Source organism: Salipiger bermudensis HTCC2601 (genome assembly GCF_000153725.1).
GTDB lineage: Bacteria > Pseudomonadota > Alphaproteobacteria > Rhodobacterales > Rhodobacteraceae > Salipiger > Salipiger bermudensis.
On the sequence record NZ_DS022276.1, the window covers coordinates 268,644 to 324,617 of the forward strand.

General features: G+C 66.8%; 51 protein-coding genes and 1 riboswitch (1 of these 52 cut by a window edge). Of the genes, 32 read left to right on the forward strand and 19 right to left on the reverse strand.

Features of this window, described 5'->3' with window-relative positions:
* Positions 1-141: 141 nt before the first annotated feature.
* A complete protein-coding gene (hisF, locus tag R2601_RS01230) occupies positions 142-900 on the forward strand; it encodes an imidazole glycerol phosphate synthase subunit HisF (RefSeq protein ID WP_007792339.1) in 759 nt (252 codons plus the stop codon).
* On the forward strand, positions 900-1,211 hold the full coding sequence (locus R2601_RS01235; RefSeq protein WP_007792342.1) for a phosphoribosyl-ATP diphosphatase: 312 nt from the start codon (positions 900-902) through the stop codon (positions 1,209-1,211). Before hisF ends, R2601_RS01235 begins: the two co-directional genes overlap by 1 nt.
* A gap of 122 nt (positions 1,212-1,333) precedes the next feature.
* Here R2601_RS01235 and R2601_RS01240 read toward each other — a convergent pair whose 3' ends face one another.
* From R2601_RS01240 to R2601_RS01250, 3 genes are all read right to left on the reverse strand, one after another.
* On the reverse strand, positions 1,334-1,801 hold the full coding sequence (locus R2601_RS01240; protein ID WP_007792344.1) for a CoA-binding protein: 468 nt from the start codon (positions 1,799-1,801) through the stop codon (positions 1,334-1,336).
* Positions 1,802-2,010: 209 nt separating this feature from the next.
* A complete protein-coding gene (locus tag R2601_RS01245) occupies positions 2,011-4,302 on the reverse strand; it encodes a xanthine dehydrogenase family protein molybdopterin-binding subunit (protein ID WP_007792346.1) in 2,292 nt (763 codons plus the stop codon).
* An 84-nt stretch (positions 4,303-4,386) separates the two neighbouring features.
* Entirely contained in the window at positions 4,387-5,514 is a 1,128-nt protein-coding gene (locus tag R2601_RS01250) for a type III PLP-dependent enzyme (protein ID WP_007792348.1), read from the reverse strand.
* Positions 5,515-5,600: 86 nt separating this feature from the next.
* On the opposite strand from R2601_RS01250, the gene R2601_RS01255 reads away from it, so the two are divergent.
* On the forward strand, positions 5,601-6,059 hold the full coding sequence (locus R2601_RS01255) for an Lrp/AsnC family transcriptional regulator (RefSeq protein ID WP_007792350.1): 459 nt from the start codon (positions 5,601-5,603) through the stop codon (positions 6,057-6,059).
* A gap of 239 nt (positions 6,060-6,298) precedes the next feature.
* On the opposite strand, the gene R2601_RS01260 is transcribed toward R2601_RS01255, so the two are convergent.
* Positions 6,299-7,363, reverse strand: a complete 1,065-nt coding sequence (locus tag R2601_RS01260; RefSeq protein ID WP_007792352.1) for an Mrp/NBP35 family ATP-binding protein — start codon at positions 7,361-7,363, stop codon at positions 6,299-6,301.
* 246 nt (positions 7,364-7,609) lie between these two features.
* On the opposite strand from R2601_RS01260, the gene R2601_RS01265 reads away from it, so the two are divergent.
* Positions 7,610-7,819 carry a DUF1127 domain-containing protein gene (locus tag R2601_RS01265; protein WP_007792355.1) on the forward strand — a complete coding sequence of 70 codons (210 nt, stop codon included), beginning with the start codon at positions 7,610-7,612 and terminating at the stop codon, positions 7,817-7,819.
* Positions 7,820-8,430: 611 nt separating this feature from the next.
* The gene (locus R2601_RS01270) at positions 8,431-11,508 is read left to right on the forward strand and encodes a valine--tRNA ligase (RefSeq protein WP_007792357.1); all 3,078 of its coding nucleotides are present in this window, start codon (positions 8,431-8,433) and stop codon (positions 11,506-11,508) included.
* Between the two features lie 357 nt (positions 11,509-11,865).
* Here R2601_RS01270 and R2601_RS01275 read toward each other — a convergent pair whose 3' ends face one another.
* On the reverse strand, positions 11,866-12,633 hold the full coding sequence (locus R2601_RS01275; protein ID WP_007792360.1) for an SDR family NAD(P)-dependent oxidoreductase: 768 nt from the start codon (positions 12,631-12,633) through the stop codon (positions 11,866-11,868).
* A gap of 309 nt (positions 12,634-12,942) precedes the next feature.
* On the opposite strand from R2601_RS01275, the gene R2601_RS01280 reads away from it, so the two are divergent.
* Both R2601_RS01280 and gghA read left to right on the forward strand, forming a co-directional pair.
* On the forward strand, positions 12,943-13,548 hold the full coding sequence (locus R2601_RS01280; RefSeq protein ID WP_007792363.1) for a 2-hydroxychromene-2-carboxylate isomerase: 606 nt from the start codon (positions 12,943-12,945) through the stop codon (positions 13,546-13,548).
* Positions 13,549-13,796: 248 nt separating this feature from the next.
* Positions 13,797-16,205, forward strand: a complete 2,409-nt coding sequence (gene gghA, locus R2601_RS01285; protein ID WP_007792364.1) for a glucosylglycerol hydrolase — start codon at positions 13,797-13,799, stop codon at positions 16,203-16,205.
* 22 nt (positions 16,206-16,227) lie between these two features.
* On the opposite strand, the gene R2601_RS01290 is transcribed toward gghA, so the two are convergent.
* The 4 genes from R2601_RS01290 to metZ form a co-directional block, all read right to left on the reverse strand.
* A complete protein-coding gene (locus R2601_RS01290) occupies positions 16,228-17,676 on the reverse strand; it encodes a TrkH family potassium uptake protein (RefSeq protein ID WP_007792366.1) in 1,449 nt (482 codons plus the stop codon).
* Between the two features lie 75 nt (positions 17,677-17,751).
* Entirely contained in the window at positions 17,752-17,979 is a 228-nt protein-coding gene (locus tag R2601_RS01295) for a hypothetical protein (protein WP_007792367.1), read from the reverse strand.
* 161 nt (positions 17,980-18,140) lie between these two features.
* Complete coding sequence (gene folE2 / locus R2601_RS01300; RefSeq protein WP_007792369.1) at positions 18,141-19,232, reverse strand: GTP cyclohydrolase FolE2; 1,092 nt, start codon at positions 19,230-19,232, stop codon at positions 18,141-18,143.
* A 116-nt stretch (positions 19,233-19,348) separates the two neighbouring features.
* Positions 19,349-20,527, reverse strand: coding sequence for an O-succinylhomoserine sulfhydrylase (gene metZ, locus R2601_RS01305; protein WP_007792372.1), 1,179 nt, complete (start codon positions 20,525-20,527; stop codon positions 19,349-19,351).
* A gap of 62 nt (positions 20,528-20,589) precedes the next feature.
* Positions 20,590-20,667: riboswitch (SAM riboswitch) on the reverse strand.
* A 179-nt stretch (positions 20,668-20,846) separates the two neighbouring features.
* On the opposite strand from metZ, the gene R2601_RS01310 reads away from it, so the two are divergent.
* Complete coding sequence (locus R2601_RS01310; protein ID WP_007792374.1) at positions 20,847-22,718, forward strand: monovalent cation:proton antiporter-2 (CPA2) family protein; 1,872 nt, start codon at positions 20,847-20,849, stop codon at positions 22,716-22,718.
* Positions 22,719-22,911: 193 nt separating this feature from the next.
* Here R2601_RS01310 and R2601_RS01315 read toward each other — a convergent pair whose 3' ends face one another.
* From R2601_RS01315 to R2601_RS01335, 5 genes are all read right to left on the reverse strand, one after another.
* Positions 22,912-23,421, reverse strand: coding sequence for a CarD family transcriptional regulator (locus tag R2601_RS01315; protein ID WP_007792377.1), 510 nt, complete (start codon positions 23,419-23,421; stop codon positions 22,912-22,914).
* A 306-nt stretch (positions 23,422-23,727) separates the two neighbouring features.
* A complete protein-coding gene (fdxA, locus tag R2601_RS01320; RefSeq protein WP_007792381.1) occupies positions 23,728-24,066 on the reverse strand; it encodes a ferredoxin FdxA in 339 nt (112 codons plus the stop codon).
* A 57-nt stretch (positions 24,067-24,123) separates the two neighbouring features.
* Positions 24,124-24,498, reverse strand: coding sequence for an Hsp15 family ribosome-associated heat shock protein (locus R2601_RS01325; protein WP_007792385.1), 375 nt, complete (start codon positions 24,496-24,498; stop codon positions 24,124-24,126).
* On the reverse strand, positions 24,499-27,468 hold the full coding sequence (locus R2601_RS01330; RefSeq protein WP_007792389.1) for a helicase-related protein: 2,970 nt from the start codon (positions 27,466-27,468) through the stop codon (positions 24,499-24,501). It lies immediately after the preceding gene.
* 29 nt (positions 27,469-27,497) lie between these two features.
* Positions 27,498-28,007, reverse strand: a complete 510-nt coding sequence (locus R2601_RS01335; protein WP_007792394.1) for a tetratricopeptide repeat protein — start codon at positions 28,005-28,007, stop codon at positions 27,498-27,500.
* 123 nt (positions 28,008-28,130) lie between these two features.
* On the opposite strand from R2601_RS01335, the gene R2601_RS01340 reads away from it, so the two are divergent.
* Genes R2601_RS01340 through R2601_RS01355 form a run of 4 tightly spaced genes read left to right on the forward strand, consistent with a single transcriptional unit; the run spans position 28,131 to position 32,040 of the window.
* Positions 28,131-28,421 (forward strand): SCP2 sterol-binding domain-containing protein, encoded by a 291-nt coding sequence (locus R2601_RS01340; RefSeq protein WP_007792396.1) that lies wholly within the window; start codon positions 28,131-28,133, stop codon positions 28,419-28,421.
* 1 nt (position 28,422) lies between these two features.
* Positions 28,423-29,394 (forward strand): alpha/beta fold hydrolase, encoded by a 972-nt coding sequence (locus R2601_RS01345; protein WP_007792397.1) that lies wholly within the window; start codon positions 28,423-28,425, stop codon positions 29,392-29,394.
* 37 nt (positions 29,395-29,431) lie between these two features.
* Positions 29,432-30,451 carry a ligase-associated DNA damage response exonuclease gene (locus R2601_RS01350; protein WP_007792400.1) on the forward strand — a complete coding sequence of 340 codons (1,020 nt, stop codon included), beginning with the start codon at positions 29,432-29,434 and terminating at the stop codon, positions 30,449-30,451.
* Complete coding sequence (locus R2601_RS01355) at positions 30,448-32,040, forward strand: ATP-dependent DNA ligase (RefSeq protein ID WP_007792403.1); 1,593 nt, start codon at positions 30,448-30,450, stop codon at positions 32,038-32,040. Before R2601_RS01350 ends, R2601_RS01355 begins: the two co-directional genes overlap by 4 nt.
* An 88-nt stretch (positions 32,041-32,128) precedes the next feature.
* Here the strand turns inward: R2601_RS01355 and R2601_RS01360 are convergent, their stop codons facing one another.
* Positions 32,129-33,121 carry a hypothetical protein gene (locus R2601_RS01360; protein ID WP_007792405.1) on the reverse strand — a complete coding sequence of 331 codons (993 nt, stop codon included), beginning with the start codon at positions 33,119-33,121 and terminating at the stop codon, positions 32,129-32,131.
* 458 nt (positions 33,122-33,579) lie between these two features.
* Here R2601_RS01360 and R2601_RS01365 point away from each other — a divergent pair, with 458 nt between their 5' ends.
* Positions 33,580-35,406 carry a M3 family oligoendopeptidase gene (locus R2601_RS01365; RefSeq protein WP_007792407.1) on the forward strand — a complete coding sequence of 609 codons (1,827 nt, stop codon included), beginning with the start codon at positions 33,580-33,582 and terminating at the stop codon, positions 35,404-35,406.
* Between the two features lie 120 nt (positions 35,407-35,526).
* Positions 35,527-35,751: a hypothetical protein gene (locus R2601_RS27210; RefSeq protein WP_254656023.1), complete on the forward strand. Its 225-nt coding sequence runs from the start codon at positions 35,527-35,529 to the stop codon at positions 35,749-35,751.
* Between the two features lie 288 nt (positions 35,752-36,039).
* On the opposite strand, the gene R2601_RS01375 is transcribed toward R2601_RS27210, so the two are convergent.
* Positions 36,040-36,309: a DksA/TraR family C4-type zinc finger protein gene (locus R2601_RS01375; RefSeq protein WP_007792410.1), complete on the reverse strand. Its 270-nt coding sequence runs from the start codon at positions 36,307-36,309 to the stop codon at positions 36,040-36,042.
* Between the two features lie 107 nt (positions 36,310-36,416).
* Between R2601_RS01375 and R2601_RS01380 the strand changes: the two genes are divergently transcribed.
* A complete protein-coding gene (locus tag R2601_RS01380) occupies positions 36,417-36,932 on the forward strand; it encodes a glutathione peroxidase (RefSeq protein WP_007792413.1) in 516 nt (171 codons plus the stop codon).
* A 4-nt stretch (positions 36,933-36,936) separates the two neighbouring features.
* Here R2601_RS01380 and R2601_RS01385 read toward each other — a convergent pair whose 3' ends face one another.
* Complete coding sequence (locus R2601_RS01385) at positions 36,937-37,182, reverse strand: HP1242/YdcH family protein (protein WP_007792416.1); 246 nt, start codon at positions 37,180-37,182, stop codon at positions 36,937-36,939.
* 139 nt (positions 37,183-37,321) lie between these two features.
* A complete protein-coding gene (locus R2601_RS01390) occupies positions 37,322-37,990 on the reverse strand; it encodes a thermonuclease family protein (RefSeq protein WP_040544247.1) in 669 nt (222 codons plus the stop codon).
* Positions 37,991-38,162: 172 nt separating this feature from the next.
* On the opposite strand from R2601_RS01390, the gene R2601_RS01395 reads away from it, so the two are divergent.
* From R2601_RS01395 to R2601_RS01420, 6 genes are all read left to right on the forward strand, one after another.
* Positions 38,163-38,840 (forward strand): SURF1 family protein, encoded by a 678-nt coding sequence (locus tag R2601_RS01395; RefSeq protein WP_007792420.1) that lies wholly within the window; start codon positions 38,163-38,165, stop codon positions 38,838-38,840.
* A complete protein-coding gene (gene thrC, locus R2601_RS01400; RefSeq protein ID WP_007792421.1) occupies positions 38,840-40,231 on the forward strand; it encodes a threonine synthase in 1,392 nt (463 codons plus the stop codon). Before R2601_RS01395 ends, thrC begins: the two co-directional genes overlap by 1 nt.
* Positions 40,228-41,490: a M16 family metallopeptidase gene (locus R2601_RS01405; RefSeq protein ID WP_007792424.1), complete on the forward strand. Its 1,263-nt coding sequence runs from the start codon at positions 40,228-40,230 to the stop codon at positions 41,488-41,490. Before thrC ends, R2601_RS01405 begins: the two co-directional genes overlap by 4 nt.
* Entirely contained in the window at positions 41,490-42,074 is a 585-nt protein-coding gene (locus tag R2601_RS01410; protein WP_007792425.1) for a GNAT family N-acetyltransferase, read from the forward strand. Before R2601_RS01405 ends, R2601_RS01410 begins: the two co-directional genes overlap by 1 nt.
* A 131-nt stretch (positions 42,075-42,205) precedes the next feature.
* Positions 42,206-43,033, forward strand: coding sequence for an MBL fold metallo-hydrolase (locus tag R2601_RS01415; protein ID WP_007792428.1), 828 nt, complete (start codon positions 42,206-42,208; stop codon positions 43,031-43,033).
* A gap of 121 nt (positions 43,034-43,154) precedes the next feature.
* The gene (locus R2601_RS01420; RefSeq protein WP_007792430.1) at positions 43,155-44,570 is read left to right on the forward strand and encodes an FAD-binding oxidoreductase; all 1,416 of its coding nucleotides are present in this window, start codon (positions 43,155-43,157) and stop codon (positions 44,568-44,570) included.
* 61 nt (positions 44,571-44,631) lie between these two features.
* Here the strand turns inward: R2601_RS01420 and R2601_RS01425 are convergent, their stop codons facing one another.
* Positions 44,632-45,456 carry a lytic transglycosylase domain-containing protein gene (locus R2601_RS01425; protein WP_007792433.1) on the reverse strand — a complete coding sequence of 275 codons (825 nt, stop codon included), beginning with the start codon at positions 45,454-45,456 and terminating at the stop codon, positions 44,632-44,634.
* Between the two features lie 356 nt (positions 45,457-45,812).
* Between R2601_RS01425 and R2601_RS01430 the strand changes: the two genes are divergently transcribed.
* The 11 genes from R2601_RS01430 to R2601_RS01480 all read left to right on the forward strand — a co-directional run.
* Positions 45,813-45,998 (forward strand): Flp family type IVb pilin, encoded by a 186-nt coding sequence (locus tag R2601_RS01430; protein ID WP_007792436.1) that lies wholly within the window; start codon positions 45,813-45,815, stop codon positions 45,996-45,998.
* Positions 45,999-46,105: 107 nt separating this feature from the next.
* The gene (locus R2601_RS01435) at positions 46,106-46,297 is read left to right on the forward strand and encodes a hypothetical protein (RefSeq protein ID WP_007792438.1); all 192 of its coding nucleotides are present in this window, start codon (positions 46,106-46,108) and stop codon (positions 46,295-46,297) included.
* A 220-nt stretch (positions 46,298-46,517) separates the two neighbouring features.
* Positions 46,518-47,378 carry a Flp pilus assembly protein CpaB gene (cpaB, locus tag R2601_RS01440; RefSeq protein WP_007792440.1) on the forward strand — a complete coding sequence of 287 codons (861 nt, stop codon included), beginning with the start codon at positions 46,518-46,520 and terminating at the stop codon, positions 47,376-47,378.
* 206 nt (positions 47,379-47,584) lie between these two features.
* Positions 47,585-49,000: a type II and III secretion system protein family protein gene (locus R2601_RS01445; RefSeq protein WP_007792443.1), complete on the forward strand. Its 1,416-nt coding sequence runs from the start codon at positions 47,585-47,587 to the stop codon at positions 48,998-49,000.
* A 16-nt stretch (positions 49,001-49,016) separates the two neighbouring features.
* Positions 49,017-49,682 (forward strand): OmpA family protein, encoded by a 666-nt coding sequence (locus R2601_RS01450; protein WP_007792445.1) that lies wholly within the window; start codon positions 49,017-49,019, stop codon positions 49,680-49,682.
* Positions 49,683-49,889: 207 nt separating this feature from the next.
* The gene (locus R2601_RS01455; RefSeq protein WP_007792447.1) at positions 49,890-51,122 is read left to right on the forward strand and encodes a CpaE/TadZ family protein; all 1,233 of its coding nucleotides are present in this window, start codon (positions 49,890-49,892) and stop codon (positions 51,120-51,122) included.
* A 15-nt stretch (positions 51,123-51,137) separates the two neighbouring features.
* The gene (locus R2601_RS01460) at positions 51,138-52,607 is read left to right on the forward strand and encodes a TadA family conjugal transfer-associated ATPase (protein ID WP_007792448.1); all 1,470 of its coding nucleotides are present in this window, start codon (positions 51,138-51,140) and stop codon (positions 52,605-52,607) included.
* Between the two features lie 6 nt (positions 52,608-52,613).
* Positions 52,614-53,579 carry a type II secretion system F family protein gene (locus tag R2601_RS01465; protein ID WP_007792449.1) on the forward strand — a complete coding sequence of 322 codons (966 nt, stop codon included), beginning with the start codon at positions 52,614-52,616 and terminating at the stop codon, positions 53,577-53,579.
* 13 nt (positions 53,580-53,592) lie between these two features.
* Positions 53,593-54,564 carry a type II secretion system F family protein gene (locus tag R2601_RS01470; protein ID WP_007792451.1) on the forward strand — a complete coding sequence of 324 codons (972 nt, stop codon included), beginning with the start codon at positions 53,593-53,595 and terminating at the stop codon, positions 54,562-54,564.
* A gap of 20 nt (positions 54,565-54,584) precedes the next feature.
* On the forward strand, positions 54,585-55,142 hold the full coding sequence (locus tag R2601_RS01475; protein WP_007792452.1) for a tetratricopeptide repeat protein: 558 nt from the start codon (positions 54,585-54,587) through the stop codon (positions 55,140-55,142).
* A 30-nt stretch (positions 55,143-55,172) separates the two neighbouring features.
* Positions 55,173-55,974, forward strand: partial view of a tetratricopeptide repeat protein gene (locus R2601_RS01480; RefSeq protein WP_007792455.1) — the 5' portion only. Its footprint extends 59 nt past the window's final position; the window shows 802 of its 861 coding nt (coding positions 1-802); it begins with the start codon at positions 55,173-55,175; its stop codon lies off the right edge, out of view.

Genomic DNA, 55,974 nt, shown 5'->3' on the forward strand with positions numbered 1-55,974 from the left:
TTCTCTTCTTTCGAATGCGCGCCTCCGGAGCGACAGGGGCAGCGCCCCTTCTGCCCGTCTGTCGTCCCTGATTCGCCGTCGCCGCAGCAATGCAACAGCAGGCCCCTTTCCTCCCCCGCCGATCCGCGCCATAAGGCGGTCATGCTCAAGACCCGCATCATTCCCTGTCTCGATGTCGCCGATGGCCGTGTGGTCAAGGGCGTCAATTTCGTCGACCTGCGCGATGCCGGCGACCCGGTCGACGCCGCCCGCGCCTATGACGCCGCAGGCGCCGACGAGATCACCTTTCTCGACATCCACGCCACGCATGAGAATCGCGGCACCATGTTCGACGTGGTGACCCGCACCGCCGAGCAGTGCTTCATCCCGCTGACCGTGGGTGGCGGCGTGCGCACGGTGGCCGATGTGCGCAACCTTCTGCTCGCCGGGGCCGACAAGGTCAGCTTCAACTCGGCGGCGGTGGCCAATCCCGACGTGGTCGCCGAGGCGGCAGATCATTTCGGCTCGCAATGCATCGTGGTGGCAATCGACGCCAAGACCGTGGAACCGGGGCGGTGGGAGATCTTCACCCATGGCGGCCGCAAGCCCACCGGCATCGACGCGGTGGAGTTCGCGCGCACGGTGACCGCCAAGGGCGCCGGTGAGATCCTGCTCACCTCGATGGATCGGGACGGCACCAAGGCCGGCTTCAACCTGCCGCTGACCCGCGCCATCTCCGACGCGGTGGACATCCCCGTGATCGCCTCCGGCGGCGTCGGAACGCTCGACCATCTCGTGGAAGGCGTGACCGAGGGCCACGCCTCGGCTGTGCTCGCCGCCTCGATCTTCCACTTCGGCGAGTTCACCATCGCGGAGGCCAAGGCCCACATGGCGCAGGCCGGCATTCCGGTGAGGCTCTGATGACTCTGGAAGAACTCGAAGCCATCGTCGCCGCCCGCGCCTCCGCCTCGCCCGACGACAGCTGGACCGCCAAGCTGCTCGCCAAGGGCCCGGAGAAATGCGCCGAGAAATTCGGCGAAGAGGCCGTGGAGGCGATCATCGAAGCGGTCAAGGGCGACCGCGACAAGCTCGCCTCGGAAGGCGCGGACGTGCTGTTCCATTTCCTCGTGATGCTCAAGGCGCGCGACCTGCCTCTTTCAGCAGTGATGGAAGAGCTCGCGCGGCGACAGGGGCAGTCCGGCATCGCAGAGAAGGCATCGCGCAAGGGCTGAGGCAGCGTTCGCGTGGCGGGACGGGGCGCTGCGCCCCTGGCTTCTCTTCGTCAAAAATACTCCCGCCGGAGGCGTCCGACGGGCTGCAGGCATCCCGAGGCCGGGCAGGCGCGCCCCGCCGGTCAAAGCTTTGACGAAATCACGCCGGTGTTGAAGCCGCCCATGCGCAGCTCGCCATGCAGGCGCTGGTACTCGATCTTGGGGCAGCGGTTCATCACCACATCGATTCCCCTGGCCTCCGCCGCCGCAGCAGCGGCCGCGTTCTCGACGCCGATCTGCATCCACACCGTCCTGAGCCCCGGCAGATGCGCCAGGGCGTCCTCGACGATTCCCGGCACCGCCTCGGAGCGACGGAAGATGTCGACCATGTCGACCTCTGCCGGAAGCTCTTCGATCGCCCCGCGCACCTCCTCGCCGAACAGCATCGCGCCCGCATGGCCGGGATTGACCCCGATCACCCGGTAGCCGCGCAGGCTCAGGTAGCGCGCCACGTAGTAGCTCGGGCGCACCGGGTTCAGCGACACGCCGACCACGGCGATCACCTTGCTGCGGGCCAATACGGATTTCAGAAACGCGTCGGTATAGCTCATGGCCTCACCTTACGGGGCAAGCGCGCAAAGAAAAAGCGCCCAAGGAAGACCTTGGGCGCAAGTGCGGAACGAGGGACAGTGAAGGCGTCGCGAAGGTTCCGTCTCCGCGATCCTGTAAGGGATATGGGCACGAAAGCCACAATTGCAAACCCCCTCAAGGAAGCGTGAACAAAAACCTTGACGCCGCCTTTCCACACTTCCCCGCGCGATCACTCCGCCGCCAGCGGCGCGCCCTGCAGCAGGCTCCAGACCCGCATCGGCGTGAAAGGCATGTCGACCTGCTTCACGCCTTTCTCCCAGAGCGCGTCCTGCATGGCGTTCGACACCGCCGCCAGCGCGCCCACCGTGCCCGCCTCGCCGCAGCCCTTCATCCCCATCGGATTGCCGGTCGAGGGTACCGGCTCGACGTCGAACTTGACCCAAGGCATGTCGTCGGCCCGCGGCATGGCGTAGTCCATGAAGCTGGCCGAGAGCAGCTGGCCGTCCTCGTCGAACACCGTGCGCTCGCACAGCGCCTGCCCAAGCCCCTGTGCGACCCCGCCATGCACCTGGCCCTCGGCCAGCATCGGATTGATGAGGTTGCCGAAATCGTCGACCACGGTGTATTTCACCACCTCGGTCACACCGGTCTCGAGGTCGATCTCCACCTCGGCGAAATGCGCCCCGTTGGGATAGGAGCGGGCCTCGATCTGGTCACGCGCGGACCAGGTCAGCAGGTCCTCGCGGCCCTTGGCGCGGGCCATCTCGGCCACCTCGAGCATGGTCGGCGTCAGGTTCGAGCCCTCGGCCCGGAAGCGCTCGTCATCGAACCGCACCTCCGCCGCCTCGACGCCCATTTCCTCGGCGAGGAAGGCCGAGAATCCCTCGACCATCTGGCGCACGCAGGACAGCGTCACGTTGGCCTGCGTGGTCACCGAGCGCGACCCGCCAGTGCCGCCGCCACGGGCGATCAGGTCACTGTCGCCCTGCACGAAGGCGATCTTGTCGAAGGGAATGCCGGAGTGGTCGCTGAGGAACTTGGCGAACACCGTCTCGTGCCCCTGCCCGTTGGACTGGGTGCCGACATAGATCACCGCGCCGCCATCCTCGGTGAACTCGACCCGCACATCCTCGGCCGGATCGCCGAGAATCGATTCGATGTAGAAGCACAGCCCCAGCCCGCGCAGCTTGCCCTGCGCCGCGCTCTCGTCCTTGCGCGCGGCAAAGCCCGCCACGTCGGCATCAAGGATGGCGTGATCCAGCACGCGGGGAAAATCGCCCACGTCATAGGTCTCTCCGGTCACGGTCTTGTAGGGGAAGTCCTTGATGAAGTTGATCTTGCGGAGCTCGATCGGGTCGAGCCCCAACTCGCGCGCCGCACGGTCCATCACCCGCTCGATGACATAGATCGCCTCGGGCCGGCCGGCGCCGCGATAGGCGTCAACCTGCGTGGTATTGGTGAAGAACCCTTCGACCCGCATGTAGGCGGTCGGGATATCGTAGGTCCCGGTCAGAACCTTGGAGAACAGCAGCGTCTGGATCGGCTGGCCGAAGCCCGAGTTGTAGGCCCCGAGGTTGCACATCGTGTGAATGCGGTAGCCGAGGATGCGATGATCCGCATCGAAGGCCAGCTCCGCCATGGTCGTCAGGTCGCGCCCGGCATGGTCCGACAGCATCCCCTCGGTGCGTTCCGAGATCCAGCGCACCGGCTTGCCAAGCACCCGCGCCGCCTGCGCCAGCACGAAGTATTCCGGATAGGAAGCCGCTTTCATACCGAAGCCGCCGCCCACGTCGGGGTTGGTGATGCGCACCGCCTCCGGGTCGAGTCCCATGGCTTCGGCCAGTTCGCCCTTGAGGCCCCAGACCCCCTGCCCGTTGAACGCCACGTGCAGCCGCGCGCCGTCCCACTCGGCATAGCAGCCGCGGCCCTCCATGGCGTTGACGATCACCCGGTTGTCGCCGACCTCGAGCCGCACCACGCGGGCCGCCTTGTCGAAGGCCTCCGCCGTCGCCGCCTCGTCGCCCATGCCCCAGTCGAAGGCGCGGTTGTCGGGCGCCTCGGGATGAATGGTCTCGCCACCGGCGCAGACCTCCACATGGGCGGGCAGATCGTCATAATCGAGCTCGATCAGCTCGGCCGCATCCCGGGCCTGCTGCAGCGTCTCGGCCACCACGAGCGCCACGGGCTCGCCGACATGTCGCAGCTTGCCGCGCGCCAGCATCGGGCGCTCGGGCTCGGCCGCCTTCGAGCCGTCGCGGTTCGTGAGCACGGTGCCGCCCATGCGAATGTCCATCCCCGCCTCGAGCAGGTCATCGACGGTCAGCACCAATGCCACGCCCTCTGCCTCGCGCGCCGCCTCGACATCCAGCGAGGTGATGGTCGCATGGGCCACCGGCGAGCGCAGCAAAAAGCCGTGCAGCGCGCCATCGGGCGCGATGTCGTCGATATAGCGTCCATGCCCGGTGAGAAAGCGCACGTCCTCGCTGCGCTTGAATGACTGGCTCTTGCCGAACTTTTCCATATCCCGTCCTCGCGCTTGGCTGGTCTTCTGCGGCGCAGAGTGGCGCTCCGCCGAGCAAGTGTCCAGCGCGACGCCCGGGAATTCTCAGCAGGCCGCGGACATCCGCACGACCCTGCGCGCTCCGTAGCCGTTGAACCCGGTGACCAGCGCCCGGGAATAGGCGCCCATGCCCTCGCAGATCACGAAGTCGCCTTCTTCGATGGCGGCGGGAAGCGCCATCGGCTCGGGCAGACGGTCGAGACTGTCGCAGGTCGGGCCGAAGACGATGCGCGGCTGCGCGCGCCCGCCCCGCCGCCGCCCCGCCGGATCGACCACCCGCACGCGTCCCGCCATCCCCAGATCGCGCCATTCGGCCATGCTGCCATAAATGCCGTCATTGACGAAGAGCGCCTCTGCCTCCACCGCCTTGACCTTCAGCGCCAGCAGGAAGGCCTCGGCGCAGAGCCCCCGGCCCGGCTCGCAAACCAGGTCCGGCGGTCTCGGGAAGGCCTCGCGCGTGGCACGCCCGATGGTGGCGAAGATGGTCTCGAGATCGGGTTCCCCCTCGCCCCTGTCGCTCGGGAAACCTCCGCCCACGTTCAGCCGGTGCAGCGTCACGCCCGCGTCTCGCGCCACCCCGGCCGCCGCGTGGATGTAGCGCGCCCAGGGCTCGGCACCGCGGCATTGCGTGCCGGGATGAAAGGTCAGCGACGGCGTGAGCCCCATCTCGGCCACCCGCCGCAAGAGCGTCACCGCGCCCGCCGGCTCGGCCCCGAACTTGGCTCCGAAATCATAGGCCGCACCGGCCACGGGCAGCTTCAGCCGCACCGCGATCTCGGTGCCCGCCGGCAGCGCGGCGAGCTTTTCAAGCTCGCTCATCCGGTCGACCGACCACGACACACAGCGATGCGCCAGACCTGCGCTGACCTCGGCCTGCGAGCGGACCGGATTGTGGTAATGCAGGACGGCCTCGGGGCACTGCGCCCGCACCAGCGCCATCTCCGCCGGAGAGGCCACGTCGAAGACCCGCAGGCCGGCGCGCCAGAGCCCCTCGATCATCTCCGGCAACGGGTTGGCCTTGACCGCGTAGCTCACCACCCCCGGGAACCCGTCCAGAAACCGCCCGGCCACATCGCCCAGCCGCTGCGGGCAGAAGAAGAACACCGGCTCGTCGGGCCGCTCGCGCGCCAGCCACGTCTCGGGCGATGGAATCAGGGCCTGCTCGATCCCCATGAAGACACCTCCTGTTTGCACCTTTCTCGAGTATGCGCGTCAGGAGACTCGATTTCGCCCGGCAGAACTGTCATCCTGATCCCCAGATGGAACAATTCGACCACAGATCTCAACATATCGACGAAACCGACCGCGCCCTCGTGTCGCTGCTCTCCACTGACGCGCGCATGCCGGTCTCCGATCTCGCGCGGCGGCTCGGGCTCGCGCGCACCACGGTGCAGGCCCGGATCGAGCGTCTGATCCAGCGCGGCGCCATTGCCGGCTTCACCATCCGCCGCGGCCCGGCACTCAAGGAGGCGATCCGCGCCACGGTGCTGGTCTGCATCGAGCCGCGCGCCCAGGCCGACGTGCTGGCCCGGCTGCGCCAGATGCCCGAGGTGGAGACGGTGCACACCACCTCGGGCAGGGTCGACCTGATGGTGATCGTCTGCGCCAGCTCGACCGAGGCGCTCGACGCCGCCCTCGACCGCATCGCCGAGGCCCGCGGGGTGAAAAGCTCGGAAAGCCTGATCCACCTCACCACCAAGCTCGACCGCCGCGGCTGAGCCGGCCCGCCCCGCACCGGCCCCCGTCTTCTTTGGTTCAAAATACCTCGGGGGTGAATTGGCCGCAGGCCAAGAGGGGGCAGCGCCCCCTCCTTTCTTTAGAAGGCGCTCCTCCGGTACGACATGGGGGGCAGCGCCCCTCCCGGTGCGCCACCTCCGCTCGCACGGCGCCGGGAGCGCAGACCCTCCGGTCCCCGCATCCAGCGCATATATAAAGTGTCCCCGCGGGGACCGCCGCCTCAGACGATCCCGCCCTTGATGAACCGGTCAGCCAGCGTCGCATAGGCCTGCGCCATGACCCCGTCGCCCAGCGCCACGGGCCGGCCCTCGTCGCCGCCGATGCGGGTGTCGAGGTCGATGGGCAGCTGCGCCAGCACCGGCAGGCCCAGCTTCTCGGCCTCGGCCGCGACGCCGCCCTGCCCGAAGAGATGCGCCTCACGGCCGCAATCTGGGCAGATGAACATCGACATGTTCTCGATCAGGCCCAGAACCGGCACTTTGAGCGTATCGAACGCGTCGAGCGCCTTGCGCGCGTCGATCATCGCCACGTCCTGCGGCGTCGAGACCACGATGGCGCCGGCCAGATCGCTCTTCTGGCCGAGCGAGAGCTGCACGTCGCCGGTGCCCGGCGGCAGGTCGATGAGGAGCACGTCGAGCTCGCCCCACTCCACCTGCATCATCATCTGCTGCAGCGCCCCCATCAGCATCGGCCCGCGCCAGACGACAGCCTTGTCCTCGGGCAGCATGAAGCCGATCGACATCAGCGTCACGCCATGCGCCTGAAGCGGGATGATGGTCTTGCCGTCCGGGCTGGCGGGGCGCTTCGAGATGCCGAACATGCGCGGCTGCGAGGGGCCGTGGATGTCGGCATCGAGCAGGCCCACCTTCTTGCCCGCCCGCGCCAGCGCCACCGCGAGGTTCGACGACACGGTGGACTTGCCGACCCCGCCCTTGCCGGAGCCGATGGCGATCACCGCCTTCACCCCGGGCGGGTTCATCTTCCCCTCCTGCGGCTTGGCGTGGCCGCCGATCTTGAGCGAAGGCGCTTTCGCCGCCGGGCCATGCGCGGTGAGCGCCGCACTGGCGGAGGTGACGCCCTCAAGCGCCATCACGGCGCGCTCGGCAGCGGCACGCAGCGGCTCCATGTGCTTGGCCATCTCCGGCGAGGGTGCCTCGATGACGAAGCGCACGGCACCACCTTCGATGCTCAAAGCTCGAATCATGTCTCGCGAAATCAGGTTTCCGCCGTCGGGCAGATCCAGCCGCGCAAGCTCCGCCTTCACCGCCTCTTGTGTCGGGGACATGGTCTATCCTTTCCATTTCTGCAGACCGACGTAGCGTCACGTTGCTCTGGGCGCAACGCTCGTACACAGCCCGCTTAATTGTTACGCTTAACGCGTTGCTTTCGCTTAGCTCTCCCTCAGCCGGCCCATGCAGATGCTGCATAGCGGCATTGAGATATGGCAGGATTGTGCAGTCGCAGCATTTGCCACATGTTAGGGCCAACACAGCGAAACACACAGATACTCGAACACAGGCTAGCAACGAACATGGCATACGCAACCGACACCAGCACCCAAGGCTCGAACGGCTTCTTCGCCGGCATGATCGCCTCGCTGCGCGAGCGCAATGCCCGTCGCCGTCTCTACCGCGAGACGCTGCGCGAGCTTGGCCATCTGAGCAACCGCGAGCTGAGCGATCTCGGGCTGCACCGCTCGATGATCCGCCGGATCGCCTACCAGGCCGCCTACGAGGCCTGACCACAGTTTCCTCGAGGCGCTCTCCTCCTCCTCCCTGAGCGCATCGAGCCCGGCGGCGACCTCACTCCTCCTCCCGAGGTCGCCGCCGCAAAGACAAAAGGGCCAAGTGCCCGACAGTTCGGAGCCCCTCTCCTCCTCCCTGGGGCCTTCGATACGCGACGGTGCCTCTCCTCCTCCCTGGCACCGTCGCACCCCATATCCGGGCCACGCGCCCGACAGTTTCGGAGCCCCTCTCCTCCTCCCTGGGGCCTTCGATACGCGGCGGGATCTCTCCTCCTCCCTGATCCCGCCGCACCTCCCATTCGGACCGCAATGGTCCAGCCGGTTTCCGAAGCCCTCTCCTCCTCCCTGGGCTGTCGGAATGATCAGACGGCGGTGCCCCTCCTCCTCCCGGGCACCGCCGTTTTTCGTTTTCGCCCCCTTGCCTCTGAGCCCCGCCCGCGTGGCGGGCGATTTCGGGGCTCTGCCCCGTCCGCGCGGGCGCGCGGACTCCCCGGGATACTTTCGGCCAGAAGAAACCCGGGCGCGGCGCGGGACGTGCAGCCTTTCCCTTTGCCCCGCCAGCGGGTAGACGAGGCGGGACAATGCATGCAGGCACGGGAAGACGACCCATGGCGATGGAAAAGACCTTTGACGCGGCCGCCGCCGAGGCGCGCATCTACGAAGCATGGGAGAAGGCGGGCGCCTTTGACGCCGGGGCAAATGCCTCGCGCGACGAGAGCTTCTGCATCATGATCCCGCCGCCCAACGTGACAGGCTCGCTGCACATGGGCCACGCCTTCAACAACACGCTGCAGGACATCCTCGTGCGCTGGCACCGGATGCGCGGCTTCGACACGCTGTGGCAGCCCGGGCAGGACCATGCGGGCATCGCCACGCAGATGGTGGTCGAGCGTGAGCTGGCCAAGGATGCCAGCAACGCCACCCGCCGCGAAATGGGTCGCGAGGCCTTTACCGCGAAGATCTGGGAATGGAAGCAGCAGTCTGGCGGCACCATCATCAACCAGCTCAAGCGCCTCGGCGCGTCCTGCGACTGGTCGCGCAACGCCTTCACCATGTCCGGCGCCGAGGGCGCGCCCGCGGGTGAGGAGGGCAACTTCCACGACGCGGTGATCAAGGTCTTCGTCGACATGTACGAGAAGGGCCTGATCTACCGCGGCAAGCGGCTGGTGAACTGGGACCCGCATTTCGAGACCGCGATCTCGGATCTCGAGGTCGAGAACATCGAGGTGCCGGGCCACATGTGGCACTTCAAGTACCCGCTCGCCGGCGGCGCCACCTACACCTACGTGGAGAAGGACGAGGACGGCACCGTGCTCTTCGAGGAAGAGCGCGACTATATCTCCATCGCCACCACCCGTCCCGAGACCATGCTGGGCGACGGCGCGGTCGCCGTGCACCCGTCGGACGACCGCTACGCGCCGATCGTCGGCCAGCTCTGCGAGATCCCGGTGGGGCCGAAGGAGCATCGCCGCCTGATCCCGATCATCACCGACGAGTATCCCGATCCGACCTTCGGTTCGGGCGCGGTGAAGATCACCGGCGCGCATGATTTCAACGACTACCAGGTCGCCAAGCGCGGCGGCATCCCGATGTACCGCCTGATGGACACCCGCGGCACCATGCGCGCCGACGGCACCGCCTATGCCGAGGCCGCCGAGACCGCGCAGAAGGTCGCCCGTGGCGAGCTTACGCTCACCGAGCACGAGGCCGACGCGCTGAACCTGGTCCCCGATCACCTGCGCGGGCTCGACCGGTTCGAGGCGCGCGAGGCGGTGGTGCGCGAGATCACCGATGAAGGCCTCGCGGTGATGACCGAGGTCACCGATCCGCGGCTCGGCCAGGCGGCGGCCAAGGCCCCCGTGGCGCCCGAAGAGGGCGGCGAGGCGCGTGACGAGGCGGCCCAGTGGGTGCCGCTCGTGGAGGCCAAGCCGATCATGCAGCCCTTCGGCGACCGCTCCAAGGTCGTCATCGAGCCGATGCTCACCGACCAGTGGTTCGTCGACACCGCGCAGATCGTCGGGCCGGCGCTCGACGCCGTGCGCGAAGGGCGCGTGCGGATCATGCCCGAGAGCGGCGAGAAGACCTATTATCACTGGCTCGAGAACATCGAGCCCTGGTGCATCTCGCGCCAGCTCTGGTGGGGCCACCAGATCCCGGTCTGGCACACCCCGGGTCTCGGCGACGAGTGGCGTTCGTTCTGTGCCGCCACCGAGGAGGAGGCGCTGAAGAAGATGCACGACTTCTTCGGCGAGGATGCCGAGTTCCTGATGGTCGAGGATGCGGCAGCGGCCGAGGATCACCTTGCCGCCCTTCTCGAGCAGGGCACCGATTTCACCGGCGTCGACCAGCGCCGCCGGCCGCAGGCGATCCCGGTGTTCCGCGATCCCGACGTTCTGGACACGTGGTTCTCGTCCGGGCTCTGGCCGATCGGCACGCTGGGCTGGCCGGAAAAGACGGCGGAGCTCGAGCGCTACTTCCCCACCAGCGTCCTGGTGACCGGGCAGGACATCCTGTTCTTCTGGGTCGCGCGGATGATGATGATGCAGCTCGCCGTGGTCGACGAGATCCCGTTCCGGGATGTCTACCTGCACGGGCTCGTGCGCGACGCCAAGGGCAAGAAGATGTCCAAGTCGCTCGGCAACGTGGTCGACCCTCTCGAGATCATCGACGAGTACGGCGCCGACGCGCTGCGCTTCACCAACGCGGCCATGGCCTCGCTGGGCGGCGTGCTGAAGCTCGACATGCAGCGCATCGCGGGCTACCGCAATTTCGGCACCAAGCTGTGGAACGCCGCCCGTTTCGCCGAGATGAACGGCGCGGTGGGGCTGGGCGGTGACCGCCCGGTCCCGCAGGCCACGGTGAACAAGTGGATCCTCGGAGAGACCGCGCGGGTGCGCGAGACCGTCGATGCGGCGCTGGCCGACTACCGCTTTAACGACGCGGCGCTGTCGCTCTACGCCTTTGTCTGGGGCGTGGTCTGCGACTGGTATGTCGAGTTCTCGAAGCCCCTGTTGCAGGGCGAGGACGAGGCCGCCAAGGCCGAGACGCAGGCCACGATGTCCTGGGTCATCGACCAGTGCCTGATCCTGCTGCACCCGATCATGCCCTTCATCACCGAAGAGCTCTGGGGCACGCTGGGCGAGCGCTCGAAGATGCTCGTGCATGGCGACTGGCCGAGCTACACCACCGAGGAACTGCTCGACCCGGCGGCGGATGCCGAGATGCGCTGGGTGATCTCGCTGATCGAGGGCGTGCGCTCGGCGCGGGCGCAGATGGGCGTGCCGGTGGGGCTCTACGTGCCGGTACTCGTGACCGAGATCGACGCCGCAGGCAAAGCGGCCTGGGCCAACAACGAGACGCTGATCAAGCGTCTGGCGCGGCTCGAGAGCCTGACAGCGGTCGACAGCTTCCCCAAGGGCTGCGTGACCGTGCCGGTGGGCGGTGCGACCTTCGGTCTGCCGTTGGCCGACATCATCGATGTCGAGGCCGAGAAGGCGCGGCTCGAGAAGAACATCGCCAAGCTCGGCAAGGAGCTGGGCGGCCTGCGCGGGCGTTTGAAGAACCCCAAGTTCGTCGAGAGCGCGCCCGAGGAGGTGGTCGAAGAAACCCGCGACAACCTCGCCGCACGCGAAGAGGAAGAGGCCAAGCTCAAGGAGGCGCTGGCGCGCCTGGCCGAGATCGGCTGAGGATTTCCTCTGGAGCTTGAACGACAACCGCCGCCCCTCGGGGCGGCGGTTTGCGTTTGGAGGGAGTTGTGACTTGTCCCTCCGAGCCGGCCTCACTTCGTCATGCCGGTACGCCAGCGCGCCATCGCCGGCCCGCGGGATGGCGATCCGGTCTTGGAGCCTCTCGATTTATCCTGGCCAAGTCCGAAGGACCTCGACACGTGGCTCCCAGCTTCACCAGATCGCCAGCCCGTCCGGGCGGGCCATGCCGGAGGCATGCTTTCAGCATGACGATGGCGCGGCGGCCTTCGGCCTTGATTCCGCGCTTGGGACACGCTCGCCCCTTCCGAAATCCGCACAGCGCTCGCGCGCGCCGCCCTATTTCGGCGCCATCCGCAGCGCACCGTCGAGGCGGATCACCTCGCCGTTCAGCATCTGGTTCTCGATGATGTGCCGCGCCAGCGCCGCGTACTCCTGCGGATCGCCCAGCCGCGGCGGGAACGGCACCGACGCCCCGAGGCTGTCCTGCACCTCCTGCGGCAGGCCCGCCATCATCGGCGTGCCGAAAATGCCCGGCGCGATGGTCACAACGCGGATGCCGTGCCGCGCCAGCTCGCGCGCCGCGGGCAAGGTCAGCGAGGCCACGCCGCCCTTTGACGCCGCGTAGGCCGCCTGCCCGATCTGCCCGTCCATCGCAGCGATCGAGGCGGTGTTGATGATCACCCCGCGCTCGCCGCCCTCGCCCGGGTCCTGCTTCGAGATCGCATCCGCCGCCAGCCGCAGCATGTTGAACGTGCCCACGAGATTGATCGTCACCGCCCGCGCGAAGCTGTCGAGCCCGTGCGGTCCCTCGCGCCCGATGATCTTTTCGCCCGGCGCGACGCCCGCGCAGCTGACCAGACCGTCGAGCCGGCCGAAACGCTCCAGCGCCGCGGCCACCGCCGCCTCGCCCTGCGCTGCGTCGGTCACGTCGGTCTTCACGAAATGCGCCGCCTCACCGAGCGCGGCGGCCTTGGCCTCGCCGGCCTCGGCATTCACGTCGAGCAGAACGGCGCGGCCACCGGCGCCCACCAGCATCTCGGCCACCGCCGCGCCGAGGCCCGAGCCGCCGCCGGTCACGAGGAACACACGATCTTCGATTTTCATCACAAATCCTCCCTTTTCCCGGCGGAGCATAGCCACGGCACCGGCGCTGACAATGGCGGGCGCGGCGTCACGAATGTGATTCAAATCTGCGCAAATTTCCGGCGTTCTTTCGGTGTTCAGGAGCGTTTCCGCCCGGATTGCCCGGCAGCCGCGACGCACCCGGCCCGCGCGGGCCGGGTCTCGTTGACAAGCAGAGGCCCGCTGCGCGTCAATCATGCAACGATCCGGTTCGGGGCTCTGCGGAGCCGGGGCCGCCGATACGGACCGCCGATCAAGGGTACGAAGCCAGTTTCGAAATCCGGGGGCGTCATGCGCAAGACCATCGACTATTTCTTCTCACCAGCCTCCGGGTTCACCTATCTCGGCCATCAGGCGCTGATGTCGCTGGCCGCAGAGGCCGGCGCTATGGTGCGCTTTCACCCGATGGACATCCGCAAAGTCTATGCCGAAATGGGCACCACCCACCCGCTCGAACAATGCGAGGCGCGGCAGAGCTACCGCATCGAGGACCAGCGCCGCTGGGCGCGGCTGCGCGGCCTGCGCATGCCCCCGAACCCGGCGCATCACCCGGTCGATGTGCGCCTGCCATGCCGGGTGATCCTTGCCACAGGCCGGCTCGGGCTTGATCAGGACGCGGTCACGCTGGCCTGCCTGCGCGGGGTCTGGGCCGAGGGGCGCAACATCTCGGATCCGGGCGACCTTGGCGAGGCGCTGCGCCAGATCGACCTGCCCGCCTACGACATCCTGCACGAGGCCGAGTCCGAGGACGTGCGCGACGAGGCCGACGCGGTCACGCAATCCGCGATCGAGGCCGAGATCTTCGGGTCGCCGACCTACGTCGTTGATGGCGAACGGTTCTGGGGACAGGACCGGATCGAGTTCATGCGCGAAAAGCTTCTCAAGGCCGCTGCCTGATCCTCTGCCGCCTGAACGCGCTTTGCTCAAAACATCGCCCCGGCCTTGCGGCGAAACCCCGCCTTTCGCGTTGCAGACAGGTCTCAGCGCCTTAGGTTGACCGGAGGACAGGCGGGAGGGCCCGCCGGTTCCTCCGGGAGGGTGCGCCCGATTGCGTCCTCTTCCCGCAGATCGCCAGACATTCCGCGCCGCGCGCCCCGAGGGACCGCGGTCGTGGCACATGAGCAACGAGACAGGACCGAGACGCCATGACAGACACGCCCGCCATCCTCGCCGACCTTTCCGCCGCCGAGGCCCGCGCCGAGTGGTGCCAGCAGGTGCTCAACACCGCCCCCGACCGCTTTGCCGCCGGCAAGCAGATCGCGCGGCAGCTGGGGGCTCTTGTCGATGGCGAACGCGTGGAGTTCGGCTTCTGGACCCCGGAGCTGCAGGATTGGCGCATCGCCGATGGCGACGTGTTCCTCGAGATCCTGCGCCCGCAGGAAGAGCTCGACCTCACCGCCAGCCAGGGCGACGTGAAGTTCGACCGTGTGCTGCTGCCGGTGTCACGTTGCGAGGCCTTCACCTTTGCCGCCGCCACCGGTCTCAAGGCCGGCAGCCGCGACCAGATCGGCGATTTCTACGCGCTGGTCTACCGCGACCAGGAGGGCGCCTATCATCGCATCCTCGATCCACTCGCCGCCTCCCTGCCCTATGGCGCCTTCTCCCCGGCCGAGATCTACGATCTGCCGGCAATGCAGGCGCGGCGACAGGACAAGGGCTATTTCGAGCAGGTCCGCAAAGCCGACGGCCCGTACAAGTTCGCACCGCCGACCTCGATCCTGCAGGTCCACGTGCCCACCGCGACGCCCGGCGGCACGCTGGCCTCGCTCACCCGCCAGTTCGAGCGCCTCGCGGTGCGCGTCGGCGCCGGCCTCGCGCTCGAGCCTGACGAAGAGCTCTTCGCCGGCTACGATGCGGTGCAGCTGCTGCCGGTCGAGCCCACCACCGTCTACGAGGCGGGCCCGGATTTCTGGACCGATGTCGAAAGCGACGAGGAGACGGTGACCGCTCACCTGATGCGGCCCGACACCACCAACTGGGGCTATGACATCGTGATCTCGGGCATGGCCACGGTGAACCCGGTGCTGCTCGAGACGGCGCGGCCCGACGAGCTGGTCGACCTTGCGGCGGTGCTGCACAACTTCCCGCGCTGGCCCAAGATGCTGGTGCTCGACGTGGTGTTCGGACACTCCGACAACCAGGGGCTCAACGCGCTCAACAGCCATTTCTTCGCCGGGCCGAACATGTACGGCCAGAACCTCGACTACAACAACCCGTTCGTGCGGGCGATCCTGCTCGAGCTGCAGCGCCGCAAGGTGGATTTCGGTGCCGACGGCGTGCGCGTGGACGGGGCGCAGGACTTCAAGTGGTGGGATGCCTCGACGCAGGAGATGCGCCACGACGACGACTACCTGCAGGAAATGTCGGACGTGGTGCAGAACGTGGCCGGCGTCGATTACCGGCCGTGGTTCGTCTTCGAGGACGGCCGCCCGTGGCCGCAGGAAGACTGGGAGCTGAGCTCGGATTACCGCGCGGTGATCGAGAACCAGAAGGACACCGACCCGGACGTGTTCCAGTGGGGGCCGCTGACCTTCGCCCACAACACGCCGTTCATCTACACCTTCTGGCTGTCGAAATACTGGCGCCTGTGGGAGATCCTCACACGCGGCTCGAACTGGATTTCGGGCACCGCCAACCACGACACGCTGCGCCGGGGCACGCAGGTGAATCCCAAGCTCAACATCAACACCCGTCTCGGCGACACCAAGATGGAGATCCTCGACAAGGCCTATGACAACCCGGCGGTGTCCATCCTAACCTATGCCGCCCTGCCCGGCGTGCCGATGGATTTCCTCAACGCCACCGCACGTGCCAGCTGGGGCTTCATCCGAAATCAGGATGACAAGTACGGCGTCAAGGTCGTGGCCGAAGAGGCGATTTCACTCAAGTGGCAGGTGGACGAGTACAGCTACTCGGTCCCTGGCGCCTTCCGCTGGCTCAAGGAGCTGGGTTTCGAGACTCGCGAAGACCTCGCCCGGTTCCTCGAGTTCCTGCCGGCGCTGGTCGAGGTGACCGATTACGACCTCAACACCATCGCCACGCTTCTGAACGCGGTGGAGCCGCCGCTGGCGGGGCCGCGCCCGATCACCGTGGGCGGGCTGAAGCAGATCGCGCGGGCCTGGATGGACGACATGCACGAGTACTGCAACGTCTCGCACTCGACCTCGAAGCTTGACCCGGTGCAGACCAACGCCATGCGCCGCCTGCGCATGTTCCGGCTCAACAACCCGTGGCTGCGCAAGAACTTCCGTGACGACGACCATTTCCGGTATCTCGAGCCGATCGACGGCCGCACGGTCTTTGTCTCGCTGCGCAACGCGCCGCAGGGCGGCGAGGTGTTCACCGTCTGTCACATGGAAGGCGGCGCGACCGAAGAGATCGATCCGCTCGACCTGCTGCCCGACAGCGTCAGCCGCAACGACTGGCACCTGACGATCCGGGGCCCCGGCATCGGGCCGGACTATATCGGCGGTCCGCTCGTGCTGAGGGATTCGATGGGGCTGGTCTATACCCGCGGCCTCGACATCACCCACCTCGCCGGCGAGCCGCACTGAGGCATGGGGCTGGCGCGCCGGCTCAGGCGCGCCAGAACCGCAGCGTGAAGAGGGTGAAGACTGCCATCACCTCGAGCCGTCCTGTGAGCATGGCGAAGGCCAGCATCCACTTGGCGGTGTCGTTGATGTCGGCGAAATTGCCCGCCGGGCCGATCTGATCTCCGAGGCCCGGGCCGACATTGGCCAGCGCCGTCGCCGCGCCCGAAAGCGAGGTGATGAAGTCGAGCCCGGTCATCCCGAGCCCCACCGACAGCACCCCCAGCGAGACCACGAAGAAGGCGAAGAAGCTGAGCACCGAGGACAGCGTGTCGTCATCGACGGGGCGCCCCTGGAAGCGCGGGGTGAACACGCCGTGCGGGGCGCGGATGCGGCGCAGCTGCACCCGGATCGAGGCGAACAGGATCTGGTAGCGGAAGATCTTCACCGAGCAGGCAGTAGAGCCGGCGCAGCCGCCAATCAGCCCGATGAAGAAGAACATCGTGATGATGAACGAGCCCCACTGCATGTAATCCACCGAGGCATAGCCGGTGCCCGATATGATCGAGGTGATATTGAACAGCGCCTCGCGCACCGCCTGCTCGGGGTGGTGCGGAAAGATCGAGACCAGCGTCACCACCATCATCAGCACCAGCACCGCGATGACGCCGAAGAAGGCCAGCACCTGGGTGTCGCGCCAAAGCGCGGTGTAATGGCCGTTCATCATCTGCACATAGCGCACGAAGGGCAGCGCGGCGGCGATCATGAAGACCGAGGCCACGTATTCCGCCGGGCCTGAAAAGGTGCCGAAGCTGGCGTCGTAATTGGCGAAGCCGCCAGTCGAGATCGTGGTGAGCGCGTGCACCATCGCGTCGAAGGCGTTCATGCCGCAGAGCAGGTAGGCCACGGCGCAGGCCAGCGTCATGCCGACATAGATCGTCGAGATTGACGACGCGATCTCGGTGGCGCGTGGCAGGATCTTTCCCATCGTCTCGAAAGCCTCCGAGCGGAACACCTGCATTCCGCCCACCCGCAGCTCGGGCAGGAACACCATGGCCACCACGATGATGCCGATGCCGCCCAGCCATTGCAGGATGCCGCGCCACAGGAGCAGCCCCTTGGGCAGGGTATCGAGCCCGCTGAACACGGTCGAGCCGGTGGTGGTCAGGCCCGACATGGCCTCGAAATAGGCGTCGGTAAAGCTTGCCTCGGTGGCGCCGAAAATGAAAGGCAGACCGCCGAACAGCGGCAGCGCGGCCCAGACCCCCACGGTGAGCAGGAAGGTCTGCTGCAGCGTCAGCCCCTCCTTCACGCCATTGGCACAGGCCAGCGCGATGAGCCCGCCGGTCAACATGCTGACGAGGCCGGTCTCGAGGAACACGTGCCACTCTCCCCGCCCCTCGGCGATGTCGACGAGCATGGGCAGGAACATGGTCGCCCCCAAGGTGGCGACGAGAAGACCGATGACATAGGCGACGGGACGGAGGTCGAACATGGCGCAGCGTTGTCCTGCCCCGCGAAATTAGTCAAGCAGCCCGGCGGGCAAATTCCCCGAGAGCGCCTGCGCCGCTCAGGCGGTCAGCAGATCGCGGAACACGTGCGGCAGGATCTCGTCGCGGCTGAGCCCCATGCGGGCGAGCTGGTCGTCGCTCTTCATCTCGAGGTGAATGATCTCGCGCATCCGGGCCTTGCGCAGACCGTAGGGGTTCAGCCCCAGCCCGAGATTTGCGAAATACAGGTCTATCTTCTGCTTCAGCGAGCCGCGGCCCATGGCGATCTGAACGGTATCGGCGTGCATCCGGAAACCTCCTTCTGTTGGTTTCCTCCCAACCCCATACTTAGGCCAAACCCTTGCGCATTCCCGAACCGGCCGATCACGAATTGCTGCAATGCAGCAAGCTGCATAAGAAATGCGCCACCCCTCGGGGCGGCGCATCCTAATCCATCGCAGGGTGGGCCTCAGTGGCTGTGGATCAGCGTCGGAAACAGCTTCGGGCCAAGGCTATCATGAGCAAATGTGGTGCCTTCGGTCAGCACCGACACCGCATCATGCGAGTGCAGGCTTTCCTGATGGCTGGCCAGCACGCGGTAGTCCCCAATGCGCGGATCCGCCTGAAGCTGCGCGGCGAAGAGCCGCGCGGCATCCTCGACGAAGATCGGGTTGGCAGCGTTGAGCTCGGCGAAGGCCTGCTCGTCCTCGCGCTTGACCATGACCTGGGTCTCGGTCGGCACGGCGGCGCGGCAGAGGTCGATCAGATCCTCGAACCACAGGCACTCGCCCTCCTTGAGCTCCACCGAGACCCGCGCCACGGAGCGCTGCGAATGCGGGGTCGCGAGCTGGTTGCGCTCGCGCCGGGCGTGCTCGGACAGCTCGAGCGAGCACGGGCAGGTCGAGCTGTAGACATAGTCGAGATGCACGATCTTGCGGCGCACGCCCGCGGTTTCCACCAGTTCGAGCGCAATGTCGTAATACTGAAAGCCCCACAGGCCCGAGCGCAGCGATTCCACCTTCACGGGGAAGGAAAAAGCCAACTCAATGCGGGCGTCAAAGCTCTCGAGATCGCTCTTGTAGTCGTCCAGCGCGGCCTCGATCACCTCGAAGGAGAAGGTCTTGTCGGCGTGGACATAGAAGCTGCGCATGATGCGCGACATGTTGATGCCCTTCTTGTCGGCATCGAGACTCACCGTGCCGGTGACCGAGGTCTCCAGCGTCAGATCGCCATTGTCGCGTGTGTGGAACTTAATCGGCAGCCGGAAGTTGGAAATCCCGACATGCTGGATTGCGCGGTTCGCTCCCCGGATCAGCGACGCCGGGCCATTCTGCAGGTCCGGAAGCGTTTCGCGGTAGGCGGCATCTGCCTCGAAGTCTTGCGGAAAGATACGCGACAGGTCCGGGTAACCGGACCCGTCCCGAAGCAGGGCAAGCGCCGGATCGACCGCGTCGATCTCGGTATCTTGTGCCTTGTCGGCAAAACGGCGTAGCAGGTCGAGCGCGGCGCGCACCTGCTCTTCGCTGGGCTTGCTGTCGATTTCCGGCGTGTGGACGTTCATTCTGGTATTCCTCGGGCGTCTCTCCTACCGCCCCAGAGATAGGTCGCGCATGAAACGTTTTCCAACTTTTTCCTGCTTCCGGGCGAGTAACGCCCGGAAATCACACGTATGTGATGCTATCCAGCATCAAGCGCCTGCAGCACGTCGGCGACCAGATCATCGGTATCCTCGATGCCGACCGACAGGCGGATAAGCCCGTCCGAAATGCCCAGATCCGCGCGCTGCTCGGGCGACAGGCGCTGGTGCGTGGTGGTCGCCGGATGCGTCGCGATGGACTTGGCATCGCCAAGGTTGTTCGAAATCAGGATGATCTGAAGAGCGTTGCAGAAGCGGAACGCCGCCTCCTTCCCGCCGTCGATCTCGAAGGCCACCATCGTGCCGCCCGCGCCGAGTTGACGCTGCGCCAGCGCGTGCTGCGTGTGGCTCTCGAGTCCCGGATAGCTGACCTTGGTGATCCTGGCATGTTTGCTCACCGCCTCGGCGATCGCCTTGGCCGACGCGGTCTGCGCCCGCACCCGCAGGTCGATGGTCTCAAGGCCCTTGAGCATGATCCACGCGGTGAACGGGCTCATCGAGCCGCCGGTGTGCTTCATGTAGGGCTCGACCGTGCCGCGAATGAACTCGCGGCTGCCGAGGACAACGCCTCCGAGCGCCCGCCCCTGGCCGTCGATGTGCTTCGTCGCGGAATAGACGACCACATCAGCACCTTGCGCGATGGCGTTGGAGTAGACCGGCGTGGAGAAGACATTGTCGACGATGACGATCGCGCCGGCCTCGTGGGCCAGCTTGGCCACGCCCTCGATATCGACGATCTCGAGCGTCGGGTTGGACATGCTCTCGAAGAACACCGCCGTGGCGCCGGGCTTCAGCGCCTCTTCCCAGGCTGCAAGGTCCGCCCCGTCAACGAACTCCACCTCGACGCCGTAGCGCGGCAGGATGCTCTCGAGGATGTAGAGGCAGGAGCCGAACAACGCCTTCGCGGCCACCACACGGTCGCCGGCCTTGAGGCAGGACGTCAGCGCGCCGTTGACGGCGGCCATGCCGGAGGCGGTGGCAAAGGCATCCTCGGCGCCCTCGAGAAGCGCGATGCGCTCCTCGAACATGGCCACGGTCGGGTTGCCGTAGCGGGCATAGATGAACTCGTCCGGGCCGGACTTCAGAAAGCGCGCCTCGGCCTGCTCGGCACTGTCATAGGCGAAGCCCTGGGTGAGAAAAATCGCTTCGCTGAGCTCGCCCCACTGGCTGCGCTTGGTGCCGCCGTGAACCGCGTTCGTGCGAGATCCCTTGCTGGTCATGTCGTATCCTTTCGCGGCACCCCTCGCCGCAATTGAAAAAAGCCCCGTCGCGGTCAAGCGAAAGGGGCTTTCGTCTGACCTCTTTAGCGGCATGTTTAACGTGGCCCGCAATCCGGTAACAAAGCGCCACGGGCCGCGCATTACGCCTCTCGCGCCGTTGCGTCAAGCTTTCCGGTTGTGACAGGCCGCGCCCGCCCGCCGGTCTTTACATCGAATGCGCTCGATTTGTGCAGCGATCCGCGCAGGCTGGCGCCGAGGGCGGTTGTCATTTCCGCCCGCCCTGCCCCATCATGTCGTGGGCAGAGGCAGCGGGACGACTATGGACGGATTTCTCTTTCAGGCTTCGATCTACCTTCTGGCGGCGGTGATCGCGGTGCCGATCGCGGCACGGCTGGGGCTCGGCTCGGTGCTGGGATACCTCCTGGCCGGCATCGTCATCGGGCCGGTGCTGGACCTCGTCGCCGCCACCGAGGATCTGCGCCATTTCGCAGAGTTCGGCGTGGTGATGATGCTCTTCATCATCGGGCTCGAGCTGGAACCGCGCGCGCTCTGGGACATGCGCCACCGGCTGGTGGGGCTGGGAGGCTCGCAGATCGCCATCACCATGCTGGCTGTGATGGGCTGCGCCATGGCGCTCGGGGTGAGCTGGGCGCCAGCTCTGGCCTGCGGCATGGTCTTTGCCCTCTCCTCAACCGCCATCGTGCTGCAGACGCTGAACGAGAAGGGGCTGATGCAGTCGACCGGCGGGCGCTCGGCCTTCTCGGTGCTGCTGACGCAGGACATCGCCGTGATTCCGATGCTGGTGATGCTGCCACTGCTGGCGCTGCCGGGCGTGGCGCATCTCTCTCCCGATGGGTCCATCGAGCTCGGGCATGGCAGCGAGGACGGGCACCACGGGTTGTCTCTGGTCGAGGGCCTGCCAGGCTGGGGCGTGGCGCTGGTGACGCTGGCCGCCATCGCGCTGATCATCGTGGCCGGCATCTACGGCGCGCGCCCGCTGTTCCGGCATATCCATTCCTCGCGCCTGCCCGAAATGTTCACCGCCGTGGCGCTGCTGATCGTGGTCGGCATCGCCTTCCTGATGGAGCTCGTGGGCCTGTCGCCGGCGCTCGGCACCTTCCTCGCCGGGGTGGTGCTGGCGAACTCTGAATTCCGCCACCAGCTCGAGTCGGATATCGAGCCCTTCAAGGGGCTGCTGCTGGGGCTGTTCTTCATCACCGTGGGCGCGGGCATCGACATCCTCGCCTTCCTGCGCGAGCCCTTCGTGATCCTGGGTCTGGCGCTCGGACTGATGCTGCTGAAGGGCGCGATCCTGATGCTGCTGGCACGGGTCTTCAAGCTGCACACACGGGCGCGCTGGCTCTTTACCCTGTCGCTGGCGCAGGCCGGGGAGTTCGGCTTCGTCCTGATCTCCTTCGCACTGCAGCTCAACATCTTCAACACCGGACTGGGGCAGCGGCTGCTGCTCGTGGTGGCGCTGTCGATGCTGATCACCCCCCTGCTCTTCATCCTCTACGACTGGCTCTCGACCCGGCTCGAGGAGGCCCGCGAGGCGCAGCAGGAGGACAGCATCGAGGCGGATGGGCCGATCATCATCGCTGGCATCGGGCGCTTCGGCCAGATCGTGAACCGGCTGGTGGGCAGCTCGGGCTACCGCACGGTGGTGATCGATCACGACATGAAGACCATCGAGCTCATGCGCCGTTTCGGCCATCGCGGCTTCTTCGGCGATCCGACCCGGCCCGAGCTGCTGCATGCCGCGGGCATCAAGGACGCCAAGGTGCTTGTGGCCGGGCTCGACGATCCCAAGGCGACCACCAAGCTGGTGCGCTTCGCCCGCCGCATCCGAGAGGATGTCTTCATCATCGCCCGCGCCCATGACCGGACGCATGTCTACGAGCTCTACCAGGCCGGCGCCGACAAGATCGTGCGCGAGATGTTCGACAGCTCGCTGCGGGCCGGGCGCTACGTGCTCGAGGAGATCGGCATGAGCGAGTACGAAGCGGCGATCGCGCAGGAGACCTTCTACCACCACGACCGGCAAACGGTGCAGGAGTTGGCCCAGCTCTGGGATCCCGACGTGCCCTCGGCCGAGAACGAGGCTTATATCAAGCGCGCCCGCGAGCTCGAGAAGGAGCTCGAGACGGCGCTTTACACGGCATTGATGGAGGGGCGCGAGGACGCGGCGTGAGAGATCGGGCGTGTCGCAACCTCAGTCCCTCCTGTGCGTTTCGAGTGGACGCCGCCGCTCTATTACCGGCTTGCGGGATGGCGCGGCGGCCTGCGGCGCTGTTCCGCGTGGCAAGAGGTGCGCGCCGTCCCCAGACAACGAAAAAAGCGGACCCGAAGGCCCGCTTTTCCCGAATGTTTGTGTCAGATGAGGATCAGGCTGCGCGCAGCCCCAGGACCTCGTCGACCTGGCGCGCGGCGGCGACCTCGTCCCCACCTGAGACGGCAGCCACTTCGCGGGTCAGACGCTCGAGCGCGGCCTCGTACAGCTGACGCTCGGAGTAGCTCTGCTCGCGCTGGTCGTCGGCGCGGTGCAGGTCGCGCACCACTTCGGCAATAGCGATCAGGTCGCCCGAGTTGATCTTCTGCTCATATTCCTGAGCGCGGCGCGACCACATCGCGCGCTTGACCTTGGCCTTGCCCTTCAGCGTCTTCATCGCCTGGCTCACCACGTCGGGCGAGGAGAGCGAGCGCATGCCGATCTCGGTTGCCTTGTGGGTCGGCACCCGTAGGGTCATCTTGTCCTTTTCGAAAGAAATCACAAACAGTTCCAGCGTCATGCCGGCGACTTCCTGCTCCTCGATCGACATGATCTGACCCACGCCATGGGCGGGATAGACCACGTAATCGTTCGGCCGGAATTCGTTCTTCTTGCTCTTGGTCATACAACAGGGTCCTTAGCAGCCAAGCCACGGCTCATCACGACAAGAATGACGCGGCGACAAAAAGACGGACGGATATGCAAAGCATCCCGTTCGCCTGAAAACGTCACGTCTTCGATTATTCCCCCGGCCGGTTCCCGACCTGATCATGTCAGCGTGGCTTCGTCATGTGTGCCACCTAGAATAGCACAAAAGCCCGCTCTTTCCCAGATTCTTGGCGGAAACAGAGATTTCACGCGAAATCAGGGATTTGCGCGGATTCAGTTACGCGTTTGCAACCGCTTTGGCTGCACAACGGCGAATCGCCGCTCAGCCGCCCTCGCCCGGCGCCTCGGAGAAGTACTTCTCCATCTTGCCTGGCTCGCCATCGCGCTCCTCGGCCTCGGGCATCGGATCCTTCTTGGAAATGATGACCGGCCACATCTCGGAGTACTTGCGGTTGAACTCGACCCACTTCTCCATGTCCGGCTCGGTGTCGGGCCGGATGGCGTCGGCGGGGCATTCCGGTTCGCAAACGCCGCAATCGATGCATTCATCGGGATGAATCACCAGCGTGTTCTCGCCCTCGTAGAAGCAATCCACCGGACAGACTTCGACGCAGTCGGTGTATTTGCAGGCGATGCAGTTTTCAGTGACCACGTAAGTCATGGCAAAATCATCCGTCAGAGTGTCACGATTTTCGTCTAGCTAGACCACGATGCGGGATCATTCAAGCATATCCCGATGCCGGTCGAGCTGGCGGCGATCCCGTTTGGTTGGACGACCCCCGCCCTCGAAGCGAGGGGTCTGTGGCGCCGGCGCGCGCGGCGCCGGCGGATCCAAGTCTTCGTAAAGCGCCTGAGCCTCCGGTGCCGGTCCGCGCCGCGTGCCGAGGGCGACCACCTTGATCACCCGCACGTCGCGGCCCTGCGAAAAGGTCAGTACGTCGCCAAGCCCCACCGAGAAGGCAGGCTTGGCGATGGGCTGTCCGTTGACGCGCAGCCCGCCCGACACGACCTTCGCGGCAAGGCTCCGCGTCTTGAAGAAGCGGGCCTGCCACAGCCACTTGTCGATGCGCAGCTTGGTCGCCGGCTCAGACACTTACGACTTGCCCTTGAACCCCATGAGCGCCGCGGCGAAGGGGTTGTCGGGGTCGATCTTCTGCTCCTTGCGGGGGCGCGACTCGTAGGTCTTGGCGCCCTTGTCGCCCTGGGGCTTGCCGCCCTTGCCCTTCTTGCCGCCGGGGCCGCCCTTGCCGCGCGGCGCACCGCCCTTGCCGCGGGCGCCCTTCTGGCCGTCACGGCCGCCGCCGTCACGCTCGCGGTTGCCACCGACCTCGCGACGCGGGCCGCGATTGTTGCGGTTGCCGGCCCAGGTGAAGGTGTAGAACACCTCGGTCTCGGGGCCTGCCAGTGCCTCGTCGGGCGCAGTGCCGGGGAGGATCTCTTCCTCGGGGGTCTCGGCGATGTGATCGTCGACTTCGACCGGCGCGGGATCTTCGTTGACCGGCGCGAAGCCCTCGTCATCGATGGCCTCGGAGCCCGTCACCACGTCGGCAGCCGGCGGGGTCGCTGCGGGATCGGCCATCGCCGCGGGTGTCGCCTCTTCCTCGCGGGCCGCGTCGAAGACCGGCTCGTTCTCGCCGGGCTCGCCCGACGGCTCAGAGGTCTCGGCGACCACCTCGTCGGCGCGGCGCACCTTGTTGCGCTCACCCTTCTCGCCGCGATAGCCGAGGCCCTGCATCAGGTCGGCGAACTGCTCCAGCGTCATGCCGGTGATCGACAGCATGTCCGCGTTGGCCTCGAAACCGCCGCGGCTGTCCTGCCCGCGCAGCAGGTCGGCAAGCCGCTCGAGCATGTCGATCCGGATCGCGCGCTCACCGGCCGGGCGGTAGCCTGCCAGCGAATAGTGCTGCATCGGCACGTCGCGGATATTGGGCACGGTCACCAGACCCGGGGGCGGGGCCTCGGGGAAGGTGTCGAGATCGTTGAAGAGCGACCACAGCACCAGCCGCAGGCGCGTCGGCGCGGGCTTAAGCAGCAGCGGCATGAAGATGGTGTACTGGCCGAAGCGCATGCCGTGCTTGCGCAGGGCGCCACGGGCGTCCTGGTCGAGCTGCTTGACCTCGTCGGCCACCAGCTGGCGCGGCAGGATGCCCATCGCCTCGACCATGCGGAAGGCGAAGCCACGGGCGAGGCCGGTCAGGGTCTCGTCGCGCTGCATGTTGAGCAGCGGCTCGAACAGCGCCGCGATCTTGCGGTCGATGAAGTGCTGCAGACGGCGCTCGACCTTCTGGACCACGTCCGGTCCGGCGGTGTCGTCGACGAAGGCCACCACGCGCGGCTTGAGCGGGTCGTCGCCCTTGGCGAGCTTGCCCACCGCCTGGTCGCCCCACATGAGGCCGCCCTGCTCGGTGAAATCAATCTCGGTATCCGGCGCATTGTAGAACCGATCCGCCCGAAGGTGGAAATGCGGCGCGAGCGCCTGAAGCGACGCCTGCTTCAGCGTCTTGGCCTCTTGGCCCGTCGCCCCTTGGTCCTGACGGAACCGGAACCCTTCAAGACGACCGACGAATTCTCCTTCGACGGTCACCTCACCCTTGTCATTCACCTCGGCCAAAAGGGCCTCCTTCTGCTTCAACCGGCGAAGCAATACGCTTGTCCGCCGGTCAACAAATCTCTGAGTCAGACGCTCGTGCAGGGCGTCGGACAGTGCGTCTTCTACAGCGCGGGTCGCCTCGCGCCAATGGCTTTCGTCATCGACCCAGCCGCGGCGCTGCGCCACGTAGGTCCATGTGCGGATAAACGCCAATCGCTTCGACAATGTGTCGATATCGCCATCGGTGCGGTCGATCCGCTTGATCTGACGCGCGAGGAAGTCTCTCGGGATCTCGCCGCGCTCGTGCAGATGCTGGAAGATAACCTGCAACAGGCCAGCATGTTCCGCATGACTGATTCCCCGGAAATCCGGGATCCGGCAGACATCCCACAAAAGCTGCACCGAGCGCGGGTTCGTCGCGCGCGCCTGCACCTCAGCCTCCTGCCCCAGCGTCTTGAGCGCCATCAGGTCGTCGGCCTCGCGCGCCTTGGCGAGCCACTCGTCGTTGGGGCTGAGCTCGAGCGAATGCACCAGCCCCTGGATCGAGCCGAAATTGAGCTTCGGGTTGCGCCAGTTGAGCTTGCGCAGCGGGGTGAAGCTGTGGCTGGTGATCGCCTCGACCCAGTCGTCGGGGATCTGGCCGGCGTCCCCGGTGGTGCCGAATGTGCCGGGCTTCATGCCGCGCCCGGCCCGGCCGGCGATCTGCGCCAGCTCGTTGGGCTGCAGCGGCCGCATCCGGCGGCCGTCGAACTTGGTCAGGCTCGAGAAGGCGACGTGGTCGATATCGAGGTTGAGCCCCATGCCGATGGCGTCGGTGGCGACGAGGTAGTCGACCTCGCCATTCTGGTAGAGATCGACCTGCGCGTTCCTCGTGCGCGGGCTCAGCGCCCCCATGACCACCGCGGCACCGCCCTTGGTGCGGCGGATCAGCTCGGCGATGGCATAGACATTATCGACCGAAAACCCGACAATCGCCGAGCGCGCCGGCATCCGGCTTATCTTTTTCGAACCAAGGTAGCCCAATTGGCTCATCCGCTCGCGGCGGATGAACTCGCAGCCCTTCACCAGCGCGTTGATCGGCCCGCGCATGGTGTCGGAGCCGAGAAACAGCGTCTCGTGCAGGCCCCGCATGCGCAGCAGCCGGTCGGTGAAGACATGGCCGCGCTCAGGATCGGCGCAGAGCTGGATCTCGTCGATGGCGACGAAGTCGCAGCCCATGCCTTCGGGCATCGCCTCGACGGTGCAGATCCAGTACTGCGCCCGCGGCGGCACGATGCGCTCCTCGCCGGTGACCAGCGCCACTGTGCCCGGGCCGCGCGCCGCCACGACCTTGTCGTAGACCTCGCGGGCCAGAAGCCGCAGTGGCAGGCCGATCATCCCGGTGCGGTGGCCGAGCATGCGTTCGATTGCGTAATGGGTTTTGCCAGTGTTGGTCGGGCCGAGAACGGCCGCGATCCGTGCGCTCTGGGGCATGGTGACGCCCTGTTCCTTCCCTCAGAGGTTCAGATCTCGATGCCCTGGACCTGGCCCGCAAGCCGCTCCAGCGCGTCGGTGACCTCGTCGTCAAACGGTCTGAGTTCCAGTACCCGCGTGTAGGCGTCATATGCAAGCGACTCGTTTCCAAGCTGCTCGTGGATCGCGGCAACGCCGCGCAAAGCACCGAAATGCTGAGGGTTCTCCGCAAGCGCATGCTCGAGCGCATCCATCGCAGGGCCGAACATCTCGGCCTGGTAGTAGGCCAGCGCAAGCGCGTGCCAGCCTTCGGCGAATTGCGGGGCATGATCGGTGAGCGCGGTCAGGTGCTCGATGGCGGATGCGGTCTCGTTGACCTCGAGCGCGTCGCGCCCGCGCTTCAGGAGCAGGTCCATCGCCGCCGAGCCGGATTTCGACCACTCGAGATAGATCGCCTTCTCGATGCGGTCAGCCTCGGCGGCATTTTCCGCCGCGCCAAGCTCTTCCAGCAGATCTCCCGATGCCGCCTGCGCGAGTGCCGCGACGGGTAGGGAAAACATGACTGTGACGGAAAGTGCCGCCACGATACGTTTGCTCTTGCGTAGGCCCATGCTCATAGATTCCGAGTGTAACCCGAAGATGCTGGATTGCCAGCACAGGTTTTCGTGAAGGAAGGGATCAGAATGAGCGAAGTCATCACCGCAGCGGTCGACGCGCTGAACAAGAAGCTGGACGGCGAGGGATTCGACGGCACCGCCAAGTTCGTCATCGAGGACGAAGGCAGCATCATCATCGACGAGGCCGGGGTCCGGGCCGGGGACGACGACGCCGATGTGACGCTCTCCGCCGATACCGAGACCTTCCAGCAAATTCTCGAGGGCGACCTCAACCCGACCACGGCCTTCATGTCGGGCAAGCTCGCAATCGACGGGGACATGGGCGCTGCGATGCGCCTCGGAGGAGTTCTGTCCTGACATGATGCTCGACGCGCCCTTTCATGCCGAACTGGCCGAGGGTCCCGCAGGGGCCCGCGCCTATTGGCAGAAGACCGAAGACGACCTGCGCATCCGGCTGGCCCATTACCCGGGCCCCGAGGCGGCGCGGGGCACCGTGCTGCTGTTCCCCGGCCGCACGGAATATGTCGAGAAATACGGGCGCGTCGCCAGCGAGTTCGCCGATCTGGGCTACCACACGCTGACCATCGACTGGCGCGGACAGGGGCTTGCCGACCGCATGCACCGCGACCCCCGCGCCGGTCACGTCAACCTGTTCCAGGATTACCAGTTCGACGTCACCGCCATGCTCGAGGCCGCAGAAGAGCTGGGCCTGCCCCGGCCCTTCTACCTCTTGGGGCATTCCATGGGCGGCTGCATCGGTCTGCGCGCCCTGATCGAGGGGCTGCCGGTCACCGCCGCCGCCTTCACCGGGCCGATGTGGGGCATCCGCATGGCGGCCGCCCTGCGCCCCGCCGCCTGGGCGCTGGGATGGGGCAGCAGCCAGATGGGTATCGGCCATGTCTATGCGCCCTCCACCGGGCCCGAGAGCTACGTCGCCACGGTGGCGTTCGAGAACAACCTGCTGACACGCGACCGCGACGGCTGGAATTACATGCAGCGCCAGGTGCACGACATGCCCGAACTGCAGCTCGGCGGTCCGTCGCTGCGCTGGCTGCATCAGGCGCTCAACGAATGCCTGACCCTGGCCCGCCTACCCGCGCCGAAGATGCCCGCCATCGCCTTTGTCGGCAGCGACGAGCGCATCGTCGATGTGCCGCGCATCGCCGCGCGCATGGCGGCATGGCCCGGCGGCCAGCTCGAGACCATCGCCGGCGGCCGCCACGAGGTGCTGATGGAAGACGCCGTCACCCGCGGCCGGATCCTCACCCGCATGGTCGATGTCTTCGCCAGCGCGGGCGAGCACGGCAGTTCGGCCAGCCGCTCGGCCTGATCTGGCCCGCGGCCTGCGCCGCGCTACCCTCTCGCGCATGACAGAGCCGGTCCTCATCTTCACCGAACGGGGCATCTACTGCCCGGCGGGCGATTTCCACATCGACCCGTGGCGCCCGGTGGCGCGCGCCTTGATCACGCATGGTCATTCCGATCACGCCCGCCCCGGTCACGGCGCCTACCTCTCGACCGAGGCCGCCGCCCCGGTGATCCGGCATCGGCTGGGCGAGATCACCCTCGAGACCATCCGCTTCGACGAGCGCCGCCAGATCGGCCGCGCCACGGTCAGTTTCCATCCCGCCGGCCACATTCCCGGCTCGGCGCAGATCCGCGTCGAGGTGGGGGGCGAGGTCTGGGTTGTGTCGGGCGACTACAAGCTCGCCGCGGACGGGCTCTGCGAGACGTTCGAGCCGGTGCGCTGCCATGCCTTCATCACCGAATGCACCTTCGGCCTGCCGGTCTTCACGTGGCGCCCGCAGCAGGAGATTGCCGCCGAGATCAACGACTGGTGGGCCCGGACCGCCGCCGAGGGGCGGCACTGCCTTCTTGGCGCGTACTCGCTTGGGAAGGCACAGCGCCTGCTGGCGCTGCTCGACCCCGAGATCGGCCCGATCCTCACCCATGGCGCGGTGGAAAACACCAACGCGGTGCTGCGCGCGCAGGGCTATGCGCTGCCCGACACCCACCACGTGACGCCCGATCTGGACGTGAAGGCGCATCCCGGCGCGCTGGTCATCGCACCGCCCTCGGCGCTCGGCAGCACATGGGCGCGGCGTTTCGGGCGCGCCTCGACGGGCATGGCCTCTGGCTGGATGCGGATGCGCGGGGTGCGGCGGCGGCGCGGCGCCGACCGGGGCTTCGTGCTCTCCGATCATGCCGACTGGCCCGAGCTGCACGAGGCCATCCGGCAGACCGGCGCCGAGCGCATCTTCGCCACCCACGGCTATACCGAGATCTTTGCCCGCTGGCTCAACACCCAGGGCTATCAGGCCGAGGTGGTGCCGACCGAGTTCGGCGGCGAGGACGACGCGGCCGAGGGCACGGAGGATGCCGCATGAAGGCCTTTGCCGCGCTGTTCACCGCCGTCGACCAGAGCACCAAGACCACGGTCAAGACCGCCGCGCTGGCGGAGTATTTCCGCACCGCGCCCGACGAGGACCGGCTCTGGACCATCGCGCTGTTCTCGGGCCGCCGCCCGAAGCGCGCCGTCACCACCACGCAGCTGCGCGAATGGGCCGCCGAGCGCGCCGGCCTGCCGCTCTGGCTGCTGGAAGAAAGCTATCCCATCGTCGGCGACCTTGCCGAAACCATCGCCCTGCTTTTGCCGCCTGCCACGCGGGAGGCGGATCACAGCCTGGCAAGCTGGCTCGAGGCGCTGGCGGACATGCCCAAGCGCGACCTCGAGGCGCGCAAGGCCTTCATCCTCGACGCTTGGGACCAGCTCGACGAGACCGGGCGCTTCCTGTTCAACAAGCTGATCACCGGCGGCTTCCGCATCGGTGTAAGCCGAAAGCTGATGACCCGCGCGCTGGCGCAGGCCACCGGGCAGGACGAGGCGGCGCTGGCGCTGCGGCTGATGGGCGACTGGACGCCGCAGAGCACCAGCTGGCACGCGCTGGTCGAATCCCCCGACCCGGAGGAGAATGAAAGCCGCCCCTACCCGTTCTACCTCGCCTACCAACTCGACGACGGGCCCGAGAGCCTCGGCCCGACGGAGGACTGGCTGGCGGAATGGAAATGGGACGGCATCCGCGGGCAGCTCATCCTGCGCGGCGGATCGCACCACGTCTGGTCGCGCGGCGAGGAGCTGATGACCGACCGCTTCCCCGAGCTTGCCCGGGCGGCGGATTTCATCGCGCCGGGCCACGTGTTCGACGGCGAGATCGTGGCGTGGGACGGCACCCAGCCCCTGCCCTTCAACACGTTGCAACAGCGCATCGGGCGCAAGACGGTGCCAAAGAAGCTGCTCAAGGAGGCCCCGGTCATCCTGCTGGCCTACGACCTGCTCGAAGCGGACGGGCAGGATCTGCGCGACACGCCCTTGGCCCAGCGCCGCGCCCGGCTCGACGCGCTGCTCTCGGACCTGCCGCCAGATGCGCCGATCCGCCCCTCGCCGCGCCTTGGCTTCGACACATGGGAAGGGCTGGCCGAGACCCGCGCCACCGCCCGCGAGCGCCGCGCCGAGGGGCTGATGCTGAAGCGGCTCGGCGCGCCCTACCTTGCGGGGCGCAAGAAGGGCGACTGGTGGAAGTGGAAGCTCGACCCGCTCAGCGTCGACGCGGTGATGATCTACGCCCAGCAGGGCCACGGGCGGCGCGCCAACCTGTTCACCGATTTCACCTTCGCGGCATGGAACGGCAACGACCTGGTGCCCTTCACCAAGGCCTATTCCGGCCTGACGGATGCGGAGTTCAACAAGATCACCGCCTGGGTGCGCCGCAACACTCTGCAGCGCTTTGGCCCGGTGCGGCAGGTCAAGCCCGAGCTGGTCTTCGAGATCGCCTTCGAGGGCATCCAGCCGAGCCCGCGCCACAAGTCGGGCCTTGCCCTGCGGTTTCCACGCATGGCGCGCTGGCGCCACGACAAGCCGGTGCAGGAGGCCAACACGCTGGCCGACCTGCAGGCGCTTCTGGCGGCCTACGGGTAAGCCGAGCCAGAACCGCCCCAGACCGTGCGGAATGGCCGCGAACCTCCCACGGCCATCCCCCGTTGCACCGGTTTGAGGGCCTGCGCCCTCAGCCGCAGGAGGCCTCCAGCCCGACCATGCCGTTGCCGACGCCGGTCACGGTGACCGTGCAGGCGCCTTCGCCGGTCTCGACCTCGACGCTCTCTCCTGCGTTGACCAATTGGGTCTGCACACCGTTGACCGCGATGCGCGCTGCCGAGCCGTCATCCGCGAGGCCCGAGACGAAGACCCGCAGCTTACCGTCGGCAAGCGACGCCACCTCGCCGGCGCGATGGCCATCCTCGGGGGCCTCGGCCGGTGCAGCCGCGGCCTCGCTTTCACCGCCCTCTTCAGAGCCGCCCGATGCCGCCACGCCGCAGTCCGAGCCCAGCGTCGCCTTGCCGTCGTCCAGCCCCATCACCGCCACGGTGCAGGCCCCGTCGCCCAGAGCGACCCGCGTGGTCCCGCCGGAGCCCAGCGCCGTCGCCTCGCCATTGACCATCAGCCGCACCGAGCCGCCCGCCGGGTCCACCCGCGAAACGAAGGCCCGCACCTGTCCGTCGGCGAACTGCGCCGTCTCGCCCACGCCGAGAGGATCGGTCACGGTCATACCCTCGGCGCTGGCACCCTCACCGCCTCCGGCAGCCCGTGCGGCGACCGCCGCCGCGGCCATCTGCGCCGCCTCCTGCATGCCGCCCGACAGCTCCGAGAGCGCGCCCTGCACTGCCTCGGCCTGAGTTCTTGTGCGCGCCGACAGGTCCTCGAGCCGGGTCTGCATCTCGGATTTCATCGCATCGAGCCGCTCACCCAGCGCTGCGGTGATATCCTCGCCGCCATCGTCCTCGGACATCGCCGCCTCGAGCGCCGCGATGCGCTCGGACAGCCCGTCGAGGGCTGCCTGCTGGCTCGAGGCTGCCTGGCTCGCGGCCTCCTGTGCCGGCCCCATGGCACGGCCCACAGCATCGGTGATCTTGCTGCCGTTGATGGCGCTGCCGGCGGCGACGCCACCGAGAAAGCCGAGCACGATCCCCACCGCGCCGTAAATGATTGGTTTCTGTGACATACGTAAATTCCCTCCCATGCTCTGAAATGCAGGTTCGCCCCCTCCAAGGCGCACCCGTCTTCGACCTTAGACCAATACAGGCCGCAATCTACGGATTTCCGACCGCCGGTGGCGATACATAAGTCGCAATGTCTTCAAGAATTGCGAACGGCGGGCCTCGAACCGTCCGCTGTGCCGCCCGAGGCGAGACACCCAGCCAGGCAGCACGCTACGCCAGGGCCCGCTGCGCCGATCCCGCCTCCGACCTCAGCCGCTTCAGAATGTCCGCAGGGGCACCGTCCACACCGGGGGCGCCTCGGATCACCGGCAGCCTCGTTGGCCGAGTGACCGACGGGCTCGCGCTCCACTCCGGTCGCCGCGGCCGGATCTGATCCCCCCGGCACGCTTTCCCGCCGGCGACCATTGCCATCGCCCCACCCGCGCCCCTATGTCAGAGGGAAACTTCTGATGAGGACTCCATGACGAACGCCATTTCCCATCCCCGCCCCGTCTTCGACGCCAACGCTTCCGGGGGCCGCGACCTCGGCAAGCTGCCGGAATGGGACCTGAGCGATCTCTACGAAGGGCAGGACGCGCCCGAGCTGAAGCGCGATCTCGACTGGCTGGAAGATGCCTGCGCCCGCTTCGCGCAGGATTTCGAAGGCAAGATCGCCGGCCTCGATGCCGCGGGCTTCCTCGAGATGGTCCAGCGCCACGAGAAGATCGAGGCCGTTGGCGGCCGGCTGATGTCCTTCGCCGGGCTGCGCTACTACCAGAACACCATGGACAGCGAGCGCGCCAAGTTCCTCTCCGACCTGCAGGAGAAGGTGACGATCTACACCACGCCGCTGGTGTTCTTCTCGCTCGAGCTCAACACCGTCGAGGATGACGCCTATAGCGCGCTCTTCGAGGCCAATGACGAGCTTGCGCGCTACAAGCCCGCCTTCGACCGCATCCGCGCCATGAAGCCCTACCAGCTCTCCGACGAGCTCGAGCGCTTCCTGCACGACATGGGCGTGGTGGGCGACGCGTGGATGAAGCTCTTTGACGAGACCATCGCGGGGCTGACCTTCACCATCGACGGCGAAGAGATGTCGATCGAGGCGGCGCTCAACTTCCTCACCGAGCAGGACCGCTCCAAGCGCGAGGCCGCCGCCCGCGAACTGGCCCGCGTCTTCGGCGAGAACATCCGCACCTTCGCCCGCGTGCACAATACGCAGGCCAAGGAGAAGGAGGTCATGGACCGCTGGCGCGGCATGCCTTCGGCGCAGATGGGCCGCCACCTGAGCAACGATGTCGAGCCCGAGGTGGTCGAGGCGCTGCGTGACGCGGTGGTCGCCGCCTATCCGCGCCTGTCGCACCGCTACTACGAGCTCAAGCGCAAGTGGCTGGGTCTCGAGACCATGCAGGTCTGGGACCGCAATGCGCCGCTGCCGATGGAGAGCACCCGCATCGTCGGCTGGGACGAGGCGCGCGACACCGTCATGCAGGCCTATGCCGGGTTCGACCCGCGCATGGCCGAGATCGCCGCGCCGTTCTTCGACAAGGGCTGGATCGATGCCGGCGTGAAGCCCGGCAAGGCGCCGGGCGCCTTCGCCCACCCCACGGTGACGGATGTGCACCCCTACGTGATGCTGAATTACCTCGGCAAACCGCGCGACGTGATGACGCTGGCGCACGAGCTCGGCCACGGCGTGCACCAGGTGCTGGCCGCGGGCCAGGGCGAGATGCTGGCCTCGACCCCGCTGACGCTGGCCGAGACCGCCTCGGTCTTCGGCGAGATGCTGACCTTCCGCGCCATGCTCGACAAGGCCACCGACCCGAAAGAGCGCAAGGTGCTGCTCGCCGGCAAAGTCGAGGACATGATCAACACCGTGGTGCGGCAGATCGCGTTCTACGATTTCGAGTGCAAGCTGCACGAAGCACGCCGCGGTGGCGAGCTGACACCGGACGACATCAACGCGCTGTGGATGTCGGTGCAGGCCGAGAGCCTCGGGCCGTGCTTCGAGTTCATGGAAGGCTACGAGAGCTTCTGGGCCTATATCCCCCACTTCGTGCATTCGCCCTTCTACGTCTACGCCTATGCCTTCGGCGACGGGCTGGTGAACGCGCTCTACGCGGTCTACCAGGAGGATCCCGCGGGCTTCGAAGACAAGTATTTCGACATGCTCAAGGCGGGCGGCTCGAAGCACCACAAGGCGCTGCTGGCGCCCTTCGGCCTCGACGCGTCGGATCCCAGGTTCTGGGACAAGGGCCTGTCGATGATCGAGGGGTTCATCGACGAGCTGGAGGCGATGGAGGGCTGAACGCCCGCACGGCCGCCGATGCAAACACCGCAGCCCCGACGCCAGAGACGCTCTCTCAAGGGCCGGACACGCCGCTTCCAGGTGCATGTCCGGCGCCGCGTGCCACCCGGACTACGGCTGGTGTTGGGGCTGCTGCTGATCATTGGCGGCATCCTCGGCTTCCTTCCGATCCTGGGCTTCTGGATGATCCCGCTGGGCTTCGCGGTGGCGATGCTAGACCTGGTGCCGCTCTACCGCGCCGGCCTGCGCCGCGCCGGGCTGGACACGCCCACCGACACCGATCAACGTCGGCCAACGGATACAGATCCGCCGCCCCAAACCGACTCCGATCATGACCCCCGGTGAGTCTCCGGCGGGTCAAGGATGGCCGCAGGCCACCGCGCCTGCGCGGCGCCACAGGCGTCCTTGAGGCGACGGCGACTCGCCTCATGATCGCGATGGCGCTCTGAGGGCAGACCTGCCCCTCAGACGCCTCTCGGCAGACAACCGGGCGGCCCCATGCGCGCCACACCGACATGGTCACCGAAACACAGCCACCCGTGCCAACCCGAGCCCGCGGCCCACAGGGCCGGGTGCGAGACGACCTGCGCGGGCGCCCAGCGCCCGCTCCTTCAGGTCACGCCCACCGCGAGATCACTTGAGCTGGGAATCCTTCGAGCCGCGCCGGTTGATGCCGCCGCGCGCCCGCTGAGCGCCGTCGCGCTCCTGCTGGCAATCGATGCAAAGCTTCACCCCCGGCAGCGCCAGCCGGCGCTTCTCGGGAATCTCCTCGCCGCACTCGGCACATTCGCTCAGGCTCTCGCCCACCGGCGCGCGCCGCGCCCGCATGCGCTCCAGCTCTTCCGAGATCGACGCCTCGATCTGTTCGCTCACCGCCCCGTCGCGGCTCCAGCCTCCGGCCATGGCACTCTCCTCTTTCGACAAAAAAGATAGGCCCGTCCGGGGCCTCTGACCAGACCCGTTGACTTTGCCGGCACCGCTCTATCTTGCCTGCTCAAAGGAGTGCCCGCATGTTCCGCGTTCTCGCCACCCTCACCGCCCTGATCCTCGCCCTGCCCGCGCTGGCCGCGCAGGCCTTCAGCTTTGGCAGCATAGATGGCGGCGATCTCAACCTCGAGAGCTATCGCGGACAGCCGGTGCTGGTGGTCAACACCGCATCGCGCTGCGGCTTCACCCCGCAATACGATGGCCTGCAAGAGCTCTACGACACCTACCGCGACCGCGGTCTCGTCGTGCTCGCGGTGCCGTCGAACGACTTTCGGCAGGAACTCGGCAGCGAGGCCGAGGTCAAGGATTTCTGCGAGCTGAATTTCGACCTCGACCTGCCGATGACCACCATCACTCACGTGACAGGCTCACAGGCGCATCCGTTCTACCGCTGGTTGGCGGATCAGGGGTTTTCACCGTCCTGGAATTTCAACAAGGCGCTGATTGCTCCCGACGGCAGTTTCGTCGAGGGCTGGGGCGCGACCACGCGCCCCATGTCGGCGGCGATCACCTCGCAGGTGGAAACGCTGCTCGAGTGACCGCTCAGGCGGTCTCTCGGGTCAGCAGCGCATAGAGCTCGTCCTTGAGCAGGGCGCGCTGCTTGCGCAGGTCGTTCTCGGCCAGGGTGTCCATCGGCTGCAGAGAGGTCTCGACCCGGTGCACCTCGCGATTGATGTCGTGGTAGCGCTCCGCCAGATGCGCAAAGCGCTTGTCGGAGGCTTTCAGCTCCGAGATCCGCTCGGCATAGTCGGGAAAGTCGCGGGCGAGGTCGTGCGGGACGTGGGACATGCTCTGTCTCCTCCTTCTTCGGGTCGTCGGCCCGCCCGGGACCGTGGTGGGACCGGCGCGGGAGGACAGGCTGACATGACGGCGGACGCGCCGGCCTTGACCCGGATCAAACCGCCCGGATTTTCCCGCGTCCGTCTCCCTAGCGCTTGGCGCGGCGCCAGCCGGCGGCGCGGGCCTCGGCCTCGGAGCAGAACCAGCGCTCGCCCTTTCCGGTGCTGATCCGCGTGGCGCCGTAATGCTCCTGTCCCGGAACGTGGTAGATCCGTTCGCCCTTGCGCGAGATGTTGCCCTTGATCGCGCAGCCCTGCGGCGCGCCGGCGCTGTTGGCCACCTCTCGGCCCTTGCGGGCATCGGCCCGGAACGCCGCCGGCGCCTGCACGCCGGTGCTGTGCAGTCCAATCTCGCGCACGGCAGCGCGCTTCTCGTCGAGATCGTAGGCCATCGAATAGCGGCGGTAGGCGAAGGCCAGCCCGTCACGCACCATCTCGCGCCCGATGTCGCGCCCGCCGATCTCGCAGCGCGCCACCGCACGGCCGTAGCGGTCGGTGTCGAGGGTCTCGCAGCGGGCCTGCCGGCCCTCGTAGCGCGTCCTCACCTCCTGCGACACCCAGGCCCCGCAGGACCACATCGGCGCGCCCTCACCGCCACACATCTGCTTGACCTCGGGCGCGTCGATGCCGTGCAGCCGCACCCGCGTGCCGCCCACGTCGAGCGTATCGCCGTCGACCACATGCACCCGGCCCGAAGGTTCGGCCATCGCCGAAGCCCCGGCCAGAACTATGATAAAGCTGAAAAATATCTGTCTCATCGCGCCGACCTAGCGGGCGATTCAGGCGAAACTCGGGCAGCGACCTCACACTCCCGAGAGACCGCGGCGGCACAGGCCGATCGCCGCTGCAAGCGCCCCCGGCATCCCGGCTTGCACCCCCCTGCCCCGGCACGATAAAGCAGGCGACACTGCAATCCGCTTCGGAGCCCGCGTGACCCGCTACCTCGCCCCCCTGCTCTTCGGCCTGATCGGTGCCGGCATTCTTGTCGGTCTCGGCCTGTGGCAGTTGCAGCGGCTGGACTGGAAACTGGGTGTTCTGGCCGATATCGAGGCCCGCATCGCCGCCGATCCCGAGCCGCTGCCGGTGATGGTCTCGCCCACCGAGCAGCGCTACCAGCCGGTGTCGCTGAGCGGCGAGATCCTGCCGGGAGAGGCCCGCGTGCTGGTCAGCCGCAAGATGATCGGCGCCGGCTACCGCATCGTCTCGCCCTACCGCACCGACGAGGGCCGGCTGATCCTGCTCGACCGCGGCTTCACCACCGACGACAACAAGGATGCCACGCGCACCACGGGCTCGGCCGAGGTGCGGGGCAACCTGCACTGGCCCGACGACCGCAATTCCTCGACCCCCGAGAACGACGTCGCCGGCAATATCTGGTTCGCCCGCGACATCGGTCAGATGGCCGAAGCGTTGCAGACCGAGCCGCTTCTCGTCATCGCCCGGGAGATTTCGCCCGGCGACCCGCAAATCGAGCCGCTGCCGGTGGACACCAGCGGCATTCCCAACGATCACCTGCAATATGCCCTGACATGGTTCTCGCTCGCCGTGGTGTGGCTGTTCATGACCGCCTATTACATCGTGCGGCTGAGAAAGACCGGAGAGACCTGATGCGCTACATCTCGACCCGCGGACAGGCGCCCGCGCTGAGTTTCGAAGAAGCCATGCTGTCGGGCCTCGCCCGCGATGGCGGGCTCTACGTGCCCGAGACCATCCCGACCATGTCTCCGGATGACATCCGCGCGTTGCATGGTCTGAGCTACGAGGAGACCGCCTTTCGCGTCATGCGGCCCTTCGTCGGCGACGGCTTCACCGACGAGACCTTCGGCGACCTGATCTCCAAGGCCTACGCGGGCTTCGGCCACAACGCCCGTGCGCCGATGGTGCAGCTGGCGCCAGGGCATTTCCTCCTCGAGCTGTTCCACGGGCCGACGCTGGCCTTCAAGGACTTCGCGATGCAGCTCATCGGGCAGCTCTTCGAGGAGGCGCTGACCCGCCGCGGCGAGCGTGTCACCATCGTGGGCGCCACCTCGGGCGATACCGGCTCGGCCGCCATCGAGGCGTTCAAGGGGCTCGACGCGGTCGACGTGTTCATCCTGTTCCCGCATGGCCGCGTCTCGGAGGTGCAGCGCCGCCAGATGACCACGCCGACCGAGGCCAATGTGCACGCCCTCGCGCTCGACGGACATTTCGACGACTGCCAGGCTAAGCTCAAGGACATGTTCAACGATTTCGCCTTCCGCGACGAGGTGCGGCTGGCGGGCGTGAACTCGATCAACTGGGCGCGGGTGCTGGCGCAGGTGGTCTACTACTTCTCTGCCGCCGTCTCGCTCGGCGCGCCCGACCGCAAGGTGAGCTTCACCGTCCCCACCGGCAATTTCGGCGATATTTTCGCCGGCTACATCGCCAAGCGCATGGGCCTGCCGATCGACCGGCTGGTGGTCGCCACCAACCAGAACGACATCCTGCACCGCTGCCTGTCCTCGGGCGACTACAAGACCTCCGAGGTCTTTCCGTCGATCTCGCCCTCGATGGACATCCAGGTCAGCTCGAACTTCGAGCGCGCGCTGTTCGATGCCTATGGCCGCGACGGCAGCGCCGTGGCGCAACTGATGGACGAGCTGAAATCCGGCGGCGGCTTCCATGTCAGCCAGGGCGCGCTGCAGGGCCTGCGCGAGCATTTCGAAAGCGGCCGCGCCTCCGAGGACGAGACGCTGGCGACGATCCGGAAGGCGCATGACAGCATGGGCGAGCTGCTCTGCCCGCACTCCGCCATCGGCGTGAAGGTGGCCGACGAGCACCGCGACCCGGCGACGCCGATGGTCACGCTGGCCACCGCCCACCCGGCGAAATTCCCCGACGCCGTCGAGCAGGCCAGCGGCCTTCGTCCGCCCCTGCCCGAGCGGATGGCCGATCTCTTCGACCGGCCCGAGCGCGTCACCCGCGTGGAAAACGATCTTTCCGCCCTCGAAACCCTGATCCGGGAGCGTATCAACAAGTGACTGTCGAACTGACCACCCTGAAGAACGGCCTGCGCATCGTCAGCGAACGCATGGACGGGCTGCAATCCGCCTCGATCGGCGTCTGGGTCACCGCCGGTGGCCGCAACGAGCGCATCGAGCAGAACGGCGTGGCGCATTTCCTCGAGCACATGGCCTTCAAGGGCACCAAGACCCGCTCGGCGCTGCAGATCGCCGAAGCGATCGAGGATGTGGGCGGCTATATCAACGCCTACACCTCGCGCGAGGTCACGGCCTACTATGCCCGCGTGCTCGAGAACGACACCAAGCTGGCGCTCGACGTGATCGCCGACATCCTGCGCAACCCGGTCTTCGACGAGCGCGAGATCGAGACCGAGCGCCATGTCATCCTGCAGGAGATCGGCCAGGCGCTCGACACGCCCGACGACGTGATCTTCGACTGGCTGCAGGAGCGCGCCTACCAGAAGCAGCCGCTGGGCCGCACCATCCTCGGCGAAGAGGCCAACGTGCGCGGCTTCGGCAAGGGCGATCTCGAGACCTTCGTCGACGAGCATTACGGCCCCGAGCAGCTGATCATCTCGGCCGCGGGCTCGGTCGATCACGAGGCGCTGGTCAGCCAGGCCGAGGCGCTGTTCGGCGACATGGGCTCGCGCAAGGCCGCAGGCCCCGAGACCGCGCGCTTCACCGGTGGCGAGATCCGCCGCGAGAAGCAGCTCGAGCAGGCGCATTTCGCGCTCGCCTTCGAGGGTCCCGGCTATCGTGATCCCGGTTTCTACACCTCGCAGATCTATTCCATCGCGCTTGGCGGCGGCATGTCTTCGCGGCTGTTCCAGGAGATCCGCGAGAAGCGCGGCCTGTGCTACACGATCTTCGCCCAGAGCGGCGCCTACGAGGATACCGGGCTGATGACGGTCTACGCCGGCACCAGCGGCGACGAGCTTGCCGATCTCGCCCATCTCACCATCGACGAGATGAAGCGCGCCGCCGAGGACATGTCCCCGGAAGAGATCGCCCGCGCCCGCGCCCAGATGAAGGCCGGGCTTCTCATGGGGCTGGAAAGCTCGTCGTCGCGCGCCGAGCGCATGGCGCGCATGGTGCAGATCTGGGGCAAGGTGCCGCCGATCGAGGACACGGTCGCCAAGATCGACAACGTCACCACGGGCGACGTGCGCCTCTTCGCCGAGCAGATGGCAGCCTCTGCGCCGGCGGCGCTGGCGCTCTACGGCCCGGTCGGCAAGGCGCCCGACCTCGCCGCGCTGCAGGCACGTCGAGCCGCCTGATGCTCGGGCGGCGGCGCAGGTTCCGGCTCGACACCGAGCGTCTGGTGCTGCGGCCGCCGCAGCACGGCGACTTCAACGCCTGGGTCTCGCTGCGCGTCGAGAGCCAGGCCTACCTGACGCCCTGGGAGCCGTCCTGGGCGCAGGATCACCTCACCCGTCGGGCCTTCACCAACCGGGTCTATTGGGCCAACCGCTCGATCGCCGCGGGCACCGCGGTGCCATTGTTCCTGTTTCGCCGTGAGGACGAGCAGCTGCTGGGCGCCATCACCCTCGACAACATCCGCCGCGGGCCGGCGCAATCGGGGGTGTTGGGCTACTGGACCGGTCAGCCCTTCGCCCGCCATGGCTACATGCGCGAGACCATCGCGGCGCTGGTGCACCACGCGTTCGAGCGGCTCGACCTGAGCCGCATCGAGGCGGCCTGCCTGCCCGAGAACGTCGCCTCGCGCGGGCTTCTGGAGCGCTCGGGCTTCAAGTACGAGGGCGTGGCGCAGAGCTACCTTCAGATCAACGGGCGCTGGCGCACCCATGTGCTCTACGCCGCGCTGCGCGGCGACCGGCGCGGCAAGACGCAGGTGGGCTGACCGCGCCCGTCCTGCCCGCGCTTTGGGCGATCCTGCGTCAGACCGCTGGTGCAGGCTGACCCAACGGAAATGTCAGATGGAAGGGCGGCGTTCCCTGCTAGGCTGGTCTCACGCATCAAGGAGACCCGCCCATGCTGCGCCATGCGCTCGCCCTCGGACTTGCCCTTTTCGCCACCGCCCCGGCCCTGCAGGCCCAGCAGGCCCGCCAGCCTTCGCATTGCATCGCCATTGCCGACGCCGCGCCGGGGCTGCAATACCTTCACAAGGCGGCCTGGACCGACCCTGTACCGGAATACTCGGTGCGCATCCGCTACCTGTCACATGCCAGCTTCCTGATCCAGACCCGCGGCGGGCTCGAGGCGGTCACCGATTACACTGGCTTCATCGGCAACACCGATCTGGTGCCCGACATCGTCACGATGAACCACGCGCATTCCTCGCACTGGACGTCGACCCCCGACCCCGCGATCCCGCATGTGCTGCCCGGCTGGGGCCCGTTCGGCGAGGGCATCGAGCATCACCTCGACCTTGGCGAGATGCTGGTGCGCAACGTCTCGACCGACATCCGCTCGGCCATGGGCGGCACCGAGGAGCGCGGCAACTCGATCTTCGTCTTCGAGGTCGAGGGCCTCTGCATCGGTCATCTCGGCCACCTGCATCACGAGCCCAACGATGCGCAATATGCGGCCCTCGGGCGGCTCGACGTGCTGATGGTGCCGGTGGATGGCGGCTACACCATGGCGCTCGACACGATGATCGACGTGGTCGACCGGGTGAAGAGCTCGATCATTATCCCGATGCACTGGTTCTCGGGCTATTCGCTCAATGCCTTCATCGAGGGGGTCTCGGACCGCTTCATGATCGACCGCCGCACGGGCCCGGAGATGGTCGTGAGCCTGCGCGACCTGCCCTCACGCCCGACCGTGGTGGTGCTGCAACCGATGCCCTTGCGGGAGTAGCGGCGCGCCCCCTGACCATGGGGCCCAAATCTTTCTGCGAAAGATTTGCCCGGCGCCCGACCGGTCCGCCCCTTGGCTTCGCGCGGAAAATCGGCACAGTCGGCGCCGAAAGGACCCTCCCATGCCGCTTATACCCGCCGACGATACCTTCGCCGAGACCCTCGCAGCCCGCCTGCCCGAAAACACCCTGCACCGCGCCGAGCCGCGCTATCTCGAGGAGCCGCGCGGCCGCTGGCAAGGCAGCTCGCGCTGGGTCGCCCTGCCGCGCAGCACCGAGGAGGCGGCCACCATCGTGCGCGCCTGCAACGCAGCGCGCGTGGGCGTGGTACCCTATGGCGGCGGCACCGGGCTGGTGGGTGGCCAGGTGGCGCAGGACGGTGCCGCGCCGCTGCTCGTCTCGATGGAGCGCATGGCTGCCGTGCGGGCGCTTTACCCTCGGGAGAACGTGCTGATCGCGGAGGCCGGCGCGGTGCTGGCCGACGTTCAGGCGGCGGCGCTGGCGGAGAACCGGCTTTTCGCCCTGTCGCTGGCCTCGGAGGGCACCGCGCGCATCGGGGGCCTGCTCTCGACCAACGCCGGCGGGGTGAACGTGCTGCGCTACGGCAATGCCCGCGAGCAGGTGCTGGGGCTCGAGGCAGTGCTGCCCGACGGCACGATCTGGCACGGGCTCAAGCGGCTGCGCAAGGACAACACCGGCTACGACCTGCGTCACCTGCTGATGGGCGCCGAGGGCACCTTGGGGCTGATCACCGCTGCTGCCCTCAAGCTCTCGCCGGTGCCCGCCGTTACCGGCACCGCGCTCTTCACCGTCGAGAGCCCCGCCGCGGCGCTCGACCTGCTGGCCATCGCCCGCGACCAGCTTGGCGAGGGCATCAGCGCCTTCGAACTGATCTCGCGGCAGGGGCTGGACTTCCTGACCGAGAAACTGCCCGACGTGCGCCAGCCCTGGCCCCAGCCGCCGGAGTGGTGCGTGCTGGTGGAGCTTGGCCTGTCGCGCGGGCTCGACCCCGAGGCCGCGCTCGAGACGCTCTTCGGCACCGCGCTGGAGGCCGGGCTGGTCAGCGACGGGCTGGTGGCCCAGTCCGAGCAGCAGCGCGCCGAGTTCTGGGCCATCCGGGAGCGCATCCCCGAGGGCAACAAGGCGATCGGCGCAATCTCGTCGCATGACATCTCGCTGCCGCTCGGGCTGGTTCCGGAGTTCATCGAGCGCAGCGCGCCGCGGCTGGCCGAGGTGGGCGCCTTCCGGATCAACTGCTTCGGACATCTCGGCGACGGCAACCTGCATTACAACGTCTTCCCCCTGCCCGGGCGCAGCAAGGAGCAGCACGTCCATCAGCGCGAGGAGATCAAGCGGACGGTGCATGATCTGGTGCATGAGATGGGCGGCTCGGTCAGCGCCGAGCACGGAATCGGGAGGCTCAAGGTCGACGATCTGGAGCGCTACGGCGATCCCGCGAAACTCGCCGCGATGCGGGCGATCAAGGCGGCGCTCGACCCCAACGGCATCATGAACCCCGGCGCCGTGCTGAGGGGCTGAAGACCGCTTTGGAAAGCTGGGGGCCGCCAAAGATTTTTCGTACGAAAAATCTTGTGCCGCGTCAGTTGGCGGAGACCCGGAAGACGCAGCCATCCGAGAGCAGTTCAGGGGGCGTCAGGCACAGACCGCGCGCCACGCTAAACGCTGCCAGCACCTTGGGCACGTAGTCACGGGTCTCGGCATAGGGGGGCACCCCCTCGTGCCTCGGGATCGAGTTCTCGCCGGCATTGTAGCCCGCCAGCACCATGATCGGGTCGCCGTCGAAAGTCTCCATCAGGAAATCGAGGAAGGCCACGCCGCCCTGTATGTTCTGCGCCGGGTTGAGGGAATCCGCGACCCCGAAGCGCGCCGCGGTCGCCGGCATGAGCTGCATCAGCCCCTGCGCGCCGGCCCCGCTCACCGCATCCGCCCGACCGGAGGATTCCACCGCCATCACCGCCAGCGCCAGTGCCGGCGACACACGGGTCCCCACGGTCGCCTTGAGAAGCTCGACACCCCAGGACGACGCCATGCTCTGCAGATCCTGAAGGCGCGGCGCGGCCACGCCGTATCCCTGCGGCGGGGTCGACAGCTTGATCAGCGTGGGTTCGAGCCGCCCCGGGCCACTATCGGCCAGTGCCGGCGAGACCGCATCCCAGAACCAGCCATAGGAGCCTGACCCGCCGGCGCGCCCCGACGACGCCACCACGGCCGCCTCCGGGGCCGGCAGCGGCTTGGGCTTCATCGGGGCGGGCGCGATCTGAACGGTGATGCGGCGCTTGGCGCCGGCCTTCGGCGGCGTGACCCGCTTGGCGGAGAATTCCGGAAACGGCGCCGGCTGCTCTGCCGGAACCGCACCTGCGCTCATCAGGGCCACGAGAACGGTGGCTGTCATCATGCGAAACATTGTCGGACCTGCCTCTGGTCTCTGCGCTTTTGTGGCAGTGTCTCATGCCGCGGGCCACCGACCAAGACGGGCGCCGGGATTCGGCGCCGGGCCGTGCCTTTTTCGCCGGCCTGCCCCGCGGCTCCCGCAAAACGGGAACTCGCCGACCACGTATTTCCTTTTGATTTCATTAAGATGAACTTGCCAGATTGTTTCCATCTCCCTCCTGAAAACAAACCAATTGCGCCAAATTCGTGCCCGATTCCGGGGGCTATATACCCTCATACCGCAACGGACGGGGCCGTGAGAGAAACCCCGAGGCACCGGCGCGGTGAGTAAGTAACCTGAGACCAGTACATTATACTTTGGAGAGAGACATGCTGAACTTCATCAAAAACTTCCGCGCAGACGAAGACGGTGCCGTGACGGTTGACTGGGTCGTGCTGACTGCGGCCGTGGTTGCAATGGCGATCGGCGCTTACACCACCATCAAGGACAACTCCGACAACATGATCAGCGCCGCGGGCAACGCGATCGCGTCCGAGCAGGGCAACCTGTTCTAATCACGTCGGAAGATCCGGATTTCTCGCCCACCGGTCGGTCTGACGGCCGGTGGGCGGATCCACCCCGATTTCCTGCTTTGACGAGTTTTTCCCTGCGGAAGGTCCAGATGATCCAACAGCTCAAGGGTTTTCTGAGCGACGAAACCGGCGCAATTACCGTCGACTGGGTCGTTCTCACTGCGTCGGTCGTGGCGATGGCGGCGATCTCGTTCTACCAGATCCGCGACAACAGCGCGAACCTCGAAGCCGCGGCGGGCAACGCCGTCGCCCAGGAACAGACGCGGCTCTTTCCGGACTGATCCCGCGCGGACAGCCCTAGCATTCCAGCCGCTTCGCCCCGAAGCGGCTTTCGTCTTTTTTGCGCCCCTCCTTGCCCCCCTCCCCGTCGACGCCCGCAAAGCGCTGCGAGGACGGCAAGAATTGGCCACATTCCCCCGGTATGTGTCGGGAGCAGGATCAGAGATCGCCCCCGGTCCACGAGCGGACCGAGCACAGGCGACAACCCGAGAGGTAACACGTATGCGACTGGTATTCGGACTTGTACTTCTGGCAGGCCTTGCCCTTGCAGGCTTCGCCGTGCACCTCGCCCAGAAGCAGTTCGGCGCGTATCAGAACGCGCTTCAGGAAGAGCGCCAGAAGGCTGTCGAAGCGGTTCCGACCGGACGCATCTATGTCATGACCCGGCCTATCGCCCGCGGCGAGATCCTGACCCCCGACGCGGTCAAGCTGGCCCCCTGGCCGATGGAGATCATGCCCGAGGGCATCTTCACCGAGAAGCGGCCGCTCTTCGTGGAGGGCGACGCGCCGCGCGTCGTGGTCAACGCGATGGACAAGTTCGACGCCGTCCTCGACGGGCGCGTCAGCGAACCGGGCGGCGATGCCGGCCTGACCTCGCGGCTTGAGCGCGGCGAGCGCGCCTTTGCCATCAAGGTCGACGTGGCGACCGGCGTCTCCGGCTTCCTGCGCCCGGGCGACCGGGTCGACGTCTACTGGACCGGCCGCGTTCCGGGCAACGACCCCAACCTGCCGCAGGGCGATGTGACCAAGCTGATCGAGACCGGGATCCGTCTGATCGCCGTCGACCAGACCGCGGAATCGGAAACCGCGAACCCGACGACCATCGCACGCACCGTCACAGTCGCCATCACGCCGCAACAGGTTGCCGGCCTTGCACAGGCGCAAAGCACCGGTCGGCTGTCGCTGTCGCTGATGGCCGCGAACGACGAGACCGTCGCCGACGCGATCGAGGTCGACCAGCGCGCCCTTCTCGGGCTCACGAAGCGCGAGCAGCAGGTCGAGAAGAAATCCATTCAGGTCTGCACCACCCGGGTGCGCCGCGGATCGGAAGTTGTCGAGATCCCGATCCCCTGCACGAACTGAGCTTTTTCAACCGCTTGAACCGGGGGCGCCAGAGGGCGCCCCCGCTTGCGTTCCACGCCCAAAGACAAGGCGCTGTTGCCCGCACCCCACATCAGCGACGCGCCTGAAACCATTGATTCTTGCAAAGAAACCCAAACTGTCGCACAGTCGCCCGCAAAGTGGGCAGAAAAGACCCGCACCCGAGGCGTGATCGAAAGGCAGGTCACATGACATTCGAGAAGACCCTCAAGGCGGCCCTGCTCGGGCTGACCCTGGCCGCGAGTCCGGTCGCCCACTCAAGCTGGGCCGACAGTCTGCGCGTTGTGCGGACCGGCACCGAAAGCGTGCTCAGCGTTCCGATGAATCGCGCCGTGGTGGTCGAAAGCGACCGGCCCTTCGCCGAACTCTCCATCGCGAACCCCGCCATCGCCGACATTTCCTCGCTGTCCGACCGCACGATCTATGTGCTGGGCAAGACCCCCGGCACTACCACGCTGACCATTCTCGACGCCAACGGCCGGCTGATCACCAATGTCGACGTGCGGGTCGCCGCGGACGTCACCGAGTTCAAGGAACGCCTGCGCCAGATCCTTCCCAACGAGCCCATCGAGGTGCGCACCGCCAATGACGGCATCGTGCTATCGGGTACGATCTCGAGCGCCCAGAAGCTGCAGCGCGCGCTCGATCTTGCCGAGCGCTATGCCCCCGAGCGGGTCTCGAACCTGATGACCGTGGGCGGCGTGCAGCAGGTGATGCTGAAGGTGCGCTTCGCCGAGATGCAGCGCTCGGTCGCCAAGAACCTGCGCTCGTCGCTGTCGGTGACCGGCACCCTGTTCGGCAACGATGAAACCACGCTCGCGAGCGAGACCGGCACCCTGATCGGCCAGTCGGGCAACACCAGCATCAACGTGAATGACGACGCCGAAGGGGCCTTTCTCCTGGGCTTCAACAGTGGCGCACTTCAGGTTGGCATCCTGCTGGAAGCGCTTGAATCGAAAGGCATTTCGCGCACCCTCGCCGAGCCGAACCTGACCGCCCTGTCGGGACAGGAAGCACGCTTCCTCGCCGGCGGCGAATATCCGGTTCCGGTGTCGCAGGACGATGGCACCACGATCGTCAGCTACAAGCCCTTCGGCGTCGAGCTGAACTTCGTGCCGCGCGTCGTCGATGGCGACCTGATCAACCTCGAGCTCGAGGCGGCGGTGTCGTCCATCGACTCGTCGAACGGCATCACCACCGGCGAGATCACCATCGATGCCTTCCGGCGCCGCGAGACCTCGACCACGGTCGAGATGCGCGACGGCGAAAGCTTTGCCATCGCCGGCCTGCTGCAGGACGATTTCCGGGACCTCAACGGCCAGGTGCCGTGGCTCGGCGACATCCCGGTTCTCGGGGCGCTGTTCCGTAGCGCCGAATACGAGCGCGAGCAGTCCGAGCTGGTGATCATCGTCACCCCGCATCTCGTGACCCCGACCCGGGGCGAGGTGCTGGCTCTGCCCACCGACCGCGTGCGCCCGCCCACCGAGAAGGACCTGTTCCTCTACGGCCGGACCGCCTCCGACACCCGGCGGCCGCAATCCGGCGGCGCGGCAGAAGTCGCGAAGCAGGATTTCACCGGCTCCTACGGCTATGTGATGGACTGAGATGAGGACTGGTGAGATGACCGGGCGCAGCAAGATGATCAGGATCGGCCTCGCGGGCCTCGGACTCTCCCTCCTCGCCGCCTGCGGCGCCTCGAGCCAGTGGGGCCAGGAAGCCGGCCGCGTGGTCGACAATGGCAGCTTCGGCAACGCCACGATGAACAACACCCAGATCCAGAACGGCGATCGCCGCTACGTGATCGACCTTGGCGAGCGCTTCGCCGAGGAGGTGCCGACCATGGTCACCTTCGCCTTCAACAGCGCACAGCTCGACAATGGCGCCCGCGCCACCCTGCGGGAGCAGGCCAACTGGATCCGCCAGTTCCCCGAAGTGCGCTTCCGCGTCTACGGCCATACCGATCTCGTCGGCTCGCCCGCCTACAACAAGCGCCTCGGCATGGCCCGCGCGCAGGCGGTGGTCTCCTACCTTGCCGCGCAGGGCATCTCTCGCGAGCGTCTCGAGGCGGTGGTCTCCTACGGCGAAACCCAGCCGCTGATCGTCACCAGCGAACGCGAGCGCCGGAACCGGCGAACGGTGACCGAGGTTTCGGGCTTCGTCGGCTCGCATCCGACGGTGCTCGACGGCAAGTATGCCGAGGTGATCTACCGCGAGTACATCCGCAGTGCCGAGCCGGCCAGCGGCCTCACCGGCATCACCGGCGCCGAGCTCTCGACCGACAGCTAATCGTCCCGAACGACGACTGATCGTCCAGCATTACCGTACAATTTCGGTTTTTCGGCCCAAATGTCGCCCACATTCTGAGTGAATTTACCGTCAGCGGGACAGCTGCGCCGACCGAGTCGGAGCCGCATCCCGGCGACGGGAACAGGTGTGTGCGCTGTCTTCCCTGCCTCGCCGGGTGTCTCCAAGAAGGCAAAGGATGACAGGCAAATGACGAGTATGACCGCTGTACAAAGTGACCCGAGCCCGATCGTCGCCTGCACGATCAGCCGGAACGTGCAAAATTTCGATCTGCTCATCGAGGATATGGAAGCGCTGCTCGGCGAAGGCTGGGGCGATCTCGGCTTCGGCGAGGCGCTGGCCTTTCTCGGACAGCCGGACTCGCAGGATCTTGAATTCGTCGCCATGGCGATCGACGAGGAGGACGAGGAGGATCTCGGCCTGATATCGGAGGTCATCGGCGCCGCGAAGGCGCGTGACATCAAGGTGGTCCTGATCGCCGAAGACGTCACCCCGGCGGCGCTGCACCAGCTGCTGCGCCGGGGCGCGGACGAGTTCGTCCCCTACCCGCTGCCCGAGGGCGAGCTGGCCGCCGCGGTCGACCGGATGCGCCGCGCCTCGGTGGTGGCCGACGCCGCCGAACCGCCGGTCAAGCTGTCGGGCGATGGCGACGGGGTGCTGATTGCGGTGCAAGGCATGTGTGGCGGCTGCGGTGCCACCAATTTCGCGGTCAATCTCGCCTGGGAGCTCGCCAATATCAGCAAGGGGCGCGCCCCACGCGTCTGCCTGCTCGATTTCAGCCTGCAGTTCGGCTCCGTCGCCACCTATCTCGACCTGCCCCGCCGCGAGGCGGTGCTCGAGATGCTGGGCGACGTGGAATCGATGGATGGCGAGAGCTTCGCTCAGGCGCTGGTGAGCTTCGAGGACAAGCTCCAGGTCCTGACCTCGCCCGCCGACCTCGTCCCGCTCGACCTGATCGGCCCCGAAGATGTGAAGCAGGTTCTCGACGTGGCGCGCGAGCATTTCGATTACGTCGTGGTCGACATGCCGACCACGCTGGTGCAGTGGACCGACACCGTGCTGACCGAGGCGCAGGTCTATTTCGCCCTGCTCGAGCTCGACATGCGCTCGGCCCAGAACACGCTGCGCCTGAAGCGCGCCATGCAGGCCGAGGAGTTGCCCTTCGACAAGCTGCGCTTCACGCTCAACCGGGCGCCAAAATTCACCGACCTGCAGGGCAAGAGCCGGGTGCGGCGCATGGCCGAGAGCCTCGGCATCCGCATCAACGTGCAGCTTTCCGATGGCGGCCGCCTTGTCGGCCAGGCCAACGATCACGGGCTGCCGCTGGCGCAGCACGCCCAGAAGAACCCGTTGCGCAAGGAAATCGCGAAGCTGGCGGTCGAGCTGCACAGCATCGGTCAATCCGACGCCGAAGCAGCCTGAGAGGGGGTCTGAAGGATGTTCTCACGCTACAAGAAACCGTCGGCCAAAAGCGCGGCGCCCGCCGTCGCCGTGGCCGAGGCGCCCGCCGCCGCAGCAAAGGCCCCTGCCCCGCAGCAACCCCGGGCCAAGGCGCCTGCGCCCCCTGCGACGCCGCCACGCAAGCCGCGCGCCAAGCCCGCCGAGGTCACTCCGCAGGACCGCGAGAAGAAGCGCAAGGAGCGCATGGGCGACATCAAGCTCGAGATGCACCGGGTGCTGCTCGACAATTTGAACCTCGCGGCCATCGACCAGGCCAGCGAAAAGGAGCTTCGCGAGGAAATCAGCGCCATCGTCGCCGAGACCCTGCAGGACAAGGGCATCGTGCTCAACCGCGAGGACCGGCAGACCCTCAACCAGGAGCTCTACGACGAGGTCAAGGGCCTCGGCCCGCTCGAGTCGCTGCTGCAGGACGAGACCGTTTCGGACATCCTCGTGAACGGTCCGCACCAGATCTTCGTCGAGCGCAACGGCAAGCTGCAGGTGTCGGACGTCGTCTTCAAGGACGAACGTCACCTGATGCGGATCATCGACAAGATCGTCTCGGCGGTGGGTCGCCGGGTCGACGAGTCGAACCCCTATGTCGACGCCCGCCTTGCCGACGGCTCGCGTTTCAACGCCATGGTGCCGCCGATCGCGGTGGATGGCTCGCTGGTCTCGATCCGGAAGTTCAAGAAGGACAAGCTGTCGATCGACGACCTGATCCAGTTCGGCGCCTTCACCGAGGAGATGGCGGTCTACCTGCAGGCCGCCGTCGCCACCCGCCTCAACGTCATCGTCTCGGGCGGAACCGGCTCGGGCAAGACCACCACGCTCAACGCGTTGTCCTCCTTCATCGACGACAGCGAGCGCATTCTGACCATCGAGGACACCGCGGAACTCCAGCTTCAGCAGAGCCACGTGGGCCGCATGGAAAGCCGCCCGCCCAACGTCGAGGGCAAGGGCGCGGTGACCCCGCGCGACTGTCTCAAGAACGCGCTGCGGATGCGCCCCGACCGCATCATCGTCGGCGAGACCCGCGGCGAGGAAGTCATCGACATGCTGCAGGCCATGAACACCGGCCATGACGGCTCGATGACCACGATCCACGCCAACAACCCGCGCGACGGCATCTCGCGGATGGAGAACATGATCGCGATGTCCGGTGTGGAGATGCCGCTCAAGGCGATGCGCAGCCAGATCTCCTCGGCGGTGAACCTCATCGTGCAGGCCTCGCGCCTGCAGGACGGCTCGCGCCGGATGACCTCGATCACCGAGATCACCGGCATGGAGGGCGACGTGATCTCGATGCAGGAGATCTTCCGCTACCAGCGCGTGGGCCTGACCCCCGACAACAAGATCATCGGCCACTTTACCGCGACCGGCGTGCGCAGCCACTTCTCGGAGCGCTTCAAGATGTGGGGCTACGATGTCCCGCCGTCGATCTACGAACCTTTCCGTCCGGAGTAACCAGTCATGTTTTCGGCAGAACTGATCATCTATGGCCTGATCTTCGTCGGCGTGCTCGTGCTGGTCGAAGGCGTCTATCTCGTGGCCTTCGGAAAGTCGATCAGCCTCAACAGCAAGGTCAACCGCCGGCTCGAGATGCTCGACAAGCACAGCAACCGCGAGGAGGTGCTCGCCAAGCTCCGCAAGGAGATGGACCAGCACATGAAGAGCCGCGGCCTGCCGCTCTATTCGCTGCTTGCGGATCGCGCCCAGAAGGCCGCGCTGGCCTTCACCCCGAACCAGCTTATCCTGATGATGGCTGGCGTCAGCGTCTTTGCCTTCTTCGGTCTGACCGCCGGCACCGAGGCCGGGCTTGGCGTGCGGGTGATGATCGCCATCGGCATGGGCGTGGGCGGCGTGTTCATGTGGGTCAACGGCAAGGCCAAGAAACGCCTCGCGCTGATCGAGGAGCAGCTTCCCGACGCGGTGGAGTTGATGGTGCGCTCGCTGCGCGTCGGGCACCCGTTCAGCTCGGCCATCGCGGTGGTCTCGAAGGAGATCAAGGACCCGCTCGCCACCGAGTTCGGCGTGATCGCCGATGAGAGCACCTATGGCCGCGACATCGGTGAGAGCCTCAAGCACATGGCCGAGCGCCTCGACATGCAGGATCTGCGCTTCCTCGCCGTGGCGGTGTCGATCCAGCAGCAATCGGGCGGCAACCTCGCCGAGATCCTAGAGGGCCTCGCCAAGGTCATCCGCGCCCGCTTCCGGCTGTTCCGCCGGGTCAAGGCGATCACCGCCGAGGCGCAATGGTCGGGCAAGTTCCTGTCGGGCTTCCCGGTGGGCGTGCTGCTGGTGATCCAGCTTACCGATCCGCATTACTACGATGAGGTTCTCGACCACCCGTGGTTCGTCCCGGCCTGCTTCATCGTCGCGGTGTTCCTGGCGCTGAACCTGATGGTCATGCGCATGCTCGTGAACATCAAGGTCTGAGAGGGCTGTCAAAATGATCGAAACGCTCAACACCATGATCACCGACATGCTTGGTCCGGCGGGCCCGCTGATGGTGGTCGCCGGCCTCGCCTTCCTGCTGATCGTCGCGGCCATCCCGCTGATGCTGGCCGGCAAGCCCGACCCGATGGACAAGCTCGCCAAGTCCGGTCGCGACCGGGTCGATGCCGAGACCAAGGCGATCCTGCGCGACAAGCGCAAGAACGCCAAGCTGAACAAATACGCCCAGTATCTCGAGCCCAAGAGCGCCGAGGAGCTTGGCGAGGTGCGCATGAAGCTGCTGCAGGCGGGCTACCGCACCCGCGACGCGGTGCGGCTCTACTACCTTGCGCAGATGGTGCTGGGGCTCGGCCTGCTGGTGGCGGGCCTGACCTATTACCTGATGTTCATCGATGGCCCCGAAAGCACGATGCAGCAGAAGCTGATGTACATCATCCTGCCCGGCGCGCTCGGCTATCTCGCCCCGAAATACTGGATCACCAAGCGTGTCGAGGAGCGCAAGAAGCAGATCGAGGAGGGCTTCCCCGATGCGCTCGACATGATGCTGGTCTGCGTCGAGGCCGGCCAGTCGCTTGACCAGTCGATCGTGCGTGTCTCCAAGGAGATCCGGGCCTCCTACGCGGCGCTTGCGGACGAGTTCGAGATCATCAGTCACGAGATGAAGGCCGGCAAGGACAAGGCCTCGGTGCTCAACGACATGGGCGAGCGCTGCGGCGTGGCCGATGTGTCGTCGTTCGTCACCGTCCTGAACCAGGCTTCGACCTTCGGCACCTCGATCGCCGACGCGCTGCGCATCTATGCCAGCGAGATGCGTGACAAAAGAGTCATGCGTGCCGAGGAAAAGGCGAACAAGCTGCCGACAAAGATGACGCTGACGACTATGATGCTCACCGTGCCGCCGCTTCTGATCATTCTGGTCGGGCCGTCGGTCGTGAACATCACCAAGCTCGGGAGCCTCGGCTTCTAAGACCGCGCAACGGGGTCGCCATGCGCCAAGGCCTGATCGCCTGCCTGACATTTCTGATGCTGGCCGCCTGTTCTTCGGGCGGCCGTGTCATTCCCGAGGACCAGATCTACGCCCCCGCCCTCGATCCGGGGGGCGAGGCGGTGGATGGGCTGATCGTCGGTCACCGGCTGATGGAGGCGGGGCAGTACGAGCTCGCGCTCGAGGCCTTCACCCGCGCCGCCGCCACCCATGGCCTGACCGGAGAGGTGCTGACCTCGCTCGGCACCGCCAATCTCGGACTCGGCCGCCTCAACCAGTCGGAAACCCTGCTGCGGCAGGCCGTCGAGGAGGAGCCGGACTGGGCCGAGGCCTGGAACAACCTTGGCGTCGTGTTGATGGAGCGCGGAGAGACCGCCGAGGCCTCCGAGGTGTTCCGCCGGGCCTACGCGCTCGACAATGGCGAAAGTGACGCAATCCGCGACAATCTGCGCTTGGCGCTCGCAAAAATGGAAACTGCGAGCTATGGTGAGCCCAGGCAAGAAGACTACAAGTTGGTCCGCCGGGGCAGCGGCAGCTACCTCATCCGGTCGATCGACTGACGAGGCAAAAGCAGCAAAAAGGACGCAACAATGCGCCACCCCATCCTTGCGACCCTCTGCGCGGCAGGGGTGTTCGGACTCTCCGCATGTGACAAGACCATCGACAAGGACGCCGTCGACCGCGAGTTCACCGGTGTGAACGCCATCGACGGGACCGGCCTCAACGATGTCATGCTCAAGGCCGCGGACCCGTCCGAGGCGGTGACCTATTTCCAGCGCGCCGACGGCATCGACCCGGGCCGCATCGACCTGATGCGCGGTCTCGCCGCCTCGCTGGTCCGCGCCAAGCGCAACCAGGAGGCCAGCATCGCCTGGGCCAAGGTCGTCGACCATGCCGACAGCACCAACGATGACCGCGTGGCGCTGGCCGACGCGCTGATCCGCAACAACGACTGGGAGCGCGCCGAGCAAACGCTGAACTCGATCCCGCCGACCCACGAGAGCTACAAGCGCTACCGGCTCGAGGCGATGATCGCCGATGCCAACCAGAACTGGGACAAGGCCGACAGCTTCTACGAGACCGCGGTGGGCCTGACCACCAAGCCGGCCTCGGTGCTGAACAACTGGGGCTATTCCAAGCTGTCGCGCGGCGACTATTCCGGCGCCGAAAAGCTGTTCTACGAGACTCTGCGCCACGATCCGGCGATGTTCACCGCCAAGAACAACCTCGTGCTCGCCCGCGGCGCGCAGGGCAACTACACCCTGCCAGTCCTGCAGATGACCCAGGTCGAGCGCGCCGAGCTGCTGCACACCATGGGGCTCTCGGCGGTCAAGCGCGGCGACGTGCGCATCGGCAAGGGCCTTCTCGAAGACGCGATCGAGACCCACCCGC

Excerpts from the sequence above, each read along its gene's own strand:
- hisF (WP_007792339.1), top strand. The coding sequence starts at position 142 with ATGCTCAAGACCCGCATCATTCCCTGTCTCGATGTCGCCGATGGCCGT.
- R2601_RS01235 (WP_007792342.1), top strand. The coding sequence starts at position 900 with ATGACTCTGGAAGAACTCGAAGCCATCGTCGCCGCCCGCGCCTCCGCC.
- R2601_RS01240 (WP_007792344.1), bottom strand. The coding sequence starts at position 1,801 with ATGAGCTATACCGACGCGTTTCTGAAATCCGTATTGGCCCGCAGCAAG.
- R2601_RS01245 (WP_007792346.1), bottom strand. The coding sequence starts at position 4,302 with ATGGAAAAGTTCGGCAAGAGCCAGTCATTCAAGCGCAGCGAGGACGTG.
- R2601_RS01250 (WP_007792348.1), bottom strand. The coding sequence starts at position 5,514 with ATGGGGATCGAGCAGGCCCTGATTCCATCGCCCGAGACGTGGCTGGCG.
- R2601_RS01255 (WP_007792350.1), top strand. The coding sequence starts at position 5,601 with ATGGAACAATTCGACCACAGATCTCAACATATCGACGAAACCGACCGC.
- R2601_RS01260 (WP_007792352.1), bottom strand. The coding sequence starts at position 7,363 with ATGTCCCCGACACAAGAGGCGGTGAAGGCGGAGCTTGCGCGGCTGGAT.
- R2601_RS01265 (WP_007792355.1), top strand. The coding sequence starts at position 7,610 with ATGGCATACGCAACCGACACCAGCACCCAAGGCTCGAACGGCTTCTTC.
- R2601_RS01270 (WP_007792357.1), top strand. The coding sequence starts at position 8,431 with ATGGCGATGGAAAAGACCTTTGACGCGGCCGCCGCCGAGGCGCGCATC.
- R2601_RS01275 (WP_007792360.1), bottom strand. The coding sequence starts at position 12,633 with ATGAAAATCGAAGATCGTGTGTTCCTCGTGACCGGCGGCGGCTCGGGC.
- R2601_RS01280 (WP_007792363.1), top strand. The coding sequence starts at position 12,943 with ATGCGCAAGACCATCGACTATTTCTTCTCACCAGCCTCCGGGTTCACC.
- gghA (WP_007792364.1), top strand. The coding sequence starts at position 13,797 with ATGACAGACACGCCCGCCATCCTCGCCGACCTTTCCGCCGCCGAGGCC.
- R2601_RS01290 (WP_007792366.1), bottom strand. The coding sequence starts at position 17,676 with ATGTTCGACCTCCGTCCCGTCGCCTATGTCATCGGTCTTCTCGTCGCC.
- R2601_RS01295 (WP_007792367.1), bottom strand. The coding sequence starts at position 17,979 with ATGCACGCCGATACCGTTCAGATCGCCATGGGCCGCGGCTCGCTGAAG.
- folE2 (WP_007792369.1), bottom strand. The coding sequence starts at position 19,232 with ATGAACGTCCACACGCCGGAAATCGACAGCAAGCCCAGCGAAGAGCAG.
- metZ (WP_007792372.1), bottom strand. The coding sequence starts at position 20,527 with ATGACCAGCAAGGGATCTCGCACGAACGCGGTTCACGGCGGCACCAAG.
- R2601_RS01310 (WP_007792374.1), top strand. The coding sequence starts at position 20,847 with ATGGACGGATTTCTCTTTCAGGCTTCGATCTACCTTCTGGCGGCGGTG.
- R2601_RS01315 (WP_007792377.1), bottom strand. The coding sequence starts at position 23,421 with ATGACCAAGAGCAAGAAGAACGAATTCCGGCCGAACGATTACGTGGTC.
- fdxA (WP_007792381.1), bottom strand. The coding sequence starts at position 24,066 with ATGACTTACGTGGTCACTGAAAACTGCATCGCCTGCAAATACACCGAC.
- R2601_RS01330 (WP_007792389.1), bottom strand. The coding sequence starts at position 27,468 with ATGCCCCAGAGCGCACGGATCGCGGCCGTTCTCGGCCCGACCAACACT.
- R2601_RS01335 (WP_007792394.1), bottom strand. The coding sequence starts at position 28,007 with ATGTTTTCCCTACCCGTCGCGGCACTCGCGCAGGCGGCATCGGGAGAT.
- R2601_RS01340 (WP_007792396.1), top strand. The coding sequence starts at position 28,131 with ATGAGCGAAGTCATCACCGCAGCGGTCGACGCGCTGAACAAGAAGCTG.
- R2601_RS01345 (WP_007792397.1), top strand. The coding sequence starts at position 28,423 with ATGATGCTCGACGCGCCCTTTCATGCCGAACTGGCCGAGGGTCCCGCA.
- R2601_RS01350 (WP_007792400.1), top strand. The coding sequence starts at position 29,432 with ATGACAGAGCCGGTCCTCATCTTCACCGAACGGGGCATCTACTGCCCG.
- R2601_RS01355 (WP_007792403.1), top strand. The coding sequence starts at position 30,448 with ATGAAGGCCTTTGCCGCGCTGTTCACCGCCGTCGACCAGAGCACCAAG.
- R2601_RS01360 (WP_007792405.1), bottom strand. The coding sequence starts at position 33,121 with ATGTCACAGAAACCAATCATTTACGGCGCGGTGGGGATCGTGCTCGGC.
- R2601_RS01365 (WP_007792407.1), top strand. The coding sequence starts at position 33,580 with ATGACGAACGCCATTTCCCATCCCCGCCCCGTCTTCGACGCCAACGCT.
- R2601_RS01375 (WP_007792410.1), bottom strand. The coding sequence starts at position 36,309 with ATGGCCGGAGGCTGGAGCCGCGACGGGGCGGTGAGCGAACAGATCGAG.
- R2601_RS01380 (WP_007792413.1), top strand. The coding sequence starts at position 36,417 with ATGTTCCGCGTTCTCGCCACCCTCACCGCCCTGATCCTCGCCCTGCCC.
- R2601_RS01385 (WP_007792416.1), bottom strand. The coding sequence starts at position 37,182 with ATGTCCCACGTCCCGCACGACCTCGCCCGCGACTTTCCCGACTATGCC.
- R2601_RS01390 (WP_040544247.1), bottom strand. The coding sequence starts at position 37,990 with ATGAGACAGATATTTTTCAGCTTTATCATAGTTCTGGCCGGGGCTTCG.
- thrC (WP_007792421.1), top strand. The coding sequence starts at position 38,840 with ATGCGCTACATCTCGACCCGCGGACAGGCGCCCGCGCTGAGTTTCGAA.
- R2601_RS01410 (WP_007792425.1), top strand. The coding sequence starts at position 41,490 with ATGCTCGGGCGGCGGCGCAGGTTCCGGCTCGACACCGAGCGTCTGGTG.
- R2601_RS01415 (WP_007792428.1), top strand. The coding sequence starts at position 42,206 with ATGCTGCGCCATGCGCTCGCCCTCGGACTTGCCCTTTTCGCCACCGCC.
- R2601_RS01420 (WP_007792430.1), top strand. The coding sequence starts at position 43,155 with ATGCCGCTTATACCCGCCGACGATACCTTCGCCGAGACCCTCGCAGCC.
- R2601_RS01425 (WP_007792433.1), bottom strand. The coding sequence starts at position 45,456 with ATGTTTCGCATGATGACAGCCACCGTTCTCGTGGCCCTGATGAGCGCA.
- R2601_RS01430 (WP_007792436.1), top strand. The coding sequence starts at position 45,813 with ATGCTGAACTTCATCAAAAACTTCCGCGCAGACGAAGACGGTGCCGTG.
- R2601_RS01435 (WP_007792438.1), top strand. The coding sequence starts at position 46,106 with ATGATCCAACAGCTCAAGGGTTTTCTGAGCGACGAAACCGGCGCAATT.
- cpaB (WP_007792440.1), top strand. The coding sequence starts at position 46,518 with ATGCGACTGGTATTCGGACTTGTACTTCTGGCAGGCCTTGCCCTTGCA.
- R2601_RS01445 (WP_007792443.1), top strand. The coding sequence starts at position 47,585 with ATGACATTCGAGAAGACCCTCAAGGCGGCCCTGCTCGGGCTGACCCTG.
- R2601_RS01450 (WP_007792445.1), top strand. The coding sequence starts at position 49,017 with ATGACCGGGCGCAGCAAGATGATCAGGATCGGCCTCGCGGGCCTCGGA.
- R2601_RS01455 (WP_007792447.1), top strand. The coding sequence starts at position 49,890 with ATGACGAGTATGACCGCTGTACAAAGTGACCCGAGCCCGATCGTCGCC.
- R2601_RS01460 (WP_007792448.1), top strand. The coding sequence starts at position 51,138 with ATGTTCTCACGCTACAAGAAACCGTCGGCCAAAAGCGCGGCGCCCGCC.
- R2601_RS01465 (WP_007792449.1), top strand. The coding sequence starts at position 52,614 with ATGTTTTCGGCAGAACTGATCATCTATGGCCTGATCTTCGTCGGCGTG.
- R2601_RS01470 (WP_007792451.1), top strand. The coding sequence starts at position 53,593 with ATGATCGAAACGCTCAACACCATGATCACCGACATGCTTGGTCCGGCG.
- R2601_RS01475 (WP_007792452.1), top strand. The coding sequence starts at position 54,585 with ATGCGCCAAGGCCTGATCGCCTGCCTGACATTTCTGATGCTGGCCGCC.